Origin of the sequence: Coraliomargarita parva (assembly GCF_027257905.1) — a bacterium.
GTDB classification, from domain to species: domain Bacteria; phylum Verrucomicrobiota; class Verrucomicrobiia; order Opitutales; family Coraliomargaritaceae; genus Coraliomargarita_A; species Coraliomargarita_A parva.
The window spans coordinates 1-57,671 of record NZ_JAPZEI010000005.1; the positions used below are offsets into that span (position 1 = coordinate 1).

Sequence of the window (57,671 nt, forward strand, 5' to 3'; positions counted from 1 at the left end):
AGGAGAGGGCAACACCCAAAAAGCTTCGTAAACACCTACAAAAATAATACTAACAACTGTCACCAAGCTCTGACGAAGTGTTACCTATGTCTTGAACCTAAACTGTTACCCATGTCCTGACCCCTCCGCCACACAACACGGATCTCAGCTTCCAGGCCTCTGGCCTCCCCCTTCAGGTCTCAAGTTTCAGCCCTCAGCCTTCCAGGCGGCGGCGCAGCCGCCTCCCCTTCATCCTTCACAAAAAAGGCCCCGGCGTTTCCACCGGGACCTCTCATAACTAAGGAAAAACTGTTTTCCCGCTTAGACCAGCATGAGGGCGGGCGTCTCGAGGATCTCCTTGAGGGCCTGCAGGTACTGGGCGCCGACGGCACCGTCGATCACGCGGTGGTCCCCGGAAAGGCCGATCTTCATGGTCTGGCCGATCACGATCTCGTCCTTCTCATTGACGACGGGCTTCTTGATGGTCGCACCGATGCTGAGGATGGCCGCGTTGTTCGGATTGATGATCCCGTAGAAATCGGAGATGCCAAACATACCGAGGTTGGTCACGGTGAGGGTCGAGCCGCTCATTTCGTTCGGCGCCAGCTTCTTGTCGCGCGCCTTCTTGATCAGGACCTTGGCTTCGGCGCCGATTTGACGCAGCCCCTTGGTCTCGGCGGCACGAATGACCGGAGTCACCAGGCCGTCGTCGATGGCCACCCCGAACGCGAGGTGTACATTGGCGTGCTGAACGATCGTGTCGCCCTCCCAGGAGCGGTTGATGGCCGGCACACGGCGCACGGCTTCGGCCGCAGCCTTCAGGGTCAGGTCGTTCACCGTAAACTTGGTACCGCCATGCTCTTTCGGCAGGTCGGCCAGCTTGGCATTGAGGTCGGCACGGAGCTTGGCCAGCGGCGCGCCGTCGACTTCGATTTGCAGATAGAAATGCGGGGCCTGTGTCTTGGAGGCCACCAGGGCCTTGGCGATGCTCTTGCGCATGTTGGAAACCGGCATTTCGAGGGCTTCCAAGGTGGCGACCGGTTCAGCCGGTGCCGGAGCGGCAGCCGCCGGTGCGCTGGCAGCCGGAGCGGGCTTGGCGTTCAGTACGTCGTCCTTGACGATACGGCCACCGGGACCGCTGCCCTGGATGGCAGTCAGATCGATGCCCTTCTCTGCGGCAATTTTCTTGGCCAACGGGGAAGCCTTGATGCGCTCAGCCCCCGAGCTGGCAACCGGCTCGGGGGCCGGGGCTTCCGCCTGAACCGGAGCGGGCGCTTCTTCTTTCGGTTCCGGTGCGGATTCCGCCTTCGGTGCTTCTTCTGCTGCAGCAGGGGCGCTACCGCCTCCGGCATCCGGAGCGGCTTCGCCCTTCTCGCCGACCGCAGCGATCGCGCCGCCAACGGGCACTTCATCGCCTTCCTTGCAATACTGCTTGAGCAAGACACCGTCTTCGAAGCACTCGACTTCCATCGTTGCCTTGTCGGTCTCGACCTCGGCGATCATGTCGCCATTGGCGACCTCGTCGCCTTCCTTTTTCAACCATTTGACCAGCGTGCCCACCGTCATGGTGTCGCTGAGCTTGGGCATATCAATCAGTGTAGCCATTTATAAAAGAAGTTAGAAGTTTGAACAGGGAATTGTACTACTTGCAGCAACGGAGCGCGCCGTCGATGACGCGTTCTTCGTTCGGGATCTGCCAGTCTTCCAGGGGCTTCGCATAAACCTGCGGTGCATCAATAGCGGATACCCGATGGACCGGAGCGTCAAGGTAATCAAATGCCTTGAACTGGATGAGGTGGGAAATCTGGGCGTCGACCCCGCAGTAGGGCTTGTTTTCTTCCACCAGCAGCGCGCGGCCGGTCTTTTTGACCGAATTGAGGATCGTTTCCTCGTCCAGCGGACGAATGGAACGCAGGTCCACCACCTCGGCGTTGATACCGTGCTTTGCCTGCAGCGTTTCGGCGGCTTTGAGCGAGATCATGGCGCAACGGCCGTGCGAGACGATGGTCAGGTCGGTGCCTTCCTTGAGGACGTTGGCCACGCCGAGCTCGACGATGTACTCCTCCTCCGGCACTTCCCATTTTTCCCCGTACAGGAGGGTGTTCTCCATGACGAAGACCGGGTCGTTGTCGCGGATCGCAGCCTTCATCAGCCCCTTGGCATCGTAGGCATTGGACGGACAGACCACCTTCAGGCCCGGATGGTTGGCCACCATGTTTTCCGGCGTGTGCGAGTGGGTCGCCCCGACATTGGTGCCCCCATTGGCCGGACCACGGACCACAATGGGAATGTTCATGAGGCCGCCGGACATGTAGCGGCAGAAGGAGGCGTTATTGAAGAGCTGGTCGATGGCCACGTAGCTGAAGGACATGAACATCATTTCGATGACCGGACGGACCCCCAGCGCGGAGGCACCGATCGCCAGGCCGGAGAAGGCCGCTTCCGAAATCGGGGTGTCGATCAGACGCTTGTCGCCGTATTTTTCCCAAAGGCCTTCCGTGACCTTGTAGGCTCCGTTGTACTGGGCGACTTCCTCGCCCATGATGCAGACGTTTTCGTCACGCTCGATTTCCTCGGCCAGTGCTTGCTTGATCGCTTCGCGATATGTGATGAGTGGCATGGTGTGAAAAGAGTTGAAAGTTGTTAGTTGAAGGTGGGAGGCAGGCGACTTCCTAGAAATCGTTGAAGAAGTGCGTGCCCTTCAGCTTGCCTTCGCTGTCGTTGTCGACTTCCCAGTAAACATCCGTCTGGATTTCGGAGCGCGGGGCGACCGGGCTTTCCTCGGCGAATTTGGCGGATTCCTCCGCTTCGTTCTTCTTCGCCTGGTCGATCTCCTTGGCGAGATCTTCCGTCAGGGTGCCGTCCTTCAGAAGCTGGGCCTTGAAGAGGTTGAGCGGATCCTTGTTCTTCTTGTAATCCTCGATCTCCTCCTTCGTCCGGTATTTCTCGTGGTTCGCATCGGCCACGGAGTGACCGCGGTAACGGTAGGTGCGGATCTCGAGCAGGAAGGGCTTGAGCTCTTCGCGGGCGCGTGTCATGGCACGGTTGGCCACCTCGCGGACCTCGTAAATGTCATGGCCGTCGCAGACTTCCCAGGCCATATTGAAGCCTTCGGCACGGTGCGCCAGGCTCTCGCGTGCGGAGGAGCGCTTCAGGCTGGTGCCCATGGAGTAACCGTTGTTCTCGATCACGAAGACCACCGGAATCCCCCAGAGCGAAACCAGGTTCAGCGTCTCCATGAATGAACCCTGGTTGACGGCGCCGTCTCCCAAGAAACAGACCGCACAGCCCTTGACGCCCTTGTACTTGAGTGCAAAGGCGAGGCCCGCACCGAGCGGCGTCTGGCCGGCGACGATGCCGTGGCCACCCCAGTAATTCTTGTCCGGCGCAAAGAAGTGCATCGAACCACCCTTGCCCTTCGAGCAACCGGTATGCTTGCCGTACATTTCAGCCATGCACTCGTTCATGCTCATCCCCACCGCCAGGGCGTGGCCGTGGTCACGGTAGGCGGTGATGATGTGGTCGTTCTCCTCCATCAGGGACACGATGCCGGTGGCAACCGCTTCCTGCCCGATATAGAGGTGAAGGAAGCCGCCGATCTTGCCCTGGTTGTAGGCGCGGAGCGAGCGTTCTTCAAAGCGACGAATCCCGACCATGGTATTATAGAGGTCGATCTTCGCTTCTTTGCTAAGCTTTTGGTTAATCGGGGCAGACGCGAAATCTTTCACAGCTGACCCCGTGCTGGTTTTCGCGCGGGTGGTCTTTTTTTTCGTAGTAGCCATAACTGCTGGATTGGTGAGCGTCGCAGATTCCACACCAAACTCAAGTAAAATAGTGACATTTTGGCGCCATCTGATACGCGAATTGATTTTCGTGATTTCTAAGACAGTTTGCCGCAACAAAATGACCGAAAAGACGCCACCAAGCGACCGGTATGGCATTGTTCGTTGAAGCTTGCTTATCGAGGGTGCCGAGGTCGGGATCCGAGATACAGGGATTGGTGTGCATCAGAGATCGGGCGCTGGTGTTGAAGTTTGTGAACCTGCTTCGAGCCTCGGCGGACGAGCCCTTCGACTGGCTCAGGATAGACAGAAGCGCGTCCGCCGAGGCGTGTCTTTATAAATCGCAGAATGGAGGGACGCGGTGCTGCCAGTCGAATCACCGTCGAAATCGCTGTCGCGCTTTCGCTACAGGGGAATTTTGCATGCCTCCAGGTAGTACCCGACAAACACCCTTCAACCAACAACGCACATCAGCTCGGTTCCTTCAGCCCTCCAGAGCCATTCCTATAGCCTGTCCCTAACAATTTATCCGACTCATCCTAAAAGCGACAAACCGATGACGATCAGGTAAAAAGCGTACAAGGAGCGCCTGTGAGCTTGCTCTAAAGGCTCACTTTCAAGAGCCTAGACCGATGCCCACTCCCCCGCGCAAGCCCTGCGTCCTTTTGGTATACGGCCAGTACTCAAGCAGTTTCACCGCCTACCCATGGATGCTGGCCAAGGATGGGCGACTCACGGTTGACGTACTCACGCGTCCCGACCACACCGTGCGCCATTCCGTCTGGATACGAAAGGTGCATTACTTTGAAAGCATCACGGATGTCGTCGCCTCACTAAAAGCCTGCTTGTCTGAGGAATCCTATGAAATGGTCCTCTACATGGACGAACCGGCACGCGCACAGCTGCTCACACATCGGAACGATCCGATACTCGAGCCCCACCTGCCCTTTCCGGCAAACTCCGCATTGAATCAAGCCGTCGACGACAAGCAATTGTTCTACCGCTGGTGCGCACAGCACGAAATTCCCATTCCCCGGAGCATCGAGGTCAAACAGCCCGACGACATTCGGCCGGCCGTCGAGAAAATCGGCTACCCCTGCATGCTGAAAGCCGCAGTCGGTTCCGGCGGCAAGGGCATCCATTTATTCCTGAATGCCGAAGAACTGGAGGACTACCTGCGGGAAGCGCACACAGACACAGGCCCCTGGGTCGCACAGGAATACATCGACGGGCCGGTCGGCTCCGTGAGTATGGCTTGCAAGAAGGGAAAGGTTTACGGGATGTGCAGCTCGGCCAAGCATGTCTCACTTTCCGGAGGACTGGGCCCCTCGGCCATTCGGCGCCTAATCCACGACCCGGCTCTGGACGCAATCGCCCGTCGGGTCGCCGAAGCCGGACACATCACAGGCATCACAGGCTTCGACTGGATGCAGGTCGGCCCCGGCCAATACCGGGTCATCGATCCACACCTCGGACGCTGCACTACCAGCTGCGTGGTTGCCTCGCAAGACGGAGTGGAGATGGGCCGGGCCATCCACTCGGCACTGACGGGCGGCGTACCCGAGCCAGTTTCCCGCGGTAGCGGTCGCATTATCTGGATGATGCCGCAGACTATTGAACTGATCTTTCAAGGACGTTTCTTCCTGGCTTGGTCCAAAGCCAGCCTCTTCCGCAAAAACACGAGCATCTTCTGGTGCGGGCAGGGCGAATGGCGTATGCTGCTACGGCTCATGGGCGCGTACCTGGTCGCCCAGATGCGCATACTGGGAGGCCGCCTCCGCGGCAGGCACTGACGACAGGCCCCAATGCTTTTTCTCCGAGGGAAACTTTGACCTTCGCGTGAAAAGCGACAGATCTCGACGAATGGAAAAGACGGATCCCATCCTCTCTGTACAAATTTCAGTCTATGCCCTCGACGGTGACATCAAGCCCGCGGTGCATACCTATCTGGACGCCCTGGACGCGACCGGCATCGACCGCGATACCGGCACCATGGCCACCGTCGTCTGGGGTCCGGCGGACGCGGTGTGGAACGCGCTGCGGCAGGCCTACGAAACCGTCGCTGCCAAACACCCGGTCATCGTCAACACCACGCTTTGCAACGCAGCCCCACTTCCGGCCCGGGCCGCAGGCCGACGCTAAGCCGGGCTGTAAGCCGCAAGGACGGCGGACGATGTATCTCCATCCCATGGATTACTCTATCATCGTGCCGGCCTACAACGAAGCCGAGGAACTGCCCGCCACCCTGCAGGCACTGCGCGCGGCAATGGACGTGCAGAAGCGGCGGGGTGAATTGATCGTAGTCGACAACAATTCGAGCGACGCAACCGCAGAGGTCGCAGGCGCACACGGGGCCGACCGGGTCGTGTTTGAACCCGTCAACCAGATCGCCCGTGCGCGCAATGCCGGCGCAGGGGCCAGTCGCGGGCGGCAGCTCGTCTTTGTCGATGCCGACACCCGCATCGACGCCGGGCTGCTGGAACAAAGCCTCGCCCATCTGGATGGCGGACACTGCGTGGGCGGGGGAGCCCGCATCGAGTTCGAGGGCAAGCCCGGGTGGATCGGGCGTGTGGGGATCGGACTGTGGAAACGGATCTCACAGCTCACGCGCACCGCAGCGGGAAGCTACCTCTTCTGTCGACGGGATGCATTTGAGGCAATTGGCGGCTTTGACGAGCGACTCTACGCCAGCGAGGAAGTACGGCTTTCACATCAGCTCAAGCGCTGGGGCCGCCCAAAGAGCTTGCGATTTGTGATCGTGCCGGAACCGCCGGCACAGACCTCCGCGCGCAAGCTCGACTGGTATTCCGGCCCGGCTATGCTCGGCTGGGTCGCCTTCATGATTCTGGTGCCGGTCGCCGTGCGCTCCCGTAAATTCTGTGGCTTCTGGTATAAACGACCTGTTAAAACGACCGACTAGACAGTTTACCAATTGCGCCCCGACAGCCACTTCATATCGTCCGGGCCATGAAATCTCTCCCCTTTCTCCTGGTTTGCCTATCCCTGCTGGCCGGCCTAGGCAACCTGAACGCGAATACTACGGAACGCACCCGCGGCCCTTCCATTTTCGAACGGATCTTCAAGAACCGCAACGAGGAAGAGACTCAAGCGACCAAGAAGAAGGCCGAAGCCGAAGCCAAGGCACGCAAGGAAGAAGCCGCCAAGAAGAAGCAAGCTGAAGCGACCAAGGCCCGCGAAGCAAAGGAAGCGAAGCAAGCGGCCGCAAAACGCTACAGCAAGAAAGAGCGTGAAGTGCTCGAGCAATGGAAGCGCGAGACCGCCGCATCCAGCAAGAGCAAGAGCAAGAAGGAAAAGGAAAAGTCCCTGCCCCCCGGCCTGCAGAAGAAGCTGGAACGTGGCGGCGAGCTTCCTCCCGGCTGGAAAAAGAAGCTTCAAGTCGGCAGCATCCTGGACAAGGACTTCGAGCGAAGGGCGATCTCCCTGCCCGATGAAATCCGCAGGCGCTTGCCCAAGGCCCCCTCCGGCACGATAGACATCCTGATCGAGGACGAAATCATCCGCGTACAGGAAAAGACCCGCAGGATCCTCGACATCCTAAGCGACCGCAGCCGGTAAAGGGGAGAGGCCGGAGGCCTCTGGAGGGCTGAAGGATGACGAAGCGCGTTCGCGCGGAGATGGTAAAATGCGAAGCATTTTGCCCGGAGCGAAGCGTAGGGTGACTGAAGCGGGTGCCCATAAACTTCAACACAAGCGCCCGATCCCGGAAAGGTCTTATAGCCTGTCCCTTAGTATTCCCTTGAACCCCTCCACCGCTTCGCGGTCCCCCTCCCCTGCGAGCAGAGGAGGAGCTTTTTTGTGCTTAGCTCGACGCCGCGCACCTCTCATAACCAGTCTCAACCTTCATTCTGATAACCGTGGCGTGCCCGGCCTTCGTTCCTACGGCGTGGCGTGCCCGGCCTTCGTTCCTACGGCGTGGCGTGCCCGGCCTTCGTTCCTACGGCGTGGCGTGCCCGGCCTTCGTTCCTACGGCGTGGCGTGCCCGGCCTTCGTTCCTTACGGCGTGGCGTGCCCGCTTGTGACGCCCAGAGGCCCGGATAACAAGACTGGATCGGACGCACCCCACCAACAAACAGCAACAGCTGTACAAAAAAAGCCCCGGTGTTTCCACCGGGGCTGAAATAGAGATAAGGCGCGGGGCCGATTAATGTTCGCAACTGCAACCGCAGCCGCCTTCACCTTCACCTTCGCCGCCGCAGCAACCGCCGCCCTGGTGGACGTGGCCGTGAGCCAGTTCTTCGGGCTTGGCTTCGCGCACGTCCTGGATCGTAACCGCGAAATTCAGGTGCTTGCCGGCGAGGGGATGGTTCCCGTCAACCGTGACGTCTTCACCTTCCACCTTGGTAATGCGGACCGAGACAGGCCCTTGGTCGGTGTTGGCCTGGAACTGCATGCCCACCTGCAAGTCTTCCACGCCCTGGAAGCGCTCACGCGGCACGACCTGCTCGAGTGAGGGGTTAAACTCGCCATAGCCTTCAGAAGGCTCGACCCGGACCTCAACGGAATCACCCTTGATCTTGCCTTCAAGCGCGGACTCCAGTCCGGGGATAATATTGCGGTGACCGTGCAGGTAGGTCAGCGGTTGGCCAGGTTGGGATTGGTCGATGACGACACCCGCATCATCCTTGAGCGAGTAGTCCATCGCGACGACGGTACCTTCTTTGATTTCCATAAAACTTCCTTTGCTTCGTGTTCTGGTAGTGAATTGAAGGGGCCAGCATGTCCCGCTCGTCAGCGAGGTCAAAAGTGAAAGCGAGAAAGTTACAGCTCCGGGTAAAGGCGCCCACAAGTTCGAAAAACTATTCGCAATCAACAAAATAGCTCCGTAACTATTCGCGAAGTATGCTTATCCAGGAGAATCCGCTCTACCGGCGACTGAGAAAACACGCGCAGAAAAGGCTCGTGTTCGACCCGGGCGTGTCCCGGCATAAGCAGCTCCCGGCATACAAGCGGTACATCCAGCTGGAAAATGAAATGCTGCGGCGCTACCACCGCAAAGGCGACTCCGGACTGGGCGTGTGCCGGGCGCGGGCCGTCATGCTCGACGTGCTGATTGAGAACCTTTTTCTTGCCGCTCTGGACCTCTACACAACGCAGCATGGGCCGCTCCCCTGTAAGATGGCGATCCTCGCCACCGGCGGATACGGGCGCGCCGAACTAAATCCGCACAGCGACATCGACATCATGTTCCTCTATCCGGAACGGCTGTCGGGGGCGAAGTATGAAAAGTTCCAGGAGGTGCTGGCCGAGGAGATCCTCTACCCGCTCTGGGACCTTGGGATGAAAGTCGGCCATGCCTCGCGCAACGCCAAGGAGGTCATCGAAGAGGCGAAGAAGGAAATCCAGTCCAAGAATGCGATCATGGAATCGCGCCTGATCTGCGGCTCCGCCCCGCTGTACGAGAAGATGTACAAGCGCTTCTCCGAGTTTTGCCGCAAGGACAATGCCGCGGTTTACATCAAACAGCGTCTGGCCGATGAGAAGGACCGCCACGCCAAAGCCGGCAATACGGTCTACCTGCAGGAGCCCGACATCAAGAACGGGGTCGGCGGATTGCGCGACTACCAGAATATACTTTGGATGGCCTACATCAAGTACGGCTACCGCTCCTTCAAAGAACTGGAGAAGGCAAAGCTACTGCGCGCGGACGAGTGTGTGGCGATGGAAGCGGCCTACGACTTTCTCCTCCGCACCCGGACGGAGCTGCACCTCCTCAACCGCAGGCCGACCGACAAGCTCGATCTCGAGCAACAGACCCATGTCGCGAAGAACCTGAAATACCCGCAGAGGGACATCTTCGGCCGTGTCGAAGCCTTCATGCAGGACTACTATTCGGCGGCCCGCACCATCTACCAGACCAGCGAGCTGCTCAAGGAACGTCTTTCCCTGGAGTCCCAGGCCCAGAGCGGTCAATCCGCCCGGATCAGCTTCCGCGAAGCCTTTCGCGCCCACCAGCACCTGCCGATGAAACGGGTGGACGGGTTCCGGCTCTACGACCGTATCATCTCGGCGGACAGCAAACAGGTCTTCGCCGAGGACCCGGTCCGCATGATCCGCGTGTTCCGGCTTTTGCAGCAATTCGGCGCACGCCTCGATCCGGACCTGAAATACCTGATTTCCCGCTCGATTCCCCTGATCAACCACAAGCTGATCAACAGTCCGTCCGCGGCCAAGAGCTTCCTCGCGATCCTCCGCAGCCCGGGGGAAGTTTTCCCCATCCTCCGCATCATGCACGACCTCGGAGTGCTCGGGCGCTACCTGCCGGAGTTCGGAGAATTGACCTGCATGGTGCAGCATGAGTACTACCACCGCTACACTGCCGACGAACACGTGCTGCGGACCATCCGGCATCTGGATAATATTTTCCTGAAACGGACACCGGAGGAGGCGAAGTATGAAAACGAGCTTCGCAAGAACGACGACCCCTTGCTTCTTTACCTAATCTTGCTCTTGCACGACATTGGTAAATCGGAGGGCATTCAGGGCCATGCAGACAGCGGGGTGAAGCTCGCGAGACCCATTTTACAACGGTTTAACATCGCCGCCGAACAGCGGGAGCAAATTTTATTTATTATCCGGAGCCACCTGGAAATGGCACGATTCTGGCAACGGTTTGATCTGGATGATCCGCAAACCGCCCGTTCATTTGCCGAATTGGTGGAAGATCCTCAAAAACTCCGATTTCTTTATGTGCATACTTACTGTGACGCCCGTGGCACCGCTCCAACCCTGTGGAACAGCTACAAGGATAGTATGCACCGTTGTCTCTTCCTCCGAACACTGGAGCAATTTGGAGATGGAGAACTCCTAGAACAAAAGCGGGTCGAACAGAAGAACATGTTGTACAACGACATACTCGAACGCGCAATTGAAGGAGTCTCGGAAGAAGAAATCGAGGCGCACTTCCGCTTGCTCCCCGAACGCTATTTTATCAACACCACGCCCAACGAGGTGGAGCTTCACCTCCGCATGGTCAACGGCCTGCTCAGCCAGATCCAGAGCGCCGAGTCCATGGCGGCACTGGCTCCGATCATCGACTGGTCGGACGACATCGACCTCGGCATGACGGTGGTCAATGTGGTGACCTGGGACCGTGCCGGACTCTTTTACAAGCTGGCCGGTGCCCTCTCGCTCGCAGGGGTCAATATCGTCAGCACCAAGGCGATTTCACGCACCGACCACATTACGATCGACACCTTCCATGTGATGGATCCCGACGGAGGCGTGGTCACCAACAGCCGGGCTCGCGAAGTCTTTGAGGCACGCCTGCGCGAAGCCTTGATTGAGGGCAAGGACCTGATGACCCCGATTTCGGAACTGGAAGCCAAGTCTGCCAAAGCGAAGAAGAGCAAGAGCGACATGCTCCCGGCCCCCTTCCCTCCCAGCGTGGACGTCTATCACGAGCTTTCGCTCAAGCGCACCATCATCGAGGTACAGGCCAACGACCGGATCGGCCTACTCTTCCGCATGGCGCGACTCATCACCCAGAAGGGATTTGATATCAGCTTCGCCCGTGTCGCAACCGAGCGCGGGGTGGCCATGGACACATTCTACATCGAGAACGTGAATTCCAAGGAAAGTACCACCACCTCGAACTTGCTCGACCTGCGACAGGATCTGGACGCCATCGTCCGGGAAGCCAGCTGACGACCATTCCTTCGCGCTTGCTTGCCAAGCAGGAAAGCGCATAGAGAATACCCGTATGGATGTCCGGGAGAATGAATACGCCGCGATTGATTCGCTCTATCGAATCAGCAGCCTGGTCTCGAATACCGACGACCCGAACGAGGCGCTGGATTACATCCTTCAGGAAATCATCAATGTACTGCATCCAAGCAGTGCCTCGATCTCCCTGATCAATCCGGACAGCAAAAGACTGGAATTGGAAGTCTCCCGTGGCTTGCCGGAGGGCTGGGGCGACATGGATCTGGAACTGGGTCAGGGCATCACGGGGTGGGCCGCGCTGCATGGACGCCCGATCATCGTTCCGGACGTACGGATGGAGCCGCGCTACATCTCGATCCGCCCGCAGATCCGCTCTGAAATGGCGGTCCCGATGGAAGACCGGGGGGTCATTATCGGGGTCGTCAACGTGGACAGCGAAGTGGTCGACGCCTTCGACGAGCAGGCCCTGAAGATCCTGACTCTGCTGACCAATGAAGCGGCACGCGTGGTCTCCCGGCTCTGGCTGATCAAGCAGCTCCGGTCCAAGGCCCACCAACTGGAGTCGCTGGTTAACATGGGCCGGCGACTGGTCGGCGAACTCGACCTGAACGAGGTCTTCGACGGGCTTGCGCGGGAAGGCCGGCGTCTACTGGATTGCCATAGCTGCGCGCTCTTTCTCCTCACCCCGGACAAGAAACAGCTCTCATTGCATACCATGATTGGCCGCTCCGGCCGGATCGAAGCCGTCGAATGCTTCAACCTTGAAGACTCCGCCGTCGGGTCCGCCATCCACCGCCACAAGCAGGTGGAAGTGACCAATCTGTCCTTCACCGAGGAAAACACTTTCAGCCGGATCATTCAGCGTGAGGGCCTGGCCTCGATGCTGGCTTCGCCGATTATTTTCAACGACGAGGTCATCGGTGTGCTCAACGCCTACACCCGCCGGTCGCACCGCTTCAACAACGACGAAAAGAAAGTCTTCGGCACGCTGGCCGGACTCGGAGCCATCGCCATCCAGAATGCGCGGCTCTACTCGCGCATCTTCTCAACCGAGGAGTCGATGCGTCGCAACGACAAGCTGACCACCCTCGGGATGCTGGCGGCGGAAATCGCCCATGAAATCCGCAATCCACTCACCGTGATCAAGCTGCTGTTCGACTCGCTGGACCTGCAGTTTCCGCATGATGACGCCCGGCAGACCGATATCACGGTGATCGTGGAAAAGCTGGACCAGCTGGAAGAAATCGTGGAGCGGGTCTTGAGTTTCGGGCGCAACCGCGAGGGCATCCATGCCCGCTACGACCTCAACCGCATCACAGAGGAAAGCCTCCGGCTCGTACGGCTCAAATTGCACCAGCAAAAGATCGAGGTCGTCTTCAAGCCTTCCCCGAACGGCCTTTTTGTTGAGGTCAACAAAGGGCAGATCCAACAGGTACTGCTCAACCTCATTCTCAACGCGACCCAGGCCATGCCGGATGGCGGCAAGATCACCATCACACTGAGCCGTGATGAAGATATCGCCTCAGTCAGCATCCGTGACAATGGCCCCGGCATACCGGGCGGCATACAGGACAAGATCTTCGACTCCTTCCTGACCAGCCGGAACGACGGCACCGGACTGGGCCTCTCCATCAGTAAACGTATCCTACGCAGCCACCGGGGGGACATCGATCTGGTCGAATCTTCTCCCGCCGGAACCGAATTCCGCTTCTGGCTGAATATTGAATAAGCCATGCCGAGTCGCCGAGAAATGCTTTGGCCGGCCGCACTGGCGCTGACCATTTTCCTTGCCTCCAGCCGGACCCGGCTGGCCGCGCCGGTCATCAGCTTCGACCTGGCACTAACACCCGACAAGATCGCCCATTTTCTGGTCTACGGGCTTCTGGCCACCGCCGTGCTCCGCCTCTCCACATTTCGCAAGCAGGCTTGGGCGGGACTCGGATGGACCGTTTTCCTCGTCTCCGCCTACGGCATGTCCGACGAGCTGCACCAGTTGCTCACCCCCGGACGTTCCTTTGAACTGGCCGATTGGCTGGCCGACACGATCGGTGCAGGGGTTGCCGGACTGCTTTACCTGAAGTGCCGCCCCTACCGAAATTTGCTGGAGCACAAGCCGCAGGCGAAACGCACAACCAGCCCGAACTGCCCCCTCCCCGACGGTAAGTTCATCGAAGAAACCGCGTCCTGAATCGACTGGCTGCAGGCATTTCCGGACATCATCCGGCTGACGCCGGATGCTACATGATAGGTCTTTGCCATAGAAGCATCGACGGTTACGTCGATGACGGACTTCAGATTAAATCGAAACGGTCTGAGGCAATATGCTCTAGCTATTCTGGCAGCAGGAGTCCCCACCCGTGCATCCGCTACACTCGCCGCCACCACCTGAGCAGCCGCCACAGGTCTCGCGGAGCACACGTGCCCGGTCGAAGGTCGAAAACTGGTAGTCGGCGCTCGCGAATTCGTAGACCTTATCGGCTGCGATCCGGACACTGCCCTCGGAAAAGTCGATTTGCATTGGAACCGTGCGCATCTGCTCGATATCGATCAAGCTGGCCGCTTCCAAGGGCTCGATCCGTGTCTCCACCTTGCCCGGGCCTGCCACACGAATGCCCGTATGGACCGTCTTCACCGAAACCAAGGTACCCTCCGGACTGAACTGCACCGAGTTCTGGTCCGCATGCATGCCAATGATCTCGGAATCGAAAGCCTTGATGAGACCGATCGGTGTGGGGAGCTCGACCGGTCGCGCCGGCTCGACGGAACGAAGCGAACCATCCTCGTAAAGAGAGAAACCGGTGCGGGTCAGAATCGGACCGGCCGGCGATTCCACCGTCACACGTTGCCCCGGCCAGAGGGTCAGCGTCTTGAGCTCACCCCCCGGATAGAAATGAATGCTGATGACCTTGGCACTGATTTTACCGACCGGTAAGTCAAATTCGTGGAACTCGGCAAGTTCGCCTTCCTGTTGCTCCGACCAGAAGCCGTCAATTTGGCCATTGAGCGGAAAGACTCGGTTGACACTGCCATCCTCGTAAAAGGTCACCAACTCGGCCTTGATCAGGCCCAGCGGTGTTTGGATCGGCATCTGTTCGTCCAATGCCGCGGCCTTGATCTGGCCGTTCTTAAAAAAGGTAAGCGCACTACGGTGCTTCTTTTGCCGCTCGCCGAAGCCGGCGGTGCGGTATTGCGGAATGAGCGCTCCAACCGGTGTTTCAATGCGGTTGGCTTCGGTGAACATGCATGATTTTAAGCAACCATCCGGATATGTCATGGGACTGGAGATGCCTGCGAGTGAGCCGTAGTTTGTTTCGAGAGTTTCCATAGCAGCCGGCAAAGCTGCATAAAACAGGCCCAGGAGTGGAATCAAAGCGATTTGCACAGTCACTATAACGGTGCGTTATACTAAGAATTAAGGCGGATTAACCACGCAATGGGAGGGACGGGCTTCCGCACGGCCGCTTACAAGGCTGCGGACACGCGGAAGCGTGTCCCTCCAGGGATCGGCTTTTTTACGAAATGAATACTGGAATGCCACGACACGACACCTCACCGGGCACAAAAAACCCCGGCGGATGCCGGGGTTGAAAGTTTGGGGATTCGAACCGCTCAGGAGGCGTGCTGCCGAACCATGCGGTAGAACTCGGCAAAGAGGGGGTCGGCATCGTTCGGGCCGGGAGCCGCTTCAGGGTGGTATTGCACGGAAAAGACCGGACGGTCCTTGAGGCGAAGGCCCTCCACAGTGTTGTCGTTGAGATTGATCTCGGTCACTATCGCACCGGCCTTCTCCAGTTCCTCCTGGGTCGAAGCGAAACCATGGTTCTGGGAAGTGATGGACACTTTACCGGTCTCCAGGTTCTTGACCGGCTGATTTCCACCGCGGTGGCCGAACTTCAACTTGAAAGTCTTGGCGCCCAAAGCGTGGGTGATGATCTGGTGCCCGAGGCAGATGCCGAAGGTCGGATAATGCTCGATCAGCTGTTTGACCGTCTTGTGGGCGTAATCCACTGCCGCCGGGTCACCGGGGCCATTGGAAAGAAAGACTCCGTCGGGATTAAATTCGCGAATTTCCTCAGGCGTCGCAGTCGCGGGAAACACATGCACATCAAAACCATGGTACTGGAGCTTGCGGTAGATCGAGTACTTGGTACCGAAATCCATGGCAGCGACGCGGAAACGGGAAAGCTTCGCCTCTTCCTCACGCATGAGGTGAGTGCCTTCGACTGTAAAGGGAGCCGACTGGGTCTGCTCCGGATCCCAATGGTAGGGCTTCTTGGCACAGACCTCCTTGACATAGTCCACACCGACCAGGCCTTTGAATTCCTTTGCGAGCTTCACCGCTTCCTCGTCCGAGATATCCTCGGTACTGATGCAGGCGTTCATCGCGCCGGTCACGCGCAACTTCTTGGTAATGGCCCGAGTATCCACACCTTCCACCCCGGGAATGCCGGCCTCGGCCAAATAGTCCTGCACCGACTGACGGCTGCGCCAGTTACTGGTGACCGGGCTGATCTCACGGACGACGAAGCCTTTGACCTTCGGGCCATCCGATTCGACGTCTTCGGGATTGATCCCGTAGTTGCCGATCTGCACCGCAGTCATGGTGACAATTTGGGAAAAGTAAGAAGGGTCGGTAAGGATTTCCTGGTAACCAGTCATGCTGGTATTGAAACAGGCTTCCCCTACATTTGTGGCGACCGCACCAAAAGCGCGACCGCGGAAGACGGTGCCGTCCTCCAACGCGATAATTCCATTCCGAGTCGTCGAATCCATGTTAGCGGTGCAGCAAAGAGAGAATCCGGTCACATGCAATTAAAAACCGGGATTCCTCGATCGGGCCAAGCCGATTCATTCCAAGCGCGCCCCGGTCACCCGATCCGGCGGGCCACCACCGAGAAATATTCGTCCATAAGCCCTTGGAAATACGTCTCCATTTCATGCGGCCAATCCGCCTCCGGATCGATCTCCCAAAGCGGATGGACTTCCAGGTGCTCCAGGGTCCACTCATAATAGGGACGGTCATCCGAACGGAAGCAAAAGCGCCCGCCCGGTTCCGTACGGCGCGCCACTTCATCGAGAAAGTCAGGCTGCACCATACGGCGACGATGATGACGCGCCTTCGGCCAAGGGTCGGGAAACAGGAGCACCGTGAGGTCAAAACGGATGCGTTCCGGCAGCACCTCAAGGAACTCGCCCAGTTCCGCCTTGAAAAAATGGAGGTTTTCCAAGTCCCGCTTATTGCGCTTGTCGAGGGCCTTGCGGATGCGAAGCGAGATCAGGTCGACCCCCACGCAAACCTGTTCGGGATGGGCTTCCGCGTAACTGGTCAGCCAATGGCCGTGCCCACAGCCTGCTTCAAATAGAATACGATCCACCCCCTCCAGGGCGGCTTCGCACTCCGCCCGCAGGGTGGATTTACGGACGGCCTGTTTGGCCAGTTCACGCGCATGACTATCAGATATCGGCTCCATCACAGCCGTTATGGACGAGCTGCCGCGTAAAGGTCAAGTCACAGGCAGGGCATTTGTTTCAGTCGCATAAGGCAGGCTGAAGCAGATCCGTGTGCCCTTACCGGACTCGCTATGCGCTTCCACCCGCCCTTCGTGCAGAAGAATGATATGCTTGGTGATACTGAGCCCCAAGCCCGTACCGCCGCGGTCCCGGGAGCGCCCTTTATCCACGCGGTAAAAGCGCTCGAAAATGTGTGGTACATCCTTGGCCGGTATGCCCGGCCCGTCATCTTCGACCGCACAGTCCACCATGCCGTCGGCGGCATTGAGTTCGGCCCGCAGCACCAAATTGGTGAATTCCGGAGCGTAACGGAAGGCATTCTCAACCAGATTGTCCAAGACCTGGTTGATGCGGAAGCGGTCAAAGGCGAAATCGCCGATCCGCTCGTCGTAGGCCAACTCGATCTTCTGTCGGCCGGGTTCCAGACGCGAACGATAGCTCTCCTGAACATCCTCCAGCAAGGTACGCAGCGACTGGACCACCGGTTCCACCTGATCCGGCTTCGATTCCAGGCGCGAGAGTGTGAGCAGGTCCTCCACGAGCACATGGAGGCGATGCGCATTATTCAGGATTTTATCGAGGAAACGCGCCCGCGACTCCGGGGGCAGGGTCGCGTTGTCCTCCACCAAAGTCTCGGCAAAGCCCTTGATAATCGTCAGCGGGGTACGCAACTCATGCGAAACATTGGCCACGAAATCACGCCGAATCATTTCCAGCCGCTTCAACTGGGTGATATCGTGGAGGACAAGCAAGGTGACTTCCCCGCTGCCCGATTGTCCGGGCTGGACCATCGAGCAGGACGCCTCGAACCAGAACTTCTCCCCCTTGTGCTCAACCGAGATCTGGTGCAACTGGCGTGTCGTACGGTGCGCACTGAAGTTATCGAGAAACTCGAGCAGGCTGGTCGAACGCAGAACCGACTCCAACCGCATGCCCCGGATCCGGCGCCCCTGCTGGAAAAGCCGCTCAGCCGACTCGTTGGCATACTCGATAACATGGCGGTCATCAAAGATCAGCACCGCCTCCTGGATGGATCCGAGGGTGGCTTCGATCTGCTGGTTCGAGTCCTTGTCGACCTCCGTATGCGCGTTCAACTCGTCAACCAGCTCATTGACCTGCCGGACCAAACACTCCAGCCCCAGTTGTTGCAGCGCACGGCTGGAGTCCGGCAGCAGGTAGCGACGCCGACCCCGAACCGAATCCTCGAGCTCACGAACGAAACGTCGCGTCTTATAGATATAGAAAATGAGCGTGGCCACAGCCACGGCCAGCAAACTGCCCAGCAATAGAATCATGAAATATCGACCGCACGGTAGCCGACTCCACGAACAGTCTCAATCAAATGTGAATAGCGCCCCAACTTTTCACGGACCCGGCGCACATGGGTGTCGACCGTCCGGGTCTCGATATCCGTGTCATAGTTCCAGACATTGACCAGGAGGTTTTCGCGGGACTGGACCCGCCCCTTGCGCTCCATCAGCAACTTGAGCAGGCGAAATTCGGTTGCCGTGAGAACCACCGGCTCCTCATCGACGGTCAACTGGTGCAATTCCTCGTCGATCAGGACCCCGCCAATCTGGATGCGCGACTGGACCGGCGCCTGGGACTGTTTCGTCCCGCGGTTGAGGATCTTGCCGACCCGGAGGAGGAGTTCCTTGGTATTGAAAGGCTTGGACACATAGTCATCCGCGCCGGTCTCGAGCCCCTTCACCCGGTCTTCCGCTTCGCCGCGAGCGGTCAGGAAGATAATCGGGATCTCTTTCATCAGCGGATCGGAACGGGCGATGCGGCAGAGCTGCAGACCGTTCAATTCGGGCATCATGATGTCGAGGATCATGAGGTGAGGCTGGAAATCCCGCGCCACCCCGACAAAGGCCAGCGGATCGTTGAGCACCTCGCAGATATAGCCCTCCTGCTCCAGCTTGTACTTCAATAGTTCCGTGACATCCGGTTCGTCATCCACAACCAGGATACGATAGGATTTGTTCGTGCTCATAGGGTCGATAGTGATCATGAAACATTCGGGCGGGTGAATACAACCGTGATTCGTCCGGTTGCGTCACAAATCTTTGCCCCCTTCCGTTACAGCAGGTCAATGTGATTTAAGGTTTTCCAGGCAACCGGAGCCAGATTTAACACCAGCGCCACATAAACGAAACATGACCGACACAATCCGCAGATCGGCCGGTGAACACATTCAGATCGAGTGCGCCCTTGAATTCTGCGAATTTATCACCACACTTTCGCGCTCACTTTAAAAACTGTGTCGAAACGACGCAGTGCATGCATCCAGCAAGATTTCCCATGACAGACCAAAAGACCGAAGAAACGGAAACAACCGAAGACGTTGTCGAGAACACAACAGCGGAGGCTGCCGCCGTGGACACCGAAGCGGCCGCAGCGGAAGCCGAGCCTTCCGAGCTGGAGAAAGCGCAAGCCGAAGCCGCCGAGATGAAAACGCGCTACCTGCGCTCGGTTGCCGATTTGGAGAACTACCGCAAGCGCATCGCGCGGGAGAAGCAGGAGATCATCCGCAGCGCTGCGGCCAATGTGATCGAATCCCTCCTCCCCGTGCTCGATAACATGAAGCTCGGCCTGCAGGCCGCGGACAACCATCCCGAAGCAAAAGACGTGACGATCGGCTTCAAGATGGTCGACGACCAGTTGAAGAAGACCCTATCCGAGCAAGGGCTGGAGGAGCTCAAGCCGGACGGCGCGTCCTTCGATCCGAACCTGCACGAATGTATCGCACACCAGCCTTCGGCGGAGGTCGCGGAAGACTATGTCATCCAGACCGTACGCTCCGGCTACCGTCTCAACGAGCGACTCATCCGTGCCGCCAGCGTCATTGTATCCAGCGGACCGGCTGAAGACGCCGCAGCGCAAGACAGCGAATAAAGAACATGTCGAAACGCGATTACTACGAAATTCTAGGCGTCAACAAGGAGGCCTCGGCCGACGAACTGAAGAAGGCTTACCGCAAGATGGCGGTCAAGTACCACCCGGACAAGAATCCGGGAGACGCCGAAGCCGAAGCCAAGTTCAAGGAAGTCTCCGAGGCCTACGATATCCTCAAGGACGAGGAAAAGCGTGCCGCCTATGACCGCTTTGGCCACGCCGCCTTCCAGGGCGGCGGCATGGGCCGGGCCGGCGGCGCCGGTGCGGGCGGCTTCCACGACCCCTTCGATATCTTCCGCGAAGCCTTCGGTGGCGGCGGCGGCGGGATCTTCGAGGAATTCTTCGGAGGTGGGGGCGGACGCTCCAGCGGGGGCGCCCAGCACGGAGCCGACCTGCGCTATGACCTGGAAATCACCCTGGAAGAAGCGGCCAAGGGCACCGAGAAAGAAATTCGTTACCGTCGTCCGGTCGAGTGCAAGCAATGCCATGGTTCCGGGGCGGAACCGGGATCGAAAAAAGTCACCTGCCCGACCTGCGGCGGTGCCGGCCAAGTCACTTCGAACCGCGGCTTCATCAGCTTCCGGCAAGTCTGCCCGAGCTGTCAGGGCGCAGGGCAAACGATCGAAAAGCCCTGCACCAGCTGCCACGGCGAAGGCCGGGTGATGGACTCGAGCACAGTCAAGGTCCGCATCCCCGCCGGCGTCCACACCGGATCCAAGCTCCGCTCCGCCGGCAAAGGCGAAGCCGGACAAATGGGCGGTCAAGCCGGCGACCTTTACATCATCATCCATGTCAAGGAGCACGAACTCTTCGAACGCCATGATGACGACCTCTTCTGTGAAGTGCCGATCAAATTCACCCTGGCGGCGCTGGGGGGCTCGATCAACGTACCGACCCTCTTCGGCAAGGGCAACCTGAAGATCCCCACCGGCACCCAGACCGGGACCACCTTCCGCCTGCGCGGACAGGGCGTACCGCACCTGCGCGGGGGCGGCAACGGCGACATGCTGATTCGTGTGCAGGTGGAAGTGCCAACCAAGCTGAACAACGAACAAAAGGCGGCACTCGAATCCTTTGCGGACGCCTGCGGCGATGCCGGCAACCCGGTCAGCGAATCCTTCGTCGAGAAAGCCAAGAAGTTCTTCAAATAGGAGCCTCCAGCGAAGCAACGCGGACGCTCCCTTTCCACTCACCCACAGTCCTCCACATACATGGCCTATCCCATCGTCATCCTCGGTTCCGGTCGCGGGACCAATGCCGAAGCACTCTTGAAAGCGGAAGCCGCCAAACAGCTCGGCATGGCCAAGATTGCGGCGATCCTCAGCGACCACGAAGACGTCCGCATTCTGGAACTGGGCCAGAAGTACCAGGTTCCGGCGATTTACCTGGACCCTGGCCGCAAAGGGGCACGCCTGACCGAAGAAGCGGAAACCGCCTACATCGAGCGGATCGAGTCCTTCTCGCCCCAGCTCATCGTGCTGGCGGGTTTCATGCGCATCCTCAGTCCCCGATTCATCGAGGCATTCAAAGGCCGGATCATCAACCTCCACCCCAGCCTGCTGCCCAGCTTCAAAGGGGCCAAGGGTATCCAGCAGGCCTTTGACCATGGCGTGAAGATCACCGGTTGCACAGTGCACTGGGTCACCTCGGATCTCGACGGCGGACCGATCATCGACCAGAAGCCCGTGCGTATCGAAGCGAAGGATACCCTCGAGATCCTGGAGAAGAAGGTCCACATCGCGGAGCATCAACTCCTTCCCGATGTGGTCGCACGCCTGAGCAAAGGTGACTTGAAATAATGCCGCAGCCGAGGCTTTACGGCCCGGCCGCATGTACTAATTTAGCGGATCGGGGGATGCCCCCTCGCCTGCAACCGAACCACTTTCACCTACCGTGAGCACACAAATCGAACTCCGCGCGGAAATCTCCGAAGAACTGGCCGACCAGCTGGAAAGCTACTTTTACGAAACCGAGGCCATCGCCTGGGGGGTCATGCAAAAGGAAAAGCACGACCCCTATGAAGTCTTCGGCATCTTTCCTGACGAAGCCACCGCCGATGCCGCGCTGGCCGAACTCCGCGCGGACTTCCCCGGCCTGCCGGAAGACTTCGAGCTGAATGTCATCGAGGATGCCGACTGGCAAAATGCCTACAAGGAATTCGTCAAGCCGTGGAGCGACCGCCAACTGCACTGGATCCCGCTCTGGGAGCGCGAGACAATCACGCCGCCGGCAGGGTCCGCGACCGTGTATCTGGACGCCGGCATGGCGTTCGGCACCGGCAGCCATGAAACCACCCGCCTCTGTGCCCGCCGCCTCCTCGACTACCTGGAAACCCATCCGGATGCGCGCGAAAGCGCCGATGTGATCGATGCGGGCTGCGGCTCCGGCGTGCTGGCGTTTTCCGCCGCGGCACTAGGCTTCAAGAAAATCTTCGGTTTCGACTTCGACCCGGAAGCCATCGTGGTCTGCCACAGCAACGCCGGGGAAAATCCGCACATCCCCGCAATTGAGTTCGCGGTCGCCGACCTGGAAAAAGGACTGGCCGGCCGCCAGGCCGACTTCCTTATGGCCAACATCCAGACCGATGTCCTCATCCCGCATTCCGATCCGGTTGTCATGGGCGTCAAGTCCGGCGGCACTATGGCGCTCAGCGGCATCCTCACCAAGGAACTCGATCAGGTACGCAGTCACTACGAGGCACGCTTCGCCGCACTGCGACCCGAGGACAAGCTACACATCGACAGCCGCCAGGACGGAGAATGGGGCGACCTGCTCTTTGTCCTGAGCTGAGTCTACCGGGCAAAAAACTCCCCGGGATAGGCGGGGAATTCATGACACAGGAGCGCTTTCCTCCATCCATTGCTGCGCATTCATGCTTGCGGTGACATAGGAAGCTCCTCAAATATGACTGCATTCATGCAAACCATTGGGGAACGACTAGAAGAAGCGCGCAAACGGAAGGGTATATCGCTGCGTGAAGCAGCCGAAGCAACCAAGATCCGGAGTGATTTCCTCAGTAGCATTGAGCAGAACAAATTCGATTTCGAACTGCCGGAGATCTACAAGAATGGTTTCATCAAAAACTATGCGCGCTACCTTCGTCTCGACCCGGAAAAGGTCCTGACCGACTACCACGCACAGCAGCTGAGCCATACCCGTCTGGGCCGCAAAAACGGTGCCGAGCTCTTCGGGACCATGGACCTGAAAAAGTCACCGGCCGGAACCGCAGAGCCTGAAGCCGCCGGAGGCAACGGCGAGCGCAGCAGCACACCGGGCGCGAGTATGGGCCGCATCAGCTCGACTCCGTCACCGGCCAAAGTGGACGAAAACGACGAAGCGGAAGATCAAGCCGGCTCGGACGAAGAGAGCGACAAGATCTTTTACATCAAGGCCGGCCTCATCTTCGTCGGTACGCTCGCATTTGTCATTGTGGTCTTTGGCCTGATCAAAGCCATCCTGGGCGGCGGGGACGATGCCGTACCGGCCGACAACGGAACAGACAGTGCCATCACCTCAAGTGTCGATATACCGGTCGAGCCTCCCAGCCTGCCGGCGACAACCAGCAGCCTGAAGCTCATCGCCAACGGTACCGTGTATGTGATGGTCAAGCAGAAGCAGGACAATCAGGTCATCTACAAGGGCACACTCAGCTCCGGGGACGAAATCCCCCTGACCAAGACCGGCCCGGTCGATGTCATGTTCACCGCCGGTGAAAACCTGGTAATCGAACAGAATGGCGAGCGCATGCGCCCCGGCGCCTCCGGCACCGCCAAGATCACCTTGGATTAGGTCCCGCGGGGGATCCGAGATCCACGATGCGGGAAGCGCGGAGTCGGTCTGCGCTCAAGAATGCTGCAGGTGCATTCAGTTTGTCACCATGGGACACGCCACAATTTGACTTCAGGTTTCATCCTTCACCCTCCCTGAGGCCTCCGGCCTCTTAGCTCCCCAATCCAGGGACCTCGCTCCCACCCTTGCGCAAGCTGAGGGGACGCCCAAGGACTTCACCGTACAGGAAAGCGGCCCGGGCAGCCTGGGGATCGCTTAAATTCTCACGGATCGGGCCTGACAAAATACCGCGCCCCTCCGATCGGGCGGTGTGAGTGCGGGCCCCTCGCACCTTGACGCCAGCGGCATTGGCCTGCTTTTTCAAGGCGGCCGCCCGACGCTTGGTTTCCTCAATCCGTTCCAACTGCGCCTGCATGTTTTGCTCATAGGCGAAGGTGGGCGACACTGGATCCGGCCCCGCATGAGCAGGCTGGCCGTGCGGCGCTTCAACCGTTCCCCGGGCACGTTCGCGAACCGCTTTCTGGCGTTCGCGGAGTTCGCGCCGGTGTTCGATCTCTGCCCGGCGTTGACGTAATTCTTCCGCCCGGGGCGCCGCCTCCGTGGCAACCGGCGGGGTCTCAGCACCGGACGCCGCCTGACGCCGTTCCATGATCTTGCGTCGGATTTCCTCCTGGATCCTGCGCTGGCGTTCCAGCACGTCCGGATCAACGCCGCCACGGCCCCGACGCCGGGGATCTTCTTCGCCACCACTCGCCCGGTTCGACAGGAAGTTGATGAAGAAGTAGACCCCCGCGACGATCAGCGGGATGATGAACTCTAAGAGATTGTCCATACGAGGTGCCGGTCAGAGACGATGGCTATTTGTTTTCGCCTCCCTTGGAGATCGAATCACGCATGTCGGTATCCGCCTTGATATTGTTCAGGCGATAGTAATCCATGACGCCAAGATTACCGGAGCGGAACGCTTCGGCAAGGGCGAGCGGCACCTGGGCTTCGGCTTCAACCACCTTGGCGCTCATTTCCTCGACCTTGGCCTTCATTTCCTGCTCCAGCGCAACGGCTGCGGCACGACGCATTTCCGCCTTGGCCTGGGCCACGTTCTTATCGGCTTCAGCTTGGGACTCCTGCAATTTCGCACCGATATTCTCGCCCACATCCACGTCGGCGATGTCGATCGAAAGGATCTCGAAGGCAGTGCCCACATCCAGGCCGCGCTCCAGCACCACCTTGGAAATCTTGTCCGGCGACTCGAGCACGTCCTTGTAGGAATCCGCCGAACCAATCGTGGTCACGATACCTTCACCCACCCGGGCAATAATGGTTTCCTCCAGCGCGCTGCCCACATAATTATCGAGATTCGAACGCACGGTCACACGGGCTCGGGCTTTCACCTGGATGCCGTCCTTGGCCACACCGTCAATGCTGCGGCGTCCGGATTCAGGGTTCGGGCATTCGATCACTTTCGGGTTGATGGAGGTACGCACCGCTTCGAGCACGGACTTGCCGGTGCCCTTGGTTGCCAGGTCGATCGCACAGGCGCGCTGCCAATCGAGGCGGATGTTCGCCTTGTCCGCGGCAATGAGCGCCTGGACGGTTTGCACCACGTTACCTTCCGCCAGGTAGTGTGCTTCGAGTTCATCGGTGGACAGTAAAATGCCGGCTTTCACTGCGGTAATACGGGCATCCACAATGAGGGAAGCCGGCACCCCCCGCAGGCGCATGGCGATCAATGTGGGAAATCCGACCGTCGCACCGGCCAGCCAGGACTTCACAAATATCCCGATGTAGGCGACAAAGACGAAACCCAGGATCAGCAGACATAAACCGAGTATCGCAGCGACACCGATCTGCCAGCCAACCAAGGCAAGAGGAATGAGGGGGAGTGTATTCATAGTGGTTTGATGATGAGTTTAAAATTATCCTTGGCAACGACCTTCACCGTGGTACCGGCCTCGATATAACCGTCTTCGGAATAAGCCTCGTAGTGCCGGCCACCGATGGCGACCTTACCCGAAGGATTCAGCCGCGTCACCGTTTCGCCGGATTTCCCGACGATGCTATCGTCGGATTGTTCCACATTGGAGTGGCCGGTCACGGCACTCTTGAGGAAGAACTTCTGCCCGTAGCGTGTCTTGGCGAAAATCTTGAACTCGATCACAGTCAGGACCAGACAGGCAAAGATCGAGCCGACAAAAACAAGGACCGCCGGCACCAAGCCGTAGTCCAATCCTGCATACACGGTGGCGGCGATCACACAAACCGCGGCGATGAGCCCGAGAATGCCGCCCGGCAGCAAGACTTCGAAAAAGACCAACACGAGTGCGGCGAGGATCAGTCCGATGATCAAGCTCATTCGCTCACCTCCTCAACCACCAGTCCGAAATCGCCGCTTTGCACGACCCGAACCTTGGCACCCCGGTCAATTGCGCCCACCTGCGAGCGCGCTTCGTAACGCCGCCCTTTGAATTCGACCCGGCCGCCCGGATGCAGGGCCGTCACCGCCAGCCCGATCTCGCCCGCACGCGGCCAGACCGACTCGCGCAGTTCATGGACCGCCTCGCTGCTGCCCCCTGCGGCGGAGGTCAGCACGATGCTGCGTTCCAGAAAGGACCCCGGAAGAAAGCGCCAGATCAGGAGCGCACCGAAGACCGCGATGCCCATTCCGAGCACCAGGTTGACCAGGGGCTGGGCCAACATATCCCCATTGATCTCAAACCCCTGGTCCGGCCAGTAGTCAACCATCGCCCAGAGCAGTGAGCCGAAAATCATACAGATCCCGCTGATGCCGAACACCAGCGTACCGGGAAAAAAGAGGATCTCGATGAGCACGAGCAGGATGCCCAGGGCAAAAACGACGATGACCTCGTTGCCGGCCAAACCCGCGATGTAGTTACTGATAAAGAAGATTCCCAGCAAGAGGATACCGGCGATGCCGAAGATGCCGAAGCCGGGCGTCTTGAACTCAATAAAAAGCGCCAACATCCCGAGGCCGAGCAAGGCCGGCGCGAAGGTGTTCATCCACTTGGCGATGTCCTCGGAATAGCTGATATGAAAGTCACTGATCACATAGTTCCCCTCACCGAAGCGGGCATCCAACAGCTCATTCAGCGAGTCATAGATGCCCGCACCAAGCAGGGGCTGAGGCGGGTCGCCATATTCCTGCATCGCTTCCTTCGCGGTCAAGGTGAGCAACTCACCCTTGGGCTTGATCACTTCATCCCCGACCTTAAGTTCAAACTCGGCATCCAACATCGCACGAATGACATCGGAACGGTAGGGGTAGTCCTCCGTCATCACCCGGATGTTCGCCCGCAGGTAACTTTCAATCTTCTGACGCGCGGTTTCCGGCACATCCCCGCCCGTTCCCTGGATCACGGCGGAGGCCCCCATTTTCCCACGGGGTGAAAAGTAGATTTCCCGGGTTGCCGCAGCGATGAAGGAGCCCGCCGAAATGGCATCATCATTCACATAGGTCGCGGTGAGCCCGTCAAAACGGTTGAGCATCTCCATCATCTCAAGCGTATAATCCACACGTCCGCCCGGCGTATCCATATCAAGGATCACCATCTCGGCCTTGTTCGCAATCGCTTCCTTCAAGCCCCGGCGGAGGACGTACAGGTTCGGCTTGTTGATCGCGTCTGTAATGGGAATGACATACACCGCCGAGGGTCCGTCGATGACGGGTTCAGCGGGTACCGGCTCTTCGGCGATTGAGGGCTGGAGCCAGCCGAGGCATAACGTAGAAAACAAGAGTAGATGATGACGCAGTGTCATTGGCCTCCAGCATGCAGTTCACTTTTACCATGGCAAGCCAAGTCGGTTCAAATCGCTGGGATTGGATTTATACCGTTCCGGTATTATCAGCTGGCGTTTCCACCCAAGCGTTCTCTAAAGATGGGTCTATCCATGGAAACGATCGATTACAACGGACATAAGCTCCACCGCTGGAGTTGCGGCCCTTCTACCTACCTCGCCCGTCCCGAGCTGGGCGCGCGACTTATGAACTGGCACCTGCGCATGTCGGACGGCTCGTTTCGCGATGTCATCCACTGGCCGGAAAACGCCGATTTCGACAAGTTTCCGAAGGTGCGCGGCGGCAACCCGATCCTCTTTCCCTTCTCAGCAAGAACCTTTCATAACGGCAAGATCGGTTACTGGAAAGACCAGCATGGAACGGTGCGCCCGATGCCCCAGCACGGCTTCAGCCGGGAGGGACACTTTGAGCTGGCCGAGATCAGCGACACCGGATTCACCGCGGTCCTGCAACCCACGGAAATCGACCAGGAGGCCTACCCCTTCGATTACCGCTTCAGCGTGCGTTACGAATTCGAGGAGGTGGCCTTCCGCGTCTATCTCAAGCTGGAAAACTTCGGGGACCAACCAATCCTCTGGTCGGCCGGGCATCACTTCTACTTCACCCTGCCTTGGCATGAGGGGCTGAGCCGCGACGACTACCGCTTCCAGATCCCGGCCAAGAAGTGCTTCAGCCATGCCCCGGACGGCTCCCTCGTTCCCATCAAGCCCTTCGACAAGGAAGGCTCTTTCGGCGATCCCGAAAACAGTGACCGCATCTTCAGCCGCCTGACTGGGGACACCGCCATTTTCGGCCCGAAGGGTGGCGAGGAGGATGTGGGCGTTCGTATCCTGAACGACTGTGACAGTTACTCCACCTGGAATGCATTCGTCATCTGGACCGAAGCCGCGGATAGCCCCTTCTATTGCGTGGAGCCCTGGATGGGACCGCCGAACAGCCCCGAACACGGCAAGGGCCTGCATGCGGTCGAAGCCGGAGGCAGCTCCAGCTTCGGCGTGGAAGTCGCCCTCCTCTAAGCCCCCCGCTACTCTTACTCCTACTCTTAATCTTAATCCCGTCTCGCTTCGGCAGGCCATACGGCTTGGGAAGGATTAAGAGTCAGATGAAAACGGCCGCGGAGACCGAGGAGGCATGCCGACATCGCTCCCCCCAGACGCCAAATTCGAGTCAGAATGGCACAGTAGAAACTTCTGGTAATACGCGCCCAAAGTATCAGCATAGCGCGCTTGAGTAAAACACCTCACTATGAAGATCATCATCGTAGGTGCCGGCGAAGTCGGCCATAATCTTTGCACGACACTGGCGGCCGAAAAGCACGATGTCACCCTGGTGGAGCAATCGCAGCAACGTTGTGAACGACTCGACGAGGAGCAGAATGCACGGATCGTGACCGGCAACGGCAGCTCCGCCCGCCAGTTGGTGGATCTCGACGTGGCCAACTGTGACGCCTTCCTGGCCATGACCAGCGACGACCGGACGAACCTGATCTCCTGCTCTCTGGCCAAAGGCCTGGGCGCCAAGAACACGATTGCGCGGATCCATGACGAGACCTACAGCGACAACTCGGTCATCAACTACCAGTTGCACTTCGGGATCGACCTTCTGGTCAACCCGGAAGCGATCTGTGCGGTGGAACTGGCCAAGGCCATCCGTAATCCGGGTCGCGTGGCGGTGGAAAACTTCGCCCGCGGCCAAATCGAGGTGCAGCAGCAGTCAGTTGCCGCCGGCTCCCGGCTGGTCGGGCGCAAGCTGAAAGACCTGAAGCTCGACTCACGGGTGCGCGTGGGTTACGTGCAGCGGGACGGCTGTACGGAGGTGGCCAATGCCGACACCACTCTGAGCGAGGGGGATATCGTCACACTCTTCGGCCACCCTGAAGCACTCTTTGCACTCCGCGAAAAATTCGACCCGAAGAAAAAAGTGGAGCTCGCGCGTGTCGTGCTATTCGGGGGCAGCGAGACCGCCATCAGCCTCATCCGCCTGTTGAGCAACCCGCGCTTCAAGATCCGCGTGATCGAGAAGGATGCGGAAAAATGCCGGACCTTGGCGGAACGCTTCCCACGCATCACCGTGATCAACGGGGACGCCACCTCGCTCCGCCTGATGGAGGAGGAACAAATCGGGAGTGCGGACTACTTTGTCGCCTGCACCAAGGACGACGAGGAAAACATCCTGACCTGCATCCAGGCCTCCAAACTCGGCGCCAAGCATGTACAGCTGGTGATCAACAAGGGCGACTATGACGAGTTGCTGGGCATGCTCCGCAGCTACCTCTCGATCGAGGTGGTGGTCTCGCCCCGCAGCGCGACGGCCGATTTCATGCGCCGCACCCTTTCCTCCGAAAAGGTGACCAACCTGGCAGAGATGCCGGATGGCAGCGGCCGCATCCTCGAGCTGCGGATCAATCACTCCAGCCCCTGCGTCGGCCGCAAGGTGAAGGATATCCAGCTCCCCCGCGGTTGCCTCTTCGTGGCACTCCTGCACAAATTCAAAGCCAAGGTTCCCGGCGCGGACGACACCATTCTGGCCGGCGACCGCTTGGTTGTGGTGGTTGGTGAAGGGCAGGAAAAAGCCCTGATGGAAACGCTGGTCTAGGAAACATCCGTGAATACCGCGATTATTTACCGACTCCTGAGCATGGTACTGCTCGCCCTCTGCGGCGCCTTTGCCGCCTGTGCCGTTGCCGGATTAGCCATGGGCGAGGCCCTCACGGACCCCTCAATGATCGCATTCTACCAGACCATCGGGGTTTCACTCGGTCTGGCCGCGATCCTTCACATCCTGGGCCGCCGGGGCGAGGCCAAGCTGTTTCGCCGCGAGGCCCTCTGCCTGATCGGCTTGTCCTGGCTGCTCTCGACCGCGGTCGGCGCATTGCCCTACTTCCTCATCGTCGAAAACTGCAACTTTGCCGACGCCATCTTCGAGAGTGCCTCGGGCTTCACCACCACGGGTTCCACCGCGTTTCCGCAGTTTTATGATTTCCCCAAGAGCCTGCTCTTCTGGCGCTCCCTCAGCCAATGGGTGGGCGGCCTCGGGGTCGTAGTCTTTTTCGTGGCCCTGCTCTCCTCGCTCGGAGCGGGCGCCAAGATCCTCTTCAGTAATGAATCCTCCGGGACCTCCGCCGATTTCGACCACGGCCGCATTCAGAGCGGGGCCTTCCAGTTGATGGTCTACTACCTGGGGATCTCACTGGCCTGCACCCTCGCCTACAAACTCGGTGGCATGGACTGGTTCAAAGCCATCAACCACGCCATGACGACCATCGCGACCGGGGGCTTCAGTACGGAACCCAGCAGCTTCGAGGAATTCAACAACCCGGCCCTGGAATGGGTCTCCATCGTCTTCATGACCATGGCCGGTGCGACCTTCGTCTATGCGATCCGCCTGATCAAAGGACAGGCACACATCCTCAAACAGAACAACGAGGTCTACTGGTATTTGGGCATTATTGTGGGCAGCTCGGCCTTGATGACGCTCTATCTGGTCGAGCTGGAAGGGCGATTGCCCGACCACGACATGATCCGGACCGCGACCTTCCAGGTCGTGTCCATCATGACAACTACCGGCTACTCGACCGCCAATTTCGACCTCTGGCTGCCCTCTTCCAAGATCCTGCTGATCATTCTCATGTTTATCGGCGGCTGCTCCGGCTCAACCGGCGGGGGCGTCAAAGTGGTGCGCATAGTCATCGCCCTGCGGGCCGCATGGCGCAGCATCGTACAAGCTTTCCGCCCCAACCTGACCATGCCGATGCGTTTCGGTGGAAAGATCCTGAACGAGAGCGCGATCCAAAGCGTGCTCAACTTCCTCATCCTGATGGTCGCGGTCCAGATTATCTCGATTCTTATCGTGTCGGCGCACGAGCCGAACATGTCCTTCATCAGCGCCTTTTCCAGCGTGCAGGCCACGCTCTTCAATGTGGGCCCGGGCTTTGACGCGGTCGGCCCCTACGATAATTTCCACTACCTCCGCAACGGCACCAAGTGCTTCCTCTCGCTGCTCATGATCCTGGGGCGTCTGGAGCTCTACGCGGTGCTCGTGCTCTTCGCTCCGTCGGCCTGGCGGCGCTTCTCCTGATACCGCGTGCATTGGCGCCCCCACAAAAAATGGATCGACGTCAAAGACGGGGAAACTGGTGTAAAGAAGCGGAGTGGCGGGCACCTCCGGGCGCATCTGTGGTTCGCAGAATCCTCCTCAGTTCAGCGGCATTCCAGGTGCAGGCTGCAAAATAAACGCTCCTCCTCTTCTCAGGGAAGGTGGCGGCGCTTGTCGCAGACGGAGGGGTCAGGCTTCTGTCCTCTGCCGTTCGTTCCCGGAAACCGACGATGAAGCCAAAAAAAAGGGACGTGTCCGCAAACACGCCCCCGTTCTTAAAACTGGATTCACTTACTCGCCATCGTCGCCGATCGCTTCGACCGGGCAACCTTCGAGCGCTTCCATGCACAATTCTTCGTCTTCAGCCGATTCCGGCTGCTTGCACACGAAGGAATAACCGCCATCTTCGTTGCGCTTGAAGAAATCGGGCGCGGTTTCGCGGCACAGATCGCAGTCAATGCACTGCTCATCAACATAGAATTTACCTGCTACGTTTTCAGGCCATTTTTCGTCTTTTTCTGCCATAGTGTGTCGAGGAATCGAGAATTTATGAACCGAGTCAAGCGGTAAGCACGCCCGGGAACCCGGTGATCCATGTCCCATTTTTCGGGAAATTCAAATTCCTCGGCAAAAAAGTCTTTTGCCTGCACGCTTGCTCCAAGCGGGAACAGGATACAATACTTGGAGTCTTTCCTTCTGTCGCCGGAAGCGACACTTCTTTCTATCAAGCATGCTTTACGACCGCCCTTACATGCGACAAGGCCCTACGCCGGAATCCGGCAGGCTCTCAATGGTGACCCTTTTGATCATCATCAATGTCGCGGTATTCATTCTTCAAAACGCCCTGAATGTCTTTTTCCCGGGCGTTGCCGGATATCCGAACCAGTTCATGACGAAGTGGTTCGCACTGGGCGGCCATAATTTCCAGGAATTGAAGGTGTGGACGGTGCTGACCTACAGCTTCCTGCACGAGCCCTCTTTCCTGCTGCACATCCTGGGCAATATGTTCATGCTCTTCATGCTCGGGCGCATCCTGGAACCCATGCTCGGACGCAACCGCTTTCTCTGGTTCTATCTGGGCAGCGCCTTCCTCTCCGGGCTCCTCTATCTCGTGCTCCATTTCAACGACAGGGGAAACGTCATCGGTGCCTCAGGTGCCATCATGGCACTGCTGGCATTTTTCTGCATGCTCCGACCGGAACAGCCGATCACCCTGCTCTTGTTTTTCGTGCTTCCCATCACGGTCAAGCCGAAGTGGATCTTGAGAATCGGCTTCGCGGTTTCCGCCTTTGGCCTGCTCATGTATGAACTTCCCGGCACCGGCCATGTGGCCCACTCCGCCCACCTCGGTGGCTTGTTGGCCGGCATCGCCTACTACCGCTTCTTTTTTACCGGCGCGCCCGCCCGGCAAGCTTCCGGCCGCAGCAAGCCGTCCATCGAACTGCCCAAGTGGTTCAAGTCCAAGAAACAGAACTCGCACAGTTATAGCTACAAGGTCAACCGGACCAACCGTGACGAACTTCAAAAAGAAGTGGACCGCATACTCGACAAGATCAACTCCAGTGGCTTCGGCTCCCTCAGCGAGGAGGAAAAATCGACCCTCGACCGCGCCAAGGACATCCTGAGCCGCTAGCCCCCGCCCCCCTTATCATTTAAGCAAAGCCATGAGAATACCTAGAAAACTACCCAAGCCTGCGATTCTGCTGCTCCTGACCATGCCTTTGGCCCTGGCGCTGAATGCCCGCCTCGAGCCAACCAAGGAAATGGCCGCACAGACCCGCTGGGTGGTCAATGTGATCAATGCCCGGCACTACCTGAGCGAGACCATGCAACACCTCGACGGCAAGGAGATGGTGGAGGCCTACACCGCTTCGATCGACTACGGGAAAATGTACTTCCTGCGCAGCGAGGTAGACGACTTTGTTTTCCGTTTTGCCGAACCGATGGAAAAATTCCTCGAAAAGGGCAACCTCTACGCCGCCTTTGAAATCTACGACACCTACAAGGAACACGCACAGGCCCGGACCGAATGGGCCTATGAGCGCCTGAAGGGGGATTTCGATTTCAGCCTCGACGAAAACTTCGCCCCCGACCGCCGGGAGGCCGACTGGCCCGCCAGCAAAGAAGAGGCCCAGTCCCTGTGGGAGCGGCGCCTGAAGTATGAACTGTTGAACGAAATGCTCTCTCTCGCCGCGGAATCGAAGGACAATGAGGCCGTATCCCTGGAACCCGAAAACCCGGACGTGGTCGACGTCGAAGCCGACGAGTTCGATCCGGCCAAGCTTGAGCGGCTGCTCAACGACCCGGAATTCGAAGCCAGCATCCTGGATGAAGCCCGCGAAAAGATCCACCGCCGCTACGAGCGCAACCTCCGCCTCACACTCGACCGCGAAGCGGCCGACATCCAGGAGTCCTTCGTCAACGCGATGACCCAGCTCTTTGACCCGCATTCGAGCTTCCTTTCCGCCGACACCTTGGAAAGCTTCAACACCTCGGTCCAAAACTCATTTGTCGGGATTGGCGCCCTGCTCCAGGATGATGACGGCATCTGTACCATTAAGGACATCCTGCCCGGTGGCCCGGCGGAAGAATCCGGTGATCTGGAACCGGAAGACCAGATCCTCGGAGTCGCCCAGGGCAAGGACGGCGAGTTTGAAGACGTGGTCGACATGCAACTGCGCTACATCGTGCGCAAAATCAAGGGCGAGAAAAACACCATCGTCCGCCTGCTCATCCGCCCCGGCGCCGCCGCGGATCCGTCGGTCCGCAAGGTCGTGACCCTTGTCCGCGACGAGGTCAAGCTGACTGCCAACCTCGCCAGTGCGGAGCTCATCGATGTACCGGTCGGCAACGAAAAAACCATTCCGGTCGGGGTGATCGTGCTCCCCTCATTCTACGGCAACATCGGAGCCGGGGGTACCCTGACGACCACGACCGACGATGTGGCCGAGCTTTTGAACAAACTGCGGGACGCCGGTGCCGAGGGCATCATCCTGGACCTCCGCATGAACGGCGGCGGCCTCTTGAGTGAAGCCGTTCGCCTCGCAGGCCTCTTCATTCCAGTCGGACCGGTTGTCCAAGTCCGTGATTCCGACGGACGCAAGGATGTGCTCAACGACCGCGACCCGAGCCTGCTCTGGGACGGCCCGCTCATCGTCCTGACTTCCCGTTTCAGCGCCTCCGCTTCGGAAATCGTGGCCGGCGCCCTGCAAGACCACGGTCGCGCACTCATCGTCGGCAACACCTCCACCCACGGCAAAGGCACGGTGCAGGAGGTGTACCACATGAACACGCGCATGCCCTTCTCGCTTTTCCAAAATACCACCGAACAGGCACGCCCGGTCGCAACCAAGATCACGATCAAGCAGTTCTTCCTGCCCGAAGGCAGCTCCACCCAGCTCAAAGGGGTGCCGTCCGACATCATCCTGCCCTCAGTCAACGAGTTCCTGCCGATCGGAGAATCGGATCTCGATCATGCGCTGCCCTGGGACAAAATCGATGCCGTGGATTGGCTGAACGACTGGGCCAAAATCGGCGTCGCCAGCCCGGATGCTCCGGGACTGCTGGACAGCTTGCAGGCCTCCAGCCAAGCCCGCCAGGACAGCCTCGATGAATTTCAATTCCTCAAGCAGCAGATCGACTGGCGCCACCAGCGCTTCGAAGAGAAGGAAATCTCACTCAACCTGAAGCAGCGAATTGAGAAGAAGGTCCGTGAACAGTCCTATGTCGAGGAACTTGACAACCACTATGACACCTTGAAGGAAAACAGCTATCTCGCCCAGGAGATCTTGCTCAAGGTCGCGGAAGAACAGGAGGAAATTTCCAAGAAGAACCAGGCCGAACCTGAAAAGGATGCCACAGCGCAGACAGAAGCCGATCCGGCGGACGACAGCCAAGTCGCCGAATCCGATGCGGATGAAGAAGAGGATGAACCCCCCTTCGATATCTACCTGCGTGAAAGCGCCCGCATCATGGCCGACTGGGTACAATTCCTGGACAAGGATACAAGCCAGACCGCACAAGCAACCGTCAACGTCGAAGCCAACTAGACCGCCTGCCCACCCGCATCATTCCGGCTGCGGGCGGCTCGGCTAGCGCCGGACAAAATAAAATCGCGGACGGCCGCTGAGGTCTTCGAGGCACTGGCCCTTCAAGCCCGCGCGGCCAGAGAACACGTCCAGTTGTTCCTTCTGCGCGATCCCGGTCTCCATCGCAAGCAAGCCTCCGGGCGCAAGATAATGGGCCACCTCGGCCAGGATCAGGCGCAGGTCATTGAGACCGTCCTTCCCCGAAACTAGGGCCGAATGCGGCTCATGGCCGGTCACTTCGGGCTCGGCCGTTGTCATTTCGACTTCCGTCAGATAGGGCGGATTGGAAACAATCAGGTCAAAGGGCGCGCCTTCGGGTAAAGGCTCGAACCAACTGCCCTGATAAAAGCTGACACGTTCCGGCCCGACCGAGTCCTGCGCGTTTTCCCGCGCCAGGTCCAGGGCATCCGCACTTAAATCGACTGCGGCGACTTCCGCCTCGGGATACTGCGTCGCCAGGGCCAAAGCAAGCGCCCCGGTTCCGGTCCCCAGATCCAGAATACGCTTCGGCGCAGCTTTCAGTTGCTCCACCACCAGTTCAACCAGTTCCTCGGTCTCATGGCGCGGGATTAAGGCACGGGCGTCCGTCTTCAGGCGAAGCCCGCAGAAATCGACCGTGCCCACAATATATTGGAGTGGCTCCCGGTTGGCCCGCCGCTTCACCAGAGGTCGCAACTCGGCCAGCTGTGCTTCCGTCAACGGACGATCCATGTCCAGATAGAGCTCCAACCGCTTCATGCCGAGCGAATGCGCAATCAGGATGTCCGTGTCGAGCTTCGGATTCGGCACTCCCTTGGAGGCGAAAAAGCTCTCGGTACGTTCCTTGACTTCGCGAATGCTCAACATGCGCTCAGGCTTCCTGCTTCTTGAGGAGATTTTCGATACGGGCCTCGTAGTCGACGTTGTGCAAGGCCTCGATCAAGCCGTCGAGATCCCCGTCAATCACCGGGGGCAGGGAAAGGTTCAGCCCGATCCGGTGGTCGGACAGACGCCCCTGTGGATAGTTGTAGGTACGGATTCGCTCGGATCGGTCACCGGTGCCGATCTGGCCCTTCCGCTCGGCCGCATATTTGGCCGCTTCCTCATCCTGCTTGGCCTTCAGCAAACGGGAACGCATCACAACCAGGGCCTTGGCCCGGTTCTTGATCTGCGAACGCTCATCCGCACAGTACACCGTCACGCCGGTCGGCTTGTGCACCATCATCACGGCCGAGTCGGTCGTGTTCACGTGCTGTCCACCCGCACCGGAGGCCCGCATGGTCGAAATTTCGAGATCGTTCGGATTGATCTCGATGTCGACTTCCTCCGCTTCGGGCAACACCGCCACGGTGGCCGTCGAAGTGTGAATGCGCCCCTGTGTTTCGGTCACCGGCACACGTTGGACACGATGCACCCCGCTCTCGAACTTGAGGTGCTTGTAGGCGTCTTCTCCGCTGATATTGAAAATGATTTCGCGGAAGCCCCCGGTTTCGGCCGGGCTGGTGCTCATGATTTCAACCCGCCAGCCCTTGGACTCCGCATAACGCGTGTACATGCGGTAGAGGTCGCCGGCAAAAATGTTGGCTTCGTCGCCGCCGGCGCCGCCACGGATTTCCATCACCGAGTTGCGGCTGTCGGTCGGATCCGGCGGAATCATCAGGCGCAGCACATCGTTGGAAAGCTTTTCGCGTTCGGCCTCAAGCGACTCCAACTCTTCCTCCGCCATCTCGCGCAGTTCTTCTTCCACCGATGCATCCGCCGCCAAGGCCTTGTTTTCGGCAATCTGCTTCTCCGCATCGTGGAAGGCTTCGAATTTCTCAATCAGGGCTGAGAGCCGGGTATGCTCGCGCGACACTTCGGCCGCACGTTTCTGGTCGGAGTAAAAATCTGGCTCGGACATCTTCGCATCCAGCTCGTTCAACTTGGCGCGAAAGGGAGCTATATCGGGAATCTTGTGCATATTTCTAAAATGCGTTGCAGTAAACGGCTCACGAGACAACAGTCGAGTTCTGCCTGCAATGACGAAAAAGACTCTCCATCGCCAAAATGTCGTCGCCTGCATCTGGGATTTCGACAAGACACTCATCCCCGGCTACATGCAGGCCCCCATCTTTGAAGCCTACGGGATCGATGAGGAAGCCTTCTGGAAAGAGGTCAACGCACTGCCTGAAATCTACGCCCAGCGCGGAACCCGGGTCTCCCACGACACCATTTACCTGAACCACCTCATCAGCTTCGTGAAAAACGGGGAGTTGAAGGGCTTGACCAATGCCCGGCTGCGTGAGCTCGGCAAGGAACTGGTCTTCTATCCGGGCCTGCCTGATCTGTTCGAGAAATTGAAAACGGTGGCCAGCTCGAGGCCGGAGTATCGGAAGCATAATATCACCCTTGAGCATTATATCATCAGCACCGGTCTGGCGGAAATGATCCGCGGCAGTCAGATCGCACCCCATGTCGACGGCATCTTCGGCAGCGAATTTATCGAGGCCCCTCTCCCCCCCCATTACTCGCGGCAGAACGAACTCCCCCTGAACATGGAGTTCGAAATCAGCCAGGTCGGCACGATCGTGGACAACACCATCAAGACCCGCTATATTTTTGAGATTAACAAGGGCAGCAACAAGAACCCGAGCATCGATGTGAATGCGTCCATGGAACGGGCCGACCGGCGCGTCCCGATCGACCGGATGCTCTATGTGGCCGACGGCCCCAGTGATGTCCCCGTCTTTTCCGTGGTCAAAAGCAATGGCGGTAAGGCCTTCGCGGTCTTCAACCCCGACAGCGAGGCTGAATTCGCCCAAAACGATACCCTCCTCCATGCAGGACGTATTCATGCCTATGGACCCGCCGATTATACCGAACGCAGCACCACGGCCAAATGGCTGCGCATGCATATCCGGCAGATCTGCGATACTATCGTAGCCGAATCTGAAGCCGCACTCTCCGCACAGGTGGGCAAAGCGCCCAGGCACCTGCATGAGGACGATGAACCGGAGAACGATGAAGCGGCTTCCACCTCCGCACAGAAGGAACTCTTCGAAACCAGCTAAAACGCGATTCAGCTTTACCTAAAGATAAGTTATGCTAACCTTATGGAGTAGCTATGCTTATCGAGACCATCGGCATTTCCGCATTGGGAGCGGCCTGCGGCGTCATCGCGGCACACTGCATGACCGGCTTCATGCGGGTGGTTAGCACGAAATTCAGCAAGCGTGTGGACATGATTCTGGCCTTGGGCAGTTACTTCACAAAGAGCCTGCGGAATGCCGCGAGTGTGGGACGCCTCATCCATAGCATCGCGGGGATTGCCTATGGAATCGCCTACGTCTTGATCATGCGGGCGATGGGCGCCCTGGTACTGCCGTATTCGCTCTTCCTCGGCATCGGCTTCGGCTTCTTCCATGGCTTGATTGTCAGCTATATGCTGATGTTCTACGCCAGCGAACGCCACCCCATCGAACAATACCGGAAAGCCACCCTGGAAGAGGGCCTGTTACATTTGGTCGGGCATATTATCTACGGCGCCGTACTCGGCTTCCTCGCAGGACTGATCATGAGCCTCGCCGGCTCCTAGCACGGCAGCCGAAGGAACCACTCCATCGACAAAACTGACATTCCGTAGCCGATGCGCTCTCTGGTAACCGAATTCGTAAGAATTTGGCCCCTCCCCACAGGCTACGGCGCCTGCAGGATCAAGCGAACCGCATCGAGGCGAAGGTGGGCCTTTGCGATATGCCGGGTTATATCGGCAATCATGTCTTCCGCGATCTCGATTTCGCCATCGCTGACATTCGGATTAATCTTCTGCAGTTCCTTCAAGCGGGATGCCTCTCCGTCGAGCTGGGCATGGGCGTCCTGCATGGCGGATTGTAAGATCACCGACTTCTCCTCCCGGGCCAACTCCTTCGCCGCCTTCAACATTTCCGGAACCAACGATTGAAGCAGTTGCGGATTCTCTTTTAAGCGGAAGGATTCCTCATCTGCGGTATTGGCATTGACGAACGCATGGGCGAACTGGCTGCTGAAGTCCGCCCCCTGCAGGTCGACCAGCACACGTACCGGAGTCGGGGGGAGGAATCGATCGACATGCAAACGCGGTGGCGCGACGCTCTCCAACAGGTAGACCGCCTCAAGCAGGATAGGCGGCGCCTGCAGCTTGGCATTTTTCCAGACGACAATCGCGCTGTTGCCGTTGCCGGAACTGAGCATCAAATCCATCGCCCCGCGCACCATGGGGTGGTCCCAACTCAGGAAACCGATATCCTCGCGCCCGATCGCAACGCTGCGGCTGCTCGTCACGGTTACCCCTTCGTCGGGCAGGGAGGGGAACGATTCGGTAAAGAGGTGTTCCGGGGTGAGACGGAAGGTCCGGTCGCCTAACTCGTCAACGGTCACACCGAAGTGGTCGAAGATCCGGCTCATATAAGCATCCAGGCTGAGATCCTGATCCAAGTTTCGAATGCCGCCGACCAGTTCATGGGCTGGCTCCTCCCGGAATGAGTTTAGCGCGATGAGACGGTCCTGGCCCTTTCGCAACCGCGCTTCCAATTCTTCCCGGAAACCTCGGCTGGATTCGATCAGATCGTCCGCATCAGCCATGAGTCCGGTTTCGGCCTTGTGATACTCGGCCCCCAACTGCCGGATCCGGTCGCCGAATTCTTCGAGATAGGCATTGCCCCCCTTGAGCGAATGCTCGACTCCGTCCAGCCCCTCATGATGCCAGCGATAGAGCAACTCGATGGAACTTTGCTTCAAATAGGGGAGATGCACCCGGATCGTTTCGGTCTGCCCGATCCGGTCGAGGCGCCCCACCCGCTGCTCGAGTAGCTCGGGGTTGAGCGGCAGGTCAAAGAGCACAAGGTGATGGGCAAACTGAAAATTACGGCCCTCACTGCCGATTTCCGAGCAGAGCAAGACTTGCGCTCCTTCAGGCTCCGCGAACCAGGCGGCGTTGCGGTCGCGCTGGAGGAGGCTGAGTTCCTCATGGAAAACCGCCGCCTTCACATTGATTTCCTCCAAGAGGGCATCGTAAAGCGCCTCCACCTTGGCCTTGGTCCGGCAGATCAGCAGTATCTTGGCCTCCCCCAACTCACGCAAAAGATCCGCCAGCCATTTAATACGCGGTCCCTTCCGGAAATCAAAGCGGGCGGGTGTGCGGGCGGAAGACACCTCCATGTCGAATTCCTTCAAGAGGCGCGCCTGCAAGTCGGCCTCCGAAAGCATGGCACGCGGCTCAAGCGGAGCGGGCATCGCCTGCCGCGTGGGGAAGCCCTCCAAGGCATCCCGGCTATTGCGGAAAATCACGCGACCGGTGCCATGCCGGTCCACCAGCTCGTTGAGTAGGCGGCCGGGCTTTTTCAGATGCTCGCTGAATTCCGCGTCCGTAAACTCAATGAACAACTCTCTCAGGTACTTGACCTCTGCAGCAGTCAACTGCTTTCGGTGGTAGAGCTTGTCCGCGACCGCAGCGGTCGGGGCAAAACTGCCCTGCTCCGCAATAAATTGCCCCAGATCCGGGTAGCGTTCCGGGTCCAGAAGGCGCAAGCGGGCAAAGTGCCCCTCCGCCCCCAGCTGCTCCGGCGTCGCGGTCAGCAGGAGCAGCCCATGACTCCGGGCGCTCAATGCCTCCACCAGCTGATACTCCGGGCTGACTTCGTCCGGCCCCCAAGCCAGGTGATGCGCTTCGTCCACCACCAGCATGTCCCACTTCGCGGCAACCGCGCAACGCGCCCACTGTTCCGAATCGGTCAGGGTCTTGAGGCTGCAGATCACCAACTGCTCCTCGACGAACGGATTTGTCTCGGGGTCGACCTGGACCATTGACTCGCAGCGCTCCGCATCCATGAGGGTGAACCAGAGATTGAAACGGCGCAGGAGCTCGACGAACCATTGGTGAACCAGTGACTCCGGCAAGAGAATCAGGATGCGCTGGGCACGGCCGGTCAGGTGCAGCCGGTGCAGGATCATACAGGCCTCAATCGTTTTCCCCAAACCCACTTCATCCGCCAAGAGGACACGCGGCATGTGACGGCTCGATACCTCCGAAGCGATATACAATTGGTGCGGGATCAGGTCGATGCGGCCGCCAACAAAGCCCGCGACCGGTGATTTCCGGATCTGGCTAAGCTTGAGGTTGGATTCATAGCGCAAGGCAAAGCCCGCCGAGCTCTCCACCTGTCCGTTGATGATACGATCCTCCGGCTTGCTGAAACTGATGGTATCCGCCAAGGCCATCTCAGCGATCTCCACGCCGCCACCAATATATGTGATCAGGCCGGCGTCTTCCCGCACCGACTCGATCGTGATCGAGGCTCCTTCCTGCGATTGGATGGCATCCCCCACCCGGAATTCGACCCGCTGGATCGGGGCATTGGCCGGCGCATAGAGGCGCGCCTCGCTGGAGGCGGGAAAAACCAGACGTATCTGATGACGTGAAACCGACTCAAGGATGCCGAGTCCAAGTTCGGGTTCGCTTTCGCTGATCCAGCGTTGACCGGGTACATAATCTGCCATCGAAGCAAGCGTCGATCAGCCCGGATTGCTTGTCAAAGCGAAGTGCGGGTGTCTTTTCTAAAAAAAACCTGAAGTGCAGCCCCGGATCAGAACCAAAGGACCCAGGCCAAGGTCAGCGTCAGCACCACCATGAGCCCCAGAAGAATGCCGGCTAGACGCGATGTGCGCTCCGACAAGGCATCGTTCTGAGCCACAACCCGTCCGGGTAGTTTGCTGGATTGGTTGTTTTCGCCACGCATGGGGTAGGAAATTCGGGGATGAAATAAGTAGAACATGTTTCAGGTAGCAATGGGTAAACGCGGAGGAAAGGCCCTTTAACAGAATCTTAAAAGGCCTTGTGGGTAAGTGGTATCCTATAGGCCTGTTTTGGAAACGAAAAGGCTAAAGTTACAATGGTGTGACAGGGATTTGGAGCCTTCCCGGCCGCCTCATCGCTTTAGATTGGTAATTTCCGGGGAGCGCTCCAAGCTGCCTCCCCATGTCACAGACCAACATCGCCGCCAAACGTTTCATCCCCGACAATGTCGTGCCTGCAGAGGCTTATGCGCGTTGCTCACATCTGGGCATTGGCGCGCATCAAGACGACTTGGAGTTCATGGCCTTCCACGGAATCAGCAGCTGCTACGGGCAGGATGCGCTCTGGTTCGGCGGTGTGACCTGTAGCGACGGTGGCGGCAGCGCCCGTACCGGCCGATACGCCGACTACACTGACGAGGCGATGAAAGCGGTGCGCGTCGAGGAACAGGAAAAAGCGGCCGCACTCGGCGAGTACAGTTTTGTCGAGCAACTCGGCTTCACCAGTGCATCCATCAAGGATCCGGCCAGCCGCACCGCGCTCGTGGACAAGCTCGAAACCATCCTGCTGACCACTCAGCCCGAGGTCCTCTATACGCACAATCCTGCCGACCGGCATGCTACGCACATCGGCGTCTTCCTCGCCTGTCTCGAAGCGGTTCGCCGCATTCCGCCTTACTCCAGACCGAAGAAAATCTACGGCTGCGAAGTCTGGCGGGACCTCGACTGGCTCGATCCGGTCGATAAGGTGGCACTCGATGTGAGCGGCCATCCGGAACTGGCGGAGCAACTCCATGCCTGCTTTGATTCCCAGATTGCCGGCGGTAAAAACTACGGCAAGGCCGTGATCGGGCGGTGGACCGCCAATGCCACGTTCCTCGACTCCCACAGCGTGGACGCCGTGAACCGACTGACCTACGCCATCGACCTGACCCCCCTCGCCGAAGACGACGAGCTCGATCTGCACGAATTTGTCGCCTCCAAACTGGACCGTTTCCGCGAGGATGTACTGAAATACTTCGAGACGCCGGACGAGAACGCAGGGGATACGAACTGACGAACATCCGAGATTGAATTTCGGGAATGATTCCGTTTCTCTCCCAAAATGGAAGCAAACGTGAAGAACGCCATCGTCGGCATCATCATGGGGAGCCAGTCCGACTGGTCGACCATGGGTGAAGCCGCCGCGCTGCTCAAGCAGCTGGACATCCCCTTTGAAACGAAGATCGTCAGTGCCCACCGCACCCCGAAGCTGCTTTACGAATACGCCGAAACCGCTGAAGAACGCGGGATCCAGGTGATCATCGCAGGCGCCGGCGGAGCCGCACACCTGCCAGGCATGACTGCGGCGATGACACACCTCCCGGTTCTCGGCGTGCCCGTCCAGTCCAAAGCCCTCAGCGGACAGGACTCTCTCCTTTCCATCGTGCAAATGCCGGCCGGCATCCCGGTCATGACCCTCGCAATCGGAGTCGCCGGCGCCAAGAACGCCGCGCTGTCCGCCGCCTCGATCCTGTCATTGAACGATGCGGACGTCCGCAACCGTCTGAAGGCCTTCCGGGCAAAGCAGACCCAGACCGTGCTTGAAACCGAGTTACCCGAAGCATGATTACTCCGGGAAGCACCATCGGTGTCCTCGGCGGAGGACAGTTGGGCCGTATGCTCATCTTGGCAGGACGTGCCATGGGCTACCGCTTTCACGTCTTTGAACCCAAAGGCCCCTGCGCCGCCGGAATGGTCGCGGACAAGGAGGTGAATGCCGAGTATTCCGATGTCGCGGCACTTGAAGCCTTTGCCCGGGACGTCGACGTCATCACCCTGGAATTTGAGAATATTCCCGCCGAGGTGGTCGACCGGCTCAGCGCCATCAAACCCGTCCTTCCCGGCCGACAAGCCTTGCATGTCTGCCAGCACCGCCAGCGCGAGAAGGATTTCCTCAAGGCCAAAGGCTTTCCCTGCGCTCCCTTTGAGTATGCGGATTCCGCCCTCAGCCTGAAAGACGCGCTCCAGAAGGTCGGGTTTCCCTGTGTCATCAAGACCGCCGCCTTCGGCTATGACGGCAAGGGACAGATTAAGCTGCGCAATGCCGACGAGGCCGCCGATACAGAATACCTCTGGGACTTTCTCGGTAAACCTCCTCGTGTCGTGGTTGAGAAATGGATCCACCATCTGGGCGAGTTTTCCGTGATCTGCGCACGCAAAGCGGATGGCTCGAAGATTACTTTTCCCATGGCTGAGAACATCCATGTGGATCATATCCTTCACGCCTCCATCGTCCCCGCTCGCATTACCGAAGCAACCCAGAAGGCCGGAGAGTCACTAGCTCGCGACATCGCAGACGGCCTGGATGTGGTCGGCCTCATCGCAGTGGAGCTCTTTCTCGATGAAAGCGGCGACCTGATCGTCAACGAAATGGCACCCCGACCGCACAACTCGGGACACTACACGATTGACGGCTGCGTCACGTCGCAATTCGAGCAACACGTCCGGGCGGTCACCGATTTGCCCTTTGGTTCGACGGACCTCATGCGTCCGACCGTGATGATCAATCTTTTGGGCGATGTCTGGCAAAAGGGTGAACCGGACTGGGCGGGGCTCCTCGCAGACCCGCGGGTGAAACTTCATCTCTACGACAAAGGCGAACCGCGTCCGGGCCGCAAAATGGGGCACTTCTGTGTGGTCGATAAGGATGTCGAGTTGGCTCTGGCCAACGCCGAAAAGTATTTCCAAGCTCTGAGCCGGGAATAAGACGCCGGTCCAGGCCTGCAAATGCAGCCGAGGCCTAAATGTATTTTTCGTTTTTGACGAATGATACGAAAAGTGAACGCTTTTCCTTTTGCCATGAACACGAAGCCGTCCCTGCCCGAATTCAAAGCCCTCGCACAACAGGGTAACATTGTCCCGGTCTATCTCGACCTGACGGCTGACTGTGAAACGCCGCTGGGCGCCTACAGTAAGATCCGGGGAAAAGGCCCGGCCTTCCTCTTCGAGTCCATCGTCGGTGGGGAGCGGATCAGCCGCTTCTCTTTCATTGGATCCAATCCCCGGAAGGTTTACCGGATCTTCGAAAAGGAAAGTACCATTACACACCGTGACGGTACCGAGGAAACCGTAGCCACGCCCATTGACCCGCTCACCTTGATTGAGGCCGAAATGGCCCAATACCAACCGGTTGCAATTGAGGGGATGCCCCCATTCACCGGAGGTGCGGTCGGCTATGTCGGCCATGAGTTTATTCACACAATCGAGCCAACCGTGCCCAAGCCTGTGAATAACCCCCTTGAAGTGCCGATTCTTTACTACCTGATCAGCGACTCGGTGCTTATTTTTGACCACGTCAAACAGGTCCTGCGCATTTGCGTGCATGCCCAGCTCGCCGACTCCGATGCTGAGACTGCCTATGCCGATGCCGTCGAGGAGATCAAGCGGATCTATAGCCTGCTCGAGCAGCCTCAACCTCTGGCCCACCGTACGATCACCGAGGTCGGTGATGTCACCGTTCCTGCCGGTAATTTCACGAAACCGGAATTTGAAGCCGCAGTCGACAAGGTCAAAGAGTATGTGCGCGCTGGTGATGTCATACAAACCGTTCTTTCCCAACGCTTTGAAAAAGAATTTGAGCCGACGCCGGTCGACCTCTACCGAGCCCTACGAACCGTCAATCCCTCCCCTTACATGTTCCTGATGGAGGACCCGGACTTTGCCGTGGTCGGGGCTTCTCCCGAGGTCCATGTACGCCTGACCCAGGATCAGGTTGAAATACGACCAATCGCAGGCACTCGCCACCGGGGAGCCACCGAGGAGGAGGACCTCGCTCTTGAGCAAGACCTGCTCGCAGATGACAAGGAACGCGCCGAACACCTCATGCTTGTCGACCTCGCCCGCAATGATATCGGCCGGGTCTGCGAATATGGCTCCGTCCATGTGCCGGACTACATGGTAATCGAACGTTATTCACATGTTATGCACATCGTTTCACAGGTGGTCGGAACCATCCGTAAGGACAAGTCCGCCTATGACTTGATGCGCGCCACGTTCCCGGCCGGTACCTTGAGCGGTGCCCCCAAAGTCAGGGCTCTACAGATCATTTCGGAATTGGAAAATTGCCAGCGGGGGGTCTACGGGGGCGCACTCGGCTACTTCGGCTACGAGGGCAACCACGATTCCTGCATCGGAATCCGCACCGCGGTGATCAAAAACGGCAAAATTTACATCCAGTCCGGCGCAGGCCTGGTCGCTGACTCCGTCCCCGAAAGCGAGTACATGGAAACCGTCAATAAAGCGAAGGCCATGCTTAAGTCTGTAGCGTTAGCCGAACAAATGTTTAAATTTTTTGCCGATTAAAGTAAGTTTGGCAGAAAAAGTGCGATTCGTCTGTCTATGTCGGGAACAAACTTCCGGTTTGTTTCTCCTATATACACACCAACGGCTACCGAAGACGAATTATGACACCTACCAAAACGCACACCAGAACACGTCCGAATCGTTCTAGCCGCGTAGAGCAAGCTGTTCCGCGCGCTCAAACCGACGAAACCGAAGCAGTGACCGATGTCCGCGAGCTGCCCTCTTCAGAACGAAATGTGATGCGTACCTACATGCAGGAGATCGGTAAGACACCGCTCCTTACTCCGGATCAGGAAGTTCAGCTGGCAGAGCGCATCCGTGAGGGTGACCGTGCCGCCCGTGACCAAATGATTTCCGCGAATCTTCGACTGGTGGTCAAAATTGCCCATGACTACAGCAACTTCGGTTTGCCGCTCATGGATTTGATCAGCGAAGGCAACATCGGGCTGGTCAAGGCAGTGGAACGCTTCGACCCGTCCAAGGGAGGCAAATTGAGCACTTATGCCGCATGGTGGATCAAACAATCCATCAAACGCGCCCTCGCCAACCAAAGTAAGACGATCCGCTTGCCGGTGCACTTGGTCGATAAAATCGCCAAGATGAGGAAAATCACCCAGCAACTCGCGGACGAGCTGGATCGCGAGCCCACGGATGAGGAAATCGCCTACGCGATGGAAATGCCGGTGAACAAGGTCGCCCACCTCAAAACCGTCAGCGTGCGCCCCTCTTCCCTGGATGCACCTGTTGGCGAAGACGGTGAGACCAGCTTCGGTGAACTCGTCGGCGATGAGAATCAGCCTACGCCTTTTGAAAACCTCCACGAGAAGACCCGCAGCAATGACATTCGCGACGTCATCTCCCAGCTCGATGAGCGTGAAGGTGAGATCATCCGCCTTCGCTTCGGTCTGGACGGCAACCGCCCCCTGACCCTGGAGGAAGTCGGTGAACATTTTGATGTAACCCGCGAGCGTGTACGTCAGATCCAGAACATCGCCATTCATAAGATGCGCCGGATCATGACCGAGAACGAACGCCAGCGCACACGTGAAGAGATCCAACAGGAACGCATCGAACAAAAGAAGATGGAAGTCCTTCAGGAGTTTTTCGCCGAAAACGCACCACAGAATTAATTTTTATCAGGTGAGTTGTTGTTCTAAAGCCCCCGGCATGCGTCGGGGGCTTTTTTAGTGCCTCAATCGTTCGAAAAACGACGACTCAAACCCAGTCACCTTTTCCGAAAGCCGGTGCTCATAACCACACCCATATCTCTCGTGTCCGCGCCTGAATGGAGAAATGAGAGTACTAATGCGCAGGCTCATTCGAGGACAGAGGCAATTCGGCATGTTGGGCTTCAAACCAATTGATAAAGACAGGCTGTTCCCTCAATAGACCGATCACCGAGACGGTATGCCGCTTCGCGCCAGTCTGGTTAAGATGATAGACAGAGTCATAACACTGATCTCTTGGATAGAAAAATAAGGGGGCCTCGCCCATGATTGGAACACCTGCATCCTCCCAGAACAAATGAATCTGCTGGAAGAACTGTTGCTCGCGCAGCCCGATCTTTCGAGATGGCTCTAGGGTGGGAGGCCACATTGCAATGACAGTGATATTTCGATCACGGCACCAAGCGACAAACTCGAGCATTTTTGCTGGTACGTAAGCGTCGGAATGAAAATTCTCGGAAAATGATACCGGCTTTAATCGCCGCTTCTTCGTGCCTTGATTTTTTGTTTCGTCCCCATTCACATTAAGCGTTCGTCCGAAATCCCTTTTAGCCCTCTTCTTCTCCTTTGCGTCGCGGAAGAAATGGTAACGGATTTGACCCGAGAACACCTGATACGGGTTTATTTTCGCTTTGATAATCTGTAGCTGTTCGCTGACAGGCATTTGCCGGAGATAACCTTTATCAAAATTTAAGATATATCGCGATTTCACGCCTGCAGTCGGCGAGTCCCAGTTGTACTGGGAATATTCCGGAGCCAGGATAACCAGATCATTTTCTTTAAGGACACGCTTGGCCCGACTCAGAGAATAGTCACGTAAATCTCCGTGTGTCGCCATATTCGCAACTGGAATGCCAAGCTCGGCCTCCATCCTCGCAGCTTGAAAGCTATAATGCCCACTGCTTCCGGCGACATAGACAACTTTGGGAGCATCGACTGATAATGCGTATTGCTCCTTAACCCGGTACAGGTCGTTAACCCAGCGCGTATCCGGTGTCGGTTGTTTGTAGACCGTGTATAGCAAACATATATTCAGAATATACGCCCCCACAATCAAAGCCAGAAAAGTCAGGACCCGGCGCCTATAGTTCACTTTTCGTTTCATTTCCCTAAAAGTTGAAATACAGGAACTCGCTAATCTGGTTTAACTGCGGCGCACCGAGAAGAAACAACAGTACCAAGACAATGAAGCGCATGCGTTCAGGAATCGGCCAGCTGCGCACCCGGCACGAATTCTGCCCCAAAAAAGCCAAACCCGAGAAGATGCCGATCCAGACACATAAATCATCGAACGGCACACCTCCCAGAAGTCGATAATCCGAGAGATTCTTCAGATGCGCCATGAACTCCTCATCGAAAAAGCTCATCGCTTTAATCACACTCCATGCCTGCTCCAAACTGTCAGCCCGAAAAAAGACCCATGTCAGATTGATAAACAAAAAGGTCAGCGCCCAAGCCATTAGTTTCGGAATCTTGAGTCCCAGCTTCATCCACAAGCGATGCAGCATGCAGGCTCCCCCATGCAAAGCACCCCAAATGACGAAAGTCCAACTCGCACCATGCCACAACCCGCCAATACAGAAGGTGGTAAACAGATTTATCATGACTCTGGGCTCTGCACAACGATTCCCACCGATCGGAATGTAGATGTAATCCCGTAGCCAACGCGATAGGGTCATATGCCAGCGATGCCAGAAGTCCTGAATGTTCAGGGCCTTGTACGGTGAGTTGAAATTTTGAGGCAAATGTATATTAAACAGCAGCGCGGCCCCGATGGCCATGTCAGTATATCCCGAGAAGTCGTAATAGATCTGCATGGTATAGCTCAACGAAGTACACCACGCCTCGATGAATCCAAGCGTCTCGCTATCCGCATAGCCCGCATTCGCCCACACCGAAAAGCTGTCCGCAACAAACACCTTCTTAAACAAACCGAGTGAAAAAACGAACAAACCCCAGTAGATGTTTTTCCAACTGAGCACCTTCGCCCGCTTCCCCATAAACTGCACCATCATTTCACGATGATGAACAATCGGGCCCGCGATGAGTTGCGGGAAAAAGCTAACAAACAAACAATAGTTCAGGAAATTGTATTCCAAGGTCTTCCCCTGATAGGAATCCACCAAATAGGCAATTTGCTGAAAGGTGAAAAATGAGATGGCCAAGGGCAACGCCAACTCCAGCAACTTGTAATCAGATTGAGCGAGGTGATTCAGGTTTGTGAGGAAAAAATCGGCATACTTGTAAAACCCCAAAGCTGCCACGTTCATTGTGATGCCAAAGGCCAACAGCAATTTCCTGGAGAGCTTGGGACTACGCTCCAAAGGGCTTACGACCTCGCCCAGTGCATAGTTAAACGCAATCGATATTAGAAGGATCGGCAGGTAAGACCAATTCCACCAAGAATAGAAAAACAAACTGGCAACCACGAGAAACACCTTCGCGGGAATAACCAATCGAAGGCGCAGCATAACATGGTATGCGACGACAACCAGCGGAAGAAACAGGAAGATATAGATAAATGAGTTGAACAACATATCACAAACAAGTCTCCAACCGCTAAAGTTCGATAACCGTCATGTGAAATATCACGGTCACTCTGTAAAGATCCAATCCGTCATACTGATAAAAACCCGCGGACACCTAAGCAAATACTTGTCGGCGTAGGCCCCGAATCACGGCGAGATCCCCCCAATCGGCTCCAGTCAATCTACGTGCCGTTGGGGGATGCTTCCGATCCCGCTCCAATTGCCAGACACCCGCATAAGATCGCACAAACTCTTTCGTGCCTAGAATCGCACCATCGGTAAAATACCGCACACGGCAACGCAAGACCGTCGCCTTCGGAAGCACCGCCCCCTCTTTTTCCAAAACTCGCAGCGCCTGTTCCCGACTGATCGAACATCCCTTCGCCGGTACACTACCCTTGCCGAAGATCAAAGCCCGGTGGGCTTGGAGAGCGGCCGGGACTCCAGAGGCCCGATCCCCCCAAATCCGCACAAACCCACGCCGCGCGGACGCATAGCCCGCAACCGCCTCCGCATAGCCACAAAAGCGATAATCCTTGGGATCCTCCACCAGGCCAGCCCGCACCGGATTCAAATCAATATACGCCGCCATAGTTTGCAGAGGGTTCCCCTGCCCCTCCACCAGCACACTCTTGAACCGCTCCGCCCAAAGTGTCCCATAACGCTGGTGCGTGCGGTTATACCACACCGAAAAGCGCTGCTTCACCCCTTTCATAAACTCCGACACATCCCCCATCCGCGCCAAAAGCTTTGCCCGAATCAACTCCGCCTCCTCGCCACCTGCTTCGAGTTGGCGTGCAATCAGAATGGCCGACTCCGCCTGGTACTTGGTCGGCTTCGGATACAACACCCGATAGCGGCGCATCAACTCCGAATCCGGGATCTCACTGCCCTCCGGAACCCGCACCAAGACGTGAAAGTGGTTCGACATGATGCAGTAGGTCAGCAACTCAACCCCGCAAAAGTCCGCCACCTGCCACAGCATCTTCCGCAACACCTCCTTCTCCCTGTCCTCAAACAGCACCTCCCCATTCACTGTCCGCGTCATACAATGATACACCGCGCTGCTTCCCTTTACCTTCAACCGTCTCGACCGCATCGCTCAACATTAGCTCCTGCACTAACGGTATTGTCAATATACTTCTTACTGCTTTTGCCTGTCCCTCTTCTAACGAATTCAACAGATTGTCTCAATTCTGCGGGCTTGCTGGTTTTGAAATGGCCAGGGGGGACCATCCTGAATGCACAAGCTGCTTTTCTTCGGCGACTAGCCTTTTGAGCGCTTCGAAATCTGTACTATATTGTTCGACTCTGCGCGTGATCGACAGCAAGGATCGATTCAATCGCTCGTGCTGGACCAAGGTTGCTTTCGCCTTTTCAATGGCCTGCACTTCTTCGGATTTTTCCGCTGCTACAAGCGCGTCTTGTAATGCTTTCCCTGCATTTTCCAGCTGTTCGGCATCTCCATGCTTATCAAGAAAGACCTTATATTCCAATTCTGCCAGCTTGAGAAAGCGGGATTGCTGCTCTGCCTGAAACTCGAGCGCATCAATCGCGGCCAGCGCTCGCTTTTTATCCATTCTTGCATAGGAAGCGACAACTTGCCCTGCGAATAAAGTTGAAATTGCGACCGCCCGTTCGGGGTCGGGGTCCCGGAATCCGACCCTTAGTTGCCGATGCTCCACGTCCACTTCGACCTCACAGGCTTGCTCCAACCAATCCGTTATCGGTTCGACGTTCCCGTCATGCGCGCCTTCAGATGCTTGATAGTGCCCAGTCCGTATTAGCTCAGCCGCCAATTCCAACCGGACTGCTTCACTTTTAGCGAGTCCGACCTCTTTCGCCAAGGTCAAGGGCGGCCGTGGACAGCCTCGCGAAATCAAGCCCGGGGCATGCTGCTCCAGCCACCGCTCCCTCAAATCCTGTGGATCGCGATACTGCAGAGTCACATAAGCCGTCTCAGCCGTGCTAGCAAAATCATCGCAAGCCGAAAGCAGCAGCAATAAGAGGCATATCAGGGCAGCAGCGCGCATCAGGATCAAAGTACACGTTAGGTTGCTGCAAGCAGAGCCGCTTACAATGCCAAAGCGGAAGCTTCAAAGACTGGAATGGCCTTACGCTTTAATACGGCTCAATCCCACAGCAACGAGAGCGAAACCGGCCGACACCCAAACAAACCAATCTCCGTGACGAGTATAAAAGCTTTGTTGCCGTTCCCATCTGCCGAACTGAATAACCCCGAAACTCCCGCCTCCGCGGAAATAAACGCTGCCATTCTCGTTCAGCAGCACTGAATGCACCGCACCCATGGCGTCGATGGAGCCGCTCCAGCCACCGTTGCCGCAGCGCATGACGGGGCGACGATTTTCCACGGCGCGAAGAACCGAGTGGGCCGCATGCTGGTAGGCGCCGCCCTCTTCTCCGTACCAGGCATTGTTGGTCGTCACGAAGAGTACTTCGGCACCGGCCTGCACACTGGCACGGGCAAGACGTGGAAAGACGTCTTCATAGCAAACGAGCGGGCCAACCTTAATGGCATGGCCCCGGACATGCAGGGTGAGCAGATTCGGGGCATCACCGGGCTCGAAATTGCCACTGTGCTCCACAAACTTATCGACGATAACATCAAAGGGAGGCGGGACATATTCCCCGAATGGCACCAGTTCCCGTTTCGAGTAAAAGGGTTCTGCCAACCCGGTTCCCGGCTCAACCAGACAGGCACCATTATACCACAAATCGGCCTCGCGGTCCCATTTCAGATTCCCCATCAGAATCGGCTTCTGCAGTTCATTTGAAAGCATTTCGACCCGTGTTTGCATCGAATCATATCCGATAATCGGCCACGGGGTCGCTGCTTCCGGCCACAGTAGCAGGTCATGGCCCGAAGTGGCAAACGCACGCGAGTGCCACTCAAGCGTCTCCAAATTCTGCACCTCCCGGTCGGTATCCCATTTCAATTCAGCGGGAATATAGGGCTGAACGACATCGGCGACAAAGAGCGCTTCCTCGCTACCGCGTGCCGGTAGCGAATGGAAAAAGACATAAAAGCAAAGGCCCAAGCAGCCCAAGGCCGCATAAAGATCGGGACTGAACCAACCGGTCCACATCTTACGCTCTTTTGTACTAATCCGGTGCCAAAGGGTTTGTGAGACGCAACAGTTAAAAAATATGAGCAGGAAGGAGACTCCATAAGCTCCGGTCCAGGCCGCAATCTGCAGGACCACCGTCCGATCCCACTGGCTCAAAGCCAAGGGCGCCCAGGGAAAGCCCCAGAACAGCCAAGTTCGCACCCATTCCAACAGGACCCAAGCACCCGCCAGCCCGGAAAATCCCAAAAGCCGGAAAACAAAGGGACGTTGGACCAGGCGCGGCCATATCCACCGCGCCAATAGCACCCACAGGGCAAAAATAAATCCCAACAGCGCACTCAGCGCAATCGTACCGATGAGCGTGACATGCCTAAGCCAGACAAGAATGGCAAACCATGCCAGCCAGCCAGTGCCAAAAGCGACCGCCAGACTCATCCATTTGCCTGGCCGGGTTGCGAGCCAAAGCAAGAGCGGCACAAAGGCAATGTAGGCCCCCTCGGCGAATTCAAAAGGCGGGATCGACAGCACCCAAAGCAGCGCAGAGAGCAATCCCGCAGCGAGGCCCCAAAATAGCGAAGAGCGGAAAGAATTCATACGCTGGCCGCCAAATTGCAGGTGCCGCTTATTTCTGCACCAGTTCCCAACCCTCGTTGAGGATGAGTGGCTCGGCCTTCTTAAACTTCAACTCCTTGAGCTCGCCTCCCTTGCGGATGGTAACCACATCATTGCGACCGACCTTGGGCAACTCGCGGCGCACCGGCTCCACCTTGGGCAGTTCCACTTCCTTCTTAGGTGCCGCAGCAGTGGCCGTCGGGGCCTGTTGTGCATTCGCGACTGCCGCAGCTGCGGCCAAGGCGCCGGGCTGTGCCTGACCGGTACCGGGACCCGCCTGTTCAACCTTGATGTTCATGCGGGCCAACATGTTCTGGAAGGCCTCCTGGTTCGTCGCCGAACGGAAATAGGAATGACAAATTTCAGTACGAACGTTGGTCATCAGCTCTTGGAAGAAACCGTAGGCCTCGCTCTTGTATTCATTGAGCGGATCCTTCTGGCCGTAACCACGAAGGTTCACGCTACGGCGAAGTTCTTCCATCTCGGTCAGGTGATCCTGCCAGCGGCGATCCAGCGAACGAATCACAATATAACGCTCCAGTCCGGAAAGGGCTTCTTTCTCTTCCACCTCTTCGCGCTGGTTGGCGGCTTCCTTAATCCGCTCAAAGACCAGCTCATGACGGGCGTTCAGGTCCAAGGACTCAATCTCAGCAAGCTCCAAAGTGACGGGGAAGTAGCCCTTCACCCAAGCCACAAAGTGCTGGACGGCTTCGCTGTCCTTTTCGGCCTGCAATGCGGAAAGGCGTTCTTCCAGCTCTTCCTCGATCATCTCGAAGACGATATCGCGCGGAGTATCCGTAAGGATAGCATCATTGCGGATGCCATAGATCACCTCCCGCTGGGTATTGAGTACATCGTCAAACTGAAGGAGGCGTTTCCGGATAGAGAAATTCTGCTGCTCGACCTTCTTCTGTGCATTTTCGATCGACCAGTTGAGCATGGGGTGCTGCAGCTCTTCGTCCTCGCTCATGGACTTCTCCAGCACCTTCGAAATCGGACCGGCATTGGCGAAGAGACGCATCAGATCGTCCTCCAGCGACACAAAGAATTTGGAAAGGCCCGGATCGCCCTGACGCGCACAACGGCCGCGCAGCTGACGGTCGATCCGACGGGACTCGTGACGCTCCGTGCCGATCACGAAGAGACCGCCAAGCTCTTCGACGCCCTGGCCCAGCTTAATATCCGTACCACGACCCGCCATATTGGTTGCGATCGTGACGGCACCCTTTTGGCCGGCATTGGCCACGATCTCGGCTTCCTGCTCGTGGAACTTCGCATTCAGCACGCTGTGGGTAATCTTGGTGCGGCGCAGCATACGGCTGAGCAACTCAGAAGCTTCGACCGAAGCAGTACCCACCAGGACCGGCTGGCCCTTCTTGTGGGCGGATTCGATCTCCCGGACCACCGCATTGTACTTTTCACGGCGGGTCTTAAAGACCACGTCGTTGAGGTCCTTGCGAATATTAGGCTTATGGGTCGGAATGATCATGACCGAGAGCCCGTAAATTTCGTGGAACTCGGATGCTTCCGTTTCCGCAGTACCGGTCATGCCGGCCAGCTTGTCATACATCCGGAAGTAATTCTGGATGGTGACGGTCGCGTAGGTCTTGGTCTCCTTCTCGATGGTGCAGTTTTCCTTGGCTTCAACCGCCTGGTGCAGTCCATCGGACCAACGACGGCCCGGCATGACACGCCCGGTATTCTGGTCGACGATGTGGACCTTGCCCTCAACCACGACGTACTCCTTGTCCTTTTCGTAAAGGCTGTAGGCACGAAGCAGCTGGCTGATGCAGTGAATGCGCTCGCTGGATTGCTGGAAGATATGCTCCGCCTCCATTTTGGCCTTCTGCTTTTCATCGGGGGCCAAATCCTCGCGCTTCTCGATTTCGATAAACTGGGTCGGCAAATCCGGCAGCATGAAGGCATCCGGGTCGTCCGGGCTCATGAGCTGGCGGCCTTTCTCGGTCAAATCGGCCTGCTGTTGCTTTTCGTCGATGACGTAGAAGAGCTGCTCCTTGAGTGCGTAGCGCTGCTCCTTATTAAAGTCACTGGCCATCTCGAGGTCGAACTTATCCAGCGCCCGCCGGAAGGCCGGGACCTCATTGAGCCGGTGCAACTGCTTGTTCTTCGGCATGCCGAGCTTGACCTGGTAGAGCTTGGCAACCGCATCCTTGAGCGTATCCGCATCCGGCTTCTCGGACTCCAGGACCTCCTTGGCTTCGGCCACCAACTGATTACACTGCGACTGCTGCTTCGAAACCAGGTTTTGGACGGACGGCTTCACCTGCGGGAAAGGCAGGGGATTGTCATCCTGCATCGGCCCGGAAATAATAAGCGGCGTACGGGCTTCGTCGATGAGGACAGAGTCGACTTCGTCGATGATACAGAAGTAATGATCCCGCTGCACCTGGTCCTCCTTGCGGCTGGCCATGCCGTTGTCGCGCAAGTAATCAAAGCCGTATTCCGAAGCGGTGCCGTAAGTGATGTTGCAGCCATACATGACACGCCGCTCTTCCGGACGCATACTGTTCTGGATGCAGCCGACGGTCAGACCGAGAAATTTGAAGAGGTGCCCCATCCACTCCGAGTCCCGGCGGGCGAGGTAATCATTCACAGTCACCAACTGGCAGTTCCGTCCGGTCAGGGCGTTCAAGTAGAGCGGAGCGGTGGAAACAAGGGTCTTACCTTCACCGGTCGCCATTTCCGCGATGCGCTTTTCATGTAACGAAATGCCCCCGAGCAGCTGTACATCGTAGTGCACCATATTCCATGGCAACATGTGGTCACAAACCTCGTATTCCTTGCCGCACATCCGGCGGGCCGCGTTTTTCACCGCAGCAAAGGCTTCAGGCAAGATCTCGTCGAGGGTCTCGCCGTCCTTGACGCGCTGCATGAACTCGGCGGTCTTGCCGCGCAACTCTTCGTCGCTCAGGCTCTGGTATTCCTCTTCAAGCGAGTTGATACGTGCAATGATAGGCTGACACTTCTTTTGAAACTTCTTGTAGTGGCTGCCGGAAAACTTTTTGAGAATAGCGGTGATCATTGGGATCGGATGGACTGCAAAATATATGTTTGGGCCCGTTCGAGCCAGCACTCAGGGACACCGGAAACGGGAAAAAGTGGCAAAAATGGCAAAACTCACCAGCACTGGCAAGCGTCTTTCCCGAGAGCAACCGTGACGTCCCGGTGACGAAACAAAACCTCAAGGTCATGAGCGAATGGCCTTTCCTCAAGACTTCGTGTCCTTTCTGCTGTCCGTCTCAATGAAGTCACTCTCCATCCTCGGCACAAGTTCGGACGCTGGCAAAAGCTGGATTGCCACTGCATTGTGCGCGCTCCTGCACCGCAAGGGTTACAAGATCGCCCCCTTCAAGGCGCAAAACATGTCGAACAATGCCTACGTCACCCTAGAAGGTGGGGAGATCGGACGCGCCCAGGCGGTTCAAG

Annotated in this window: 49 protein-coding genes (1 of these 49 running past the window's edge); 25 read left to right on the forward strand and 24 right to left on the reverse strand. The window is 57.8% G+C overall.

All coding sequences use genetic code 11. The features are described 5' to 3' along the window. Nucleotides 1-300 precede the first annotated feature (300 nt). Genes O2597_RS08305 through pdhA form a run of 3 tightly spaced genes read right to left on the reverse strand, consistent with a single transcriptional unit; the run spans nt 301 to nt 3,761 of the window. A complete protein-coding gene (locus O2597_RS08305; protein WP_269523899.1) occupies nt 301-1,584 on the reverse strand; it encodes a dihydrolipoamide acetyltransferase family protein in 1,284 nt (427 codons plus the stop codon). Between the two features lie 37 nt (nt 1,585-1,621). Next, a complete protein-coding gene (locus tag O2597_RS08310) occupies nt 1,622-2,599 on the reverse strand; it encodes an alpha-ketoacid dehydrogenase subunit beta (RefSeq protein WP_269523900.1) in 978 nt (325 codons plus the stop codon). A 52-nt stretch (nt 2,600-2,651) separates the two neighbouring features. Beyond that, a complete protein-coding gene (gene pdhA, locus O2597_RS08315) occupies nt 2,652-3,761 on the reverse strand; it encodes a pyruvate dehydrogenase (acetyl-transferring) E1 component subunit alpha (protein WP_269523901.1) in 1,110 nt (369 codons plus the stop codon). A 632-nt stretch (nt 3,762-4,393) separates the two neighbouring features. Between pdhA and O2597_RS08320 the strand changes: the two genes are divergently transcribed. From O2597_RS08320 to O2597_RS08335, 4 genes are read left to right on the forward strand one after another with little or no spacing between them, the layout of a single operon-like run. After that, the gene (locus O2597_RS08320) at nt 4,394-5,554 is read left to right on the forward strand and encodes an ATP-grasp domain-containing protein (RefSeq protein WP_269523902.1); all 1,161 of its coding nucleotides are present in this window, start codon (nt 4,394-4,396) and stop codon (nt 5,552-5,554) included. A gap of 46 nt (nt 5,555-5,600) precedes the next feature. Further along, complete coding sequence (locus tag O2597_RS08325; RefSeq protein ID WP_269523903.1) at nt 5,601-5,903, forward strand: hypothetical protein; 303 nt, start codon at nt 5,601-5,603, stop codon at nt 5,901-5,903. 46 nt (nt 5,904-5,949) lie between these two features. Next, nucleotides 5,950-6,681, forward strand: coding sequence for a glycosyltransferase (locus O2597_RS08330; protein WP_269523904.1), 732 nt, complete (start codon nt 5,950-5,952; stop codon nt 6,679-6,681). 47 nt (nt 6,682-6,728) lie between these two features. Continuing rightward, on the forward strand, nt 6,729-7,337 hold the full coding sequence (locus O2597_RS08335; protein WP_269523905.1) for a hypothetical protein: 609 nt from the start codon (nt 6,729-6,731) through the stop codon (nt 7,335-7,337). 586 nt (nt 7,338-7,923) lie between these two features. Here O2597_RS08335 and O2597_RS08340 read toward each other — a convergent pair. Then, nucleotides 7,924-8,451, reverse strand: a complete 528-nt coding sequence (locus O2597_RS08340; RefSeq protein ID WP_269523906.1) for an FKBP-type peptidyl-prolyl cis-trans isomerase — start codon at nt 8,449-8,451, stop codon at nt 7,924-7,926. A 170-nt stretch (nt 8,452-8,621) separates the two neighbouring features. On the opposite strand from O2597_RS08340, the gene glnD reads away from it, so the two are divergent. Genes glnD through O2597_RS08355 form a run of 3 tightly spaced genes read left to right on the forward strand, consistent with a single transcriptional unit; the run spans nt 8,622 to nt 13,632 of the window. Next, nucleotides 8,622-11,426: a [protein-PII] uridylyltransferase gene (gene glnD, locus O2597_RS08345; RefSeq protein WP_269523907.1), complete on the forward strand. Its 2,805-nt coding sequence runs from the start codon at nt 8,622-8,624 to the stop codon at nt 11,424-11,426. 55 nt (nt 11,427-11,481) lie between these two features. After that, on the forward strand, nt 11,482-13,173 hold the full coding sequence (locus O2597_RS08350; protein WP_269523908.1) for a GAF domain-containing protein: 1,692 nt from the start codon (nt 11,482-11,484) through the stop codon (nt 13,171-13,173). Nucleotides 13,174-13,176: 3 nt separating this feature from the next. Beyond that, the gene (locus O2597_RS08355) at nt 13,177-13,632 is read left to right on the forward strand and encodes a VanZ family protein (RefSeq protein WP_269523909.1); all 456 of its coding nucleotides are present in this window, start codon (nt 13,177-13,179) and stop codon (nt 13,630-13,632) included. 138 nt (nt 13,633-13,770) lie between these two features. Here O2597_RS08355 and O2597_RS08360 read toward each other — a convergent pair whose 3' ends face one another. From O2597_RS08360 to O2597_RS08380, 5 genes are all read right to left on the reverse strand, one after another. Further along, nucleotides 13,771-14,769 carry a hypothetical protein gene (locus tag O2597_RS08360; RefSeq protein ID WP_269523910.1) on the reverse strand — a complete coding sequence of 333 codons (999 nt, stop codon included), beginning with the start codon at nt 14,767-14,769 and terminating at the stop codon, nt 13,771-13,773. A gap of 284 nt (nt 14,770-15,053) precedes the next feature. Beyond that, nucleotides 15,054-16,217 (reverse strand): glutamine-hydrolyzing carbamoyl-phosphate synthase small subunit, encoded by a 1,164-nt coding sequence (gene carA, locus O2597_RS08365; RefSeq protein ID WP_269523911.1) that lies wholly within the window; start codon nt 16,215-16,217, stop codon nt 15,054-15,056. Nucleotides 16,218-16,312: 95 nt separating this feature from the next. After that, a complete protein-coding gene (gene trmB / locus O2597_RS08370; protein WP_269523912.1) occupies nt 16,313-16,915 on the reverse strand; it encodes a tRNA (guanosine(46)-N7)-methyltransferase TrmB in 603 nt (200 codons plus the stop codon). 33 nt (nt 16,916-16,948) lie between these two features. Further along, entirely contained in the window at nt 16,949-18,250 is a 1,302-nt protein-coding gene (locus O2597_RS08375; RefSeq protein WP_269523913.1) for a sensor histidine kinase, read from the reverse strand. Beyond that, nucleotides 18,247-18,951, reverse strand: coding sequence for a response regulator (locus tag O2597_RS08380; protein WP_269523914.1), 705 nt, complete (start codon nt 18,949-18,951; stop codon nt 18,247-18,249). The genes O2597_RS08375 and O2597_RS08380 overlap by 4 nt, the downstream gene beginning before the upstream one ends. A gap of 308 nt (nt 18,952-19,259) precedes the next feature. On the opposite strand from O2597_RS08380, the gene O2597_RS08385 reads away from it, so the two are divergent. The 5 genes from O2597_RS08385 to O2597_RS08405 all read left to right on the forward strand — a co-directional run bounded on the left by O2597_RS08385 (nt 19,260) and on the right by O2597_RS08405 (nt 23,642). Continuing rightward, entirely contained in the window at nt 19,260-19,853 is a 594-nt protein-coding gene (locus tag O2597_RS08385; RefSeq protein ID WP_269523915.1) for a nucleotide exchange factor GrpE, read from the forward strand. A 5-nt stretch (nt 19,854-19,858) separates the two neighbouring features. Further along, complete coding sequence (gene dnaJ / locus O2597_RS08390; RefSeq protein WP_269523916.1) at nt 19,859-21,004, forward strand: molecular chaperone DnaJ; 1,146 nt, start codon at nt 19,859-19,861, stop codon at nt 21,002-21,004. Between the two features lie 60 nt (nt 21,005-21,064). Further along, a complete protein-coding gene (purN, locus tag O2597_RS08395; RefSeq protein ID WP_269523917.1) occupies nt 21,065-21,652 on the forward strand; it encodes a phosphoribosylglycinamide formyltransferase in 588 nt (195 codons plus the stop codon). A 94-nt stretch (nt 21,653-21,746) separates the two neighbouring features. Next, on the forward strand, nt 21,747-22,643 hold the full coding sequence (locus O2597_RS08400) for a 50S ribosomal protein L11 methyltransferase (RefSeq protein WP_269523918.1): 897 nt from the start codon (nt 21,747-21,749) through the stop codon (nt 22,641-22,643). Nucleotides 22,644-22,769: 126 nt separating this feature from the next. Beyond that, entirely contained in the window at nt 22,770-23,642 is an 873-nt protein-coding gene (locus O2597_RS08405) for a helix-turn-helix domain-containing protein (RefSeq protein ID WP_269523919.1), read from the forward strand. Nucleotides 23,643-23,793: 151 nt separating this feature from the next. Here O2597_RS08405 and O2597_RS08410 read toward each other — a convergent pair whose 3' ends face one another. The 4 genes from O2597_RS08410 to O2597_RS08425 are packed head-to-tail and all read right to left on the reverse strand — an operon-like array spanning nt 23,794 to nt 27,392. Further along, nucleotides 23,794-24,474 carry a hypothetical protein gene (locus O2597_RS08410; RefSeq protein ID WP_269523920.1) on the reverse strand — a complete coding sequence of 227 codons (681 nt, stop codon included), beginning with the start codon at nt 24,472-24,474 and terminating at the stop codon, nt 23,794-23,796. A 25-nt stretch (nt 24,475-24,499) separates the two neighbouring features. Continuing rightward, nucleotides 24,500-25,534 carry a flotillin-like protein FloA gene (floA, locus tag O2597_RS08415; protein ID WP_269523921.1) on the reverse strand — a complete coding sequence of 345 codons (1,035 nt, stop codon included), beginning with the start codon at nt 25,532-25,534 and terminating at the stop codon, nt 24,500-24,502. After that, entirely contained in the window at nt 25,531-25,995 is a 465-nt protein-coding gene (locus O2597_RS08420; RefSeq protein WP_269523922.1) for an NfeD family protein, read from the reverse strand. Before O2597_RS08420 ends, floA begins: the two co-directional genes overlap by 4 nt. Next, a complete protein-coding gene (locus O2597_RS08425; RefSeq protein WP_269523923.1) occupies nt 25,992-27,392 on the reverse strand; it encodes an NfeD family protein in 1,401 nt (466 codons plus the stop codon). The genes O2597_RS08420 and O2597_RS08425 overlap by 4 nt, the downstream gene beginning before the upstream one ends. Nucleotides 27,393-27,548: 156 nt before the next feature. Between O2597_RS08425 and O2597_RS08430 the strand changes: the two genes are divergently transcribed. The 3 genes from O2597_RS08430 (at nt 27,549) to O2597_RS08440 (ending at nt 31,533) form a co-directional block, all read left to right on the forward strand. Beyond that, nucleotides 27,549-28,472 (forward strand): aldose epimerase family protein, encoded by a 924-nt coding sequence (locus tag O2597_RS08430; RefSeq protein WP_269523924.1) that lies wholly within the window; start codon nt 27,549-27,551, stop codon nt 28,470-28,472. Between the two features lie 229 nt (nt 28,473-28,701). Further along, a complete protein-coding gene (gene trkA / locus O2597_RS08435; RefSeq protein ID WP_269523925.1) occupies nt 28,702-30,051 on the forward strand; it encodes a Trk system potassium transporter TrkA in 1,350 nt (449 codons plus the stop codon). 9 nt (nt 30,052-30,060) lie between these two features. After that, nucleotides 30,061-31,533: a TrkH family potassium uptake protein gene (locus tag O2597_RS08440; protein ID WP_269523926.1), complete on the forward strand. Its 1,473-nt coding sequence runs from the start codon at nt 30,061-30,063 to the stop codon at nt 31,531-31,533. 309 nt (nt 31,534-31,842) lie between these two features. Here O2597_RS08440 and O2597_RS08445 read toward each other — a convergent pair whose 3' ends face one another. Beyond that, on the reverse strand, nt 31,843-32,076 hold the full coding sequence (locus tag O2597_RS08445; RefSeq protein ID WP_269523927.1) for a ferredoxin: 234 nt from the start codon (nt 32,074-32,076) through the stop codon (nt 31,843-31,845). Between the two features lie 226 nt (nt 32,077-32,302). Here O2597_RS08445 and O2597_RS08450 point away from each other — a divergent pair, with 226 nt between their 5' ends. Further along, nucleotides 32,303-33,184, forward strand: a complete 882-nt coding sequence (locus tag O2597_RS08450; RefSeq protein WP_269523928.1) for a rhomboid family intramembrane serine protease — start codon at nt 32,303-32,305, stop codon at nt 33,182-33,184. Between the two features lie 31 nt (nt 33,185-33,215). Continuing rightward, nucleotides 33,216-35,600: a carboxy terminal-processing peptidase gene (locus O2597_RS08455; RefSeq protein ID WP_269523929.1), complete on the forward strand. Its 2,385-nt coding sequence runs from the start codon at nt 33,216-33,218 to the stop codon at nt 35,598-35,600. Between the two features lie 42 nt (nt 35,601-35,642). On the opposite strand, the gene prmC is transcribed toward O2597_RS08455, so the two are convergent. After that, nucleotides 35,643-36,485 (reverse strand): peptide chain release factor N(5)-glutamine methyltransferase, encoded by an 843-nt coding sequence (prmC, locus tag O2597_RS08460; RefSeq protein ID WP_269523930.1) that lies wholly within the window; start codon nt 36,483-36,485, stop codon nt 35,643-35,645. A gap of 4 nt (nt 36,486-36,489) precedes the next feature. Further along, nucleotides 36,490-37,578: a peptide chain release factor 1 gene (prfA, locus tag O2597_RS08465; RefSeq protein WP_269523931.1), complete on the reverse strand. Its 1,089-nt coding sequence runs from the start codon at nt 37,576-37,578 to the stop codon at nt 36,490-36,492. 58 nt (nt 37,579-37,636) lie between these two features. Here prfA and O2597_RS08470 point away from each other — a divergent pair, with 58 nt between their 5' ends. Both O2597_RS08470 and O2597_RS08475 read left to right on the forward strand, forming a co-directional pair. Next, nucleotides 37,637-38,668: an HAD family hydrolase gene (locus O2597_RS08470; protein WP_269523932.1), complete on the forward strand. Its 1,032-nt coding sequence runs from the start codon at nt 37,637-37,639 to the stop codon at nt 38,666-38,668. A gap of 53 nt (nt 38,669-38,721) precedes the next feature. Further along, nucleotides 38,722-39,192: a hypothetical protein gene (locus O2597_RS08475; protein WP_269523933.1), complete on the forward strand. Its 471-nt coding sequence runs from the start codon at nt 38,722-38,724 to the stop codon at nt 39,190-39,192. 101 nt (nt 39,193-39,293) lie between these two features. On the opposite strand, the gene rapA is transcribed toward O2597_RS08475, so the two are convergent. Together rapA and O2597_RS08485 are read right to left on the reverse strand one after the other, a co-directional pair. Further along, nucleotides 39,294-42,131 (reverse strand): RNA polymerase-associated protein RapA, encoded by a 2,838-nt coding sequence (gene rapA / locus O2597_RS08480; protein ID WP_269523934.1) that lies wholly within the window; start codon nt 42,129-42,131, stop codon nt 39,294-39,296. A gap of 86 nt (nt 42,132-42,217) precedes the next feature. Next, complete coding sequence (locus tag O2597_RS08485) at nt 42,218-42,406, reverse strand: hypothetical protein (protein WP_269523935.1); 189 nt, start codon at nt 42,404-42,406, stop codon at nt 42,218-42,220. 203 nt (nt 42,407-42,609) lie between these two features. Between O2597_RS08485 and O2597_RS08490 the strand changes: the two genes are divergently transcribed. The 5 genes from O2597_RS08490 (at nt 42,610) to O2597_RS08510 (ending at nt 47,899) form a co-directional block, all read left to right on the forward strand. Continuing rightward, nucleotides 42,610-43,482 carry a PIG-L deacetylase family protein gene (locus tag O2597_RS08490; RefSeq protein ID WP_269523936.1) on the forward strand — a complete coding sequence of 291 codons (873 nt, stop codon included), beginning with the start codon at nt 42,610-42,612 and terminating at the stop codon, nt 43,480-43,482. Between the two features lie 48 nt (nt 43,483-43,530). Then, entirely contained in the window at nt 43,531-44,034 is a 504-nt protein-coding gene (gene purE, locus O2597_RS08495) for a 5-(carboxyamino)imidazole ribonucleotide mutase (protein WP_269523937.1), read from the forward strand. Beyond that, a complete protein-coding gene (locus O2597_RS08500) occupies nt 44,031-45,173 on the forward strand; it encodes a 5-(carboxyamino)imidazole ribonucleotide synthase (RefSeq protein WP_269523938.1) in 1,143 nt (380 codons plus the stop codon). The genes purE and O2597_RS08500 overlap by 4 nt, the downstream gene beginning before the upstream one ends. Nucleotides 45,174-45,266: 93 nt before the next feature. Continuing rightward, nucleotides 45,267-46,769 (forward strand): anthranilate synthase component I, encoded by a 1,503-nt coding sequence (gene trpE, locus O2597_RS08505; protein ID WP_269523939.1) that lies wholly within the window; start codon nt 45,267-45,269, stop codon nt 46,767-46,769. A gap of 101 nt (nt 46,770-46,870) precedes the next feature. Beyond that, the gene (locus O2597_RS08510) at nt 46,871-47,899 is read left to right on the forward strand and encodes a sigma-70 family RNA polymerase sigma factor (protein WP_269523940.1); all 1,029 of its coding nucleotides are present in this window, start codon (nt 46,871-46,873) and stop codon (nt 47,897-47,899) included. 172 nt (nt 47,900-48,071) lie between these two features. On the opposite strand, the gene O2597_RS08515 is transcribed toward O2597_RS08510, so the two are convergent. The 6 genes from O2597_RS08515 to secA form a co-directional block, all read right to left on the reverse strand. Next, entirely contained in the window at nt 48,072-49,100 is a 1,029-nt protein-coding gene (locus O2597_RS08515) for a hypothetical protein (RefSeq protein ID WP_269523942.1), read from the reverse strand. 4 nt (nt 49,101-49,104) lie between these two features. Next, a complete protein-coding gene (locus O2597_RS08520) occupies nt 49,105-50,532 on the reverse strand; it encodes an MBOAT family O-acyltransferase (RefSeq protein ID WP_269523944.1) in 1,428 nt (475 codons plus the stop codon). 106 nt (nt 50,533-50,638) lie between these two features. Further along, complete coding sequence (locus O2597_RS08525; RefSeq protein ID WP_269523946.1) at nt 50,639-51,622, reverse strand: transposase; 984 nt, start codon at nt 51,620-51,622, stop codon at nt 50,639-50,641. A gap of 91 nt (nt 51,623-51,713) precedes the next feature. Beyond that, complete coding sequence (locus O2597_RS08530; protein ID WP_269523948.1) at nt 51,714-52,565, reverse strand: GumC domain-containing protein; 852 nt, start codon at nt 52,563-52,565, stop codon at nt 51,714-51,716. A gap of 72 nt (nt 52,566-52,637) precedes the next feature. Beyond that, a complete protein-coding gene (gene lnt / locus O2597_RS08535) occupies nt 52,638-54,206 on the reverse strand; it encodes an apolipoprotein N-acyltransferase (protein WP_269523950.1) in 1,569 nt (522 codons plus the stop codon). A gap of 28 nt (nt 54,207-54,234) precedes the next feature. After that, nucleotides 54,235-57,267, reverse strand: coding sequence for a preprotein translocase subunit SecA (gene secA, locus O2597_RS08540; protein ID WP_269523952.1), 3,033 nt, complete (start codon nt 57,265-57,267; stop codon nt 54,235-54,237). Between the two features lie 175 nt (nt 57,268-57,442). On the opposite strand from secA, the gene O2597_RS08545 reads away from it, so the two are divergent. Further along, nucleotides 57,443-57,671 carry the 5' end (the start) of a cobyric acid synthase gene (locus O2597_RS08545; protein WP_269523954.1) on the forward strand. Its footprint extends 1,259 nt past the window's final position, so the window shows 229 of its 1,488 coding nt (coding positions 1-229); its start codon is at nt 57,443-57,445; its stop codon lies off the right edge, out of view.

Bases quoted from the DNA above. Each gene is read 5' to 3' on its own strand.
- O2597_RS08510 (WP_269523940.1), top strand. From the start codon at position 46,871: ATGACACCTACCAAAACGCACACCAGAACACGTCCGAATCGTTCTAGC.
- O2597_RS08485 (WP_269523935.1), bottom strand. From the start codon at position 42,406: ATGTTCTACTTATTTCATCCCCGAATTTCCTACCCCATGCGTGGCGAA.
- O2597_RS08355 (WP_269523909.1), top strand. From the start codon at position 13,177: ATGCCGAGTCGCCGAGAAATGCTTTGGCCGGCCGCACTGGCGCTGACC.
- O2597_RS08455 (WP_269523929.1), top strand. From the start codon at position 33,216: ATGAGAATACCTAGAAAACTACCCAAGCCTGCGATTCTGCTGCTCCTG.
- O2597_RS08350 (WP_269523908.1), top strand. From the start codon at position 11,482: ATGGATGTCCGGGAGAATGAATACGCCGCGATTGATTCGCTCTATCGA.
- O2597_RS08525 (WP_269523946.1), bottom strand. From the start codon at position 51,622: ATGCGGTCGAGACGGTTGAAGGTAAAGGGAAGCAGCGCGGTGTATCAT.
- purN (WP_269523917.1), top strand. From the start codon at position 21,065: ATGGCCTATCCCATCGTCATCCTCGGTTCCGGTCGCGGGACCAATGCC.
- prmC (WP_269523930.1), bottom strand. From the start codon at position 36,485: ATGTTGAGCATTCGCGAAGTCAAGGAACGTACCGAGAGCTTTTTCGCC.
- O2597_RS08380 (WP_269523914.1), bottom strand. From the start codon at position 18,951: ATGAGCACGAACAAATCCTATCGTATCCTGGTTGTGGATGACGAACCG.
- purE (WP_269523937.1), top strand. From the start codon at position 43,531: ATGGAAGCAAACGTGAAGAACGCCATCGTCGGCATCATCATGGGGAGC.
- secA (WP_269523952.1), bottom strand. From the start codon at position 57,267: ATGATCACCGCTATTCTCAAAAAGTTTTCCGGCAGCCACTACAAGAAG.
- O2597_RS08450 (WP_269523928.1), top strand. From the start codon at position 32,303: ATGCGACAAGGCCCTACGCCGGAATCCGGCAGGCTCTCAATGGTGACC.
- trmB (WP_269523912.1), bottom strand. From the start codon at position 16,915: ATGGAGCCGATATCTGATAGTCATGCGCGTGAACTGGCCAAACAGGCC.
- O2597_RS08515 (WP_269523942.1), bottom strand. From the start codon at position 49,100: ATGAAACGAAAAGTGAACTATAGGCGCCGGGTCCTGACTTTTCTGGCT.
- O2597_RS08330 (WP_269523904.1), top strand. From the start codon at position 5,950: ATGGATTACTCTATCATCGTGCCGGCCTACAACGAAGCCGAGGAACTG.
- O2597_RS08490 (WP_269523936.1), top strand. From the start codon at position 42,610: ATGTCACAGACCAACATCGCCGCCAAACGTTTCATCCCCGACAATGTC.
- O2597_RS08410 (WP_269523920.1), bottom strand. From the start codon at position 24,474: ATGGACAATCTCTTAGAGTTCATCATCCCGCTGATCGTCGCGGGGGTC.
- dnaJ (WP_269523916.1), top strand. From the start codon at position 19,859: ATGTCGAAACGCGATTACTACGAAATTCTAGGCGTCAACAAGGAGGCC.
- O2597_RS08340 (WP_269523906.1), bottom strand. From the start codon at position 8,451: ATGGAAATCAAAGAAGGTACCGTCGTCGCGATGGACTACTCGCTCAAG.
- O2597_RS08385 (WP_269523915.1), top strand. From the start codon at position 19,260: ATGACAGACCAAAAGACCGAAGAAACGGAAACAACCGAAGACGTTGTC.
- O2597_RS08500 (WP_269523938.1), top strand. From the start codon at position 44,031: ATGATTACTCCGGGAAGCACCATCGGTGTCCTCGGCGGAGGACAGTTG.
- trkA (WP_269523925.1), top strand. From the start codon at position 28,702: ATGAAGATCATCATCGTAGGTGCCGGCGAAGTCGGCCATAATCTTTGC.
- O2597_RS08310 (WP_269523900.1), bottom strand. From the start codon at position 2,599: ATGCCACTCATCACATATCGCGAAGCGATCAAGCAAGCACTGGCCGAG.
- pdhA (WP_269523901.1), bottom strand. From the start codon at position 3,761: ATGGCTACTACGAAAAAAAAGACCACCCGCGCGAAAACCAGCACGGGG.
- O2597_RS08420 (WP_269523922.1), bottom strand. From the start codon at position 25,995: ATGAGCTTGATCATCGGACTGATCCTCGCCGCACTCGTGTTGGTCTTT.
- glnD (WP_269523907.1), top strand. From the start codon at position 8,622: ATGCTTATCCAGGAGAATCCGCTCTACCGGCGACTGAGAAAACACGCG.
- O2597_RS08335 (WP_269523905.1), top strand. From the start codon at position 6,729: ATGAAATCTCTCCCCTTTCTCCTGGTTTGCCTATCCCTGCTGGCCGGC.
- O2597_RS08430 (WP_269523924.1), top strand. From the start codon at position 27,549: ATGGAAACGATCGATTACAACGGACATAAGCTCCACCGCTGGAGTTGC.
- O2597_RS08405 (WP_269523919.1), top strand. From the start codon at position 22,770: ATGCAAACCATTGGGGAACGACTAGAAGAAGCGCGCAAACGGAAGGGT.
- floA (WP_269523921.1), bottom strand. From the start codon at position 25,534: ATGAATACACTCCCCCTCATTCCTCTTGCCTTGGTTGGCTGGCAGATC.
- O2597_RS08445 (WP_269523927.1), bottom strand. From the start codon at position 32,076: ATGGCAGAAAAAGACGAAAAATGGCCTGAAAACGTAGCAGGTAAATTC.
- trpE (WP_269523939.1), top strand. From the start codon at position 45,267: ATGAACACGAAGCCGTCCCTGCCCGAATTCAAAGCCCTCGCACAACAG.
- carA (WP_269523911.1), bottom strand. From the start codon at position 16,217: ATGGATTCGACGACTCGGAATGGAATTATCGCGTTGGAGGACGGCACC.
- O2597_RS08520 (WP_269523944.1), bottom strand. From the start codon at position 50,532: ATGTTGTTCAACTCATTTATCTATATCTTCCTGTTTCTTCCGCTGGTT.
- rapA (WP_269523934.1), bottom strand. From the start codon at position 42,131: ATGGCAGATTATGTACCCGGTCAACGCTGGATCAGCGAAAGCGAACCC.
- prfA (WP_269523931.1), bottom strand. From the start codon at position 37,578: ATGCACAAGATTCCCGATATAGCTCCCTTTCGCGCCAAGTTGAACGAG.
- O2597_RS08475 (WP_269523933.1), top strand. From the start codon at position 38,722: ATGCTTATCGAGACCATCGGCATTTCCGCATTGGGAGCGGCCTGCGGC.
- lnt (WP_269523950.1), bottom strand. From the start codon at position 54,206: ATGAATTCTTTCCGCTCTTCGCTATTTTGGGGCCTCGCTGCGGGATTG.
- O2597_RS08375 (WP_269523913.1), bottom strand. From the start codon at position 18,250: ATGATTCTATTGCTGGGCAGTTTGCTGGCCGTGGCTGTGGCCACGCTC.
- O2597_RS08320 (WP_269523902.1), top strand. From the start codon at position 4,394: ATGCCCACTCCCCCGCGCAAGCCCTGCGTCCTTTTGGTATACGGCCAG.
- O2597_RS08360 (WP_269523910.1), bottom strand. From the start codon at position 14,769: ATGGAAACTCTCGAAACAAACTACGGCTCACTCGCAGGCATCTCCAGT.
- O2597_RS08470 (WP_269523932.1), top strand. From the start codon at position 37,637: ATGACGAAAAAGACTCTCCATCGCCAAAATGTCGTCGCCTGCATCTGG.
- O2597_RS08305 (WP_269523899.1), bottom strand. From the start codon at position 1,584: ATGGCTACACTGATTGATATGCCCAAGCTCAGCGACACCATGACGGTG.